General features: G+C 35.2%; 46 protein-coding genes (2 of these 46 cut by a window edge). 36 read left to right on the top strand and 10 right to left on the bottom strand.

The features are described from left to right. The 12 genes from BUB90_RS19725 to BUB90_RS19670 form a co-directional block, all read left to right on the top strand. Positions 1-831 carry the 3' portion of a glycoside hydrolase family 28 protein gene (locus BUB90_RS19725; protein WP_073290663.1) on the top strand. It extends 528 nt beyond the left edge of the window, so only the last 831 of its 1359 coding nucleotides appear in the window; its start codon lies beyond the left edge, outside the window; its stop codon occupies positions 829-831. Positions 832-1050: 219 nt separating this feature from the next. Further along, complete coding sequence (locus tag BUB90_RS19720) at positions 1051-10437, top strand: Ig-like domain-containing protein (protein WP_073290661.1); 9387 nt, start codon at positions 1051-1053, stop codon at positions 10435-10437. A 130-nt stretch (positions 10438-10567) separates the two neighbouring features. Further along, entirely contained in the window at positions 10568-11962 is a 1395-nt protein-coding gene (locus BUB90_RS19715; protein ID WP_073290659.1) for an ABC transporter substrate-binding protein, read from the top strand. Positions 11963-12128: 166 nt separating this feature from the next. Then, on the top strand, positions 12129-13019 hold the full coding sequence (locus BUB90_RS19710) for a carbohydrate ABC transporter permease (RefSeq protein ID WP_073290657.1): 891 nt from the start codon (positions 12129-12131) through the stop codon (positions 13017-13019). Continuing rightward, positions 13019-13858 carry a carbohydrate ABC transporter permease gene (locus BUB90_RS19705; protein ID WP_073290655.1) on the top strand — a complete coding sequence of 280 codons (840 nt, stop codon included), beginning with the start codon at positions 13019-13021 and terminating at the stop codon, positions 13856-13858. Before BUB90_RS19710 ends, BUB90_RS19705 begins: the two co-directional genes overlap by 1 nt. Positions 13859-14010: 152 nt before the next feature. Further along, positions 14011-15834, top strand: coding sequence for a cache domain-containing sensor histidine kinase (locus BUB90_RS19700; RefSeq protein WP_073290653.1), 1824 nt, complete (start codon positions 14011-14013; stop codon positions 15832-15834). Beyond that, the gene (locus BUB90_RS19695; RefSeq protein WP_073290651.1) at positions 15812-17332 is read left to right on the top strand and encodes a response regulator transcription factor; all 1521 of its coding nucleotides are present in this window, start codon (positions 15812-15814) and stop codon (positions 17330-17332) included. The genes BUB90_RS19700 and BUB90_RS19695 overlap by 23 nt, the downstream gene beginning before the upstream one ends. A 156-nt stretch (positions 17333-17488) precedes the next feature. Beyond that, on the top strand, positions 17489-19081 hold the full coding sequence (locus BUB90_RS19690) for a glycoside hydrolase family 43 protein (protein ID WP_073290649.1): 1593 nt from the start codon (positions 17489-17491) through the stop codon (positions 19079-19081). Between the two features lie 133 nt (positions 19082-19214). Then, positions 19215-21170, top strand: coding sequence for a TIM-barrel domain-containing protein (locus BUB90_RS19685; RefSeq protein WP_073290647.1), 1956 nt, complete (start codon positions 19215-19217; stop codon positions 21168-21170). A gap of 350 nt (positions 21171-21520) precedes the next feature. After that, positions 21521-22390 carry an ROK family protein gene (locus BUB90_RS19680; protein ID WP_073290644.1) on the top strand — a complete coding sequence of 290 codons (870 nt, stop codon included), beginning with the start codon at positions 21521-21523 and terminating at the stop codon, positions 22388-22390. A gap of 117 nt (positions 22391-22507) precedes the next feature. Further along, positions 22508-23455, top strand: a complete 948-nt coding sequence (manA, locus tag BUB90_RS19675; RefSeq protein WP_073290642.1) for a mannose-6-phosphate isomerase, class I — start codon at positions 22508-22510, stop codon at positions 23453-23455. 299 nt (positions 23456-23754) lie between these two features. Beyond that, positions 23755-24834, top strand: coding sequence for a DUF4362 domain-containing protein (locus BUB90_RS19670; RefSeq protein WP_073290640.1), 1080 nt, complete (start codon positions 23755-23757; stop codon positions 24832-24834). A gap of 111 nt (positions 24835-24945) precedes the next feature. On the opposite strand, the gene BUB90_RS19665 is transcribed toward BUB90_RS19670, so the two are convergent. Continuing rightward, the gene (locus BUB90_RS19665) at positions 24946-25752 is read right to left on the bottom strand and encodes a histidinol-phosphatase HisJ family protein (RefSeq protein ID WP_073290638.1); all 807 of its coding nucleotides are present in this window, start codon (positions 25750-25752) and stop codon (positions 24946-24948) included. Positions 25753-25785: 33 nt separating this feature from the next. Further along, positions 25786-27534, bottom strand: a complete 1749-nt coding sequence (locus BUB90_RS19660; RefSeq protein WP_073290636.1) for an Rqc2 family fibronectin-binding protein — start codon at positions 27532-27534, stop codon at positions 25786-25788. A 387-nt stretch (positions 27535-27921) separates the two neighbouring features. Between BUB90_RS19660 and BUB90_RS19655 the strand changes: the two genes are divergently transcribed. From BUB90_RS19655 to BUB90_RS19620, 8 genes are all read left to right on the top strand, one after another. Next, the gene (locus tag BUB90_RS19655; RefSeq protein ID WP_073290634.1) at positions 27922-28800 is read left to right on the top strand and encodes a YicC/YloC family endoribonuclease; all 879 of its coding nucleotides are present in this window, start codon (positions 27922-27924) and stop codon (positions 28798-28800) included. 15 nt (positions 28801-28815) lie between these two features. Next, a complete protein-coding gene (locus tag BUB90_RS19650) occupies positions 28816-29088 on the top strand; it encodes a DUF370 domain-containing protein (RefSeq protein ID WP_073290632.1) in 273 nt (90 codons plus the stop codon). Continuing rightward, positions 29081-29710: a guanylate kinase gene (gmk, locus tag BUB90_RS19645; protein ID WP_073290678.1), complete on the top strand. Its 630-nt coding sequence runs from the start codon at positions 29081-29083 to the stop codon at positions 29708-29710. Before BUB90_RS19650 ends, gmk begins: the two co-directional genes overlap by 8 nt. A gap of 4 nt (positions 29711-29714) precedes the next feature. Then, the gene (gene rpoZ, locus BUB90_RS19640; RefSeq protein WP_073290630.1) at positions 29715-29960 is read left to right on the top strand and encodes a DNA-directed RNA polymerase subunit omega; all 246 of its coding nucleotides are present in this window, start codon (positions 29715-29717) and stop codon (positions 29958-29960) included. A 76-nt stretch (positions 29961-30036) separates the two neighbouring features. Next, entirely contained in the window at positions 30037-30750 is a 714-nt protein-coding gene (gene lepB, locus BUB90_RS19635) for a signal peptidase I (RefSeq protein ID WP_084139388.1), read from the top strand. A gap of 257 nt (positions 30751-31007) precedes the next feature. Then, complete coding sequence (locus BUB90_RS19630) at positions 31008-32471, top strand: putative DNA modification/repair radical SAM protein (RefSeq protein ID WP_073290628.1); 1464 nt, start codon at positions 31008-31010, stop codon at positions 32469-32471. 53 nt (positions 32472-32524) lie between these two features. Further along, positions 32525-33292 carry a TIGR03915 family putative DNA repair protein gene (locus BUB90_RS19625; protein ID WP_073290625.1) on the top strand — a complete coding sequence of 256 codons (768 nt, stop codon included), beginning with the start codon at positions 32525-32527 and terminating at the stop codon, positions 33290-33292. Between the two features lie 176 nt (positions 33293-33468). Continuing rightward, a complete protein-coding gene (locus tag BUB90_RS19620) occupies positions 33469-33843 on the top strand; it encodes a hypothetical protein (protein WP_073290623.1) in 375 nt (124 codons plus the stop codon). A gap of 120 nt (positions 33844-33963) precedes the next feature. On the opposite strand, the gene BUB90_RS19615 is transcribed toward BUB90_RS19620, so the two are convergent. Both BUB90_RS19615 and BUB90_RS19610 read right to left on the bottom strand, forming a co-directional pair. Then, positions 33964-34221, bottom strand: coding sequence for a hypothetical protein (locus BUB90_RS19615; RefSeq protein ID WP_073290621.1), 258 nt, complete (start codon positions 34219-34221; stop codon positions 33964-33966). 12 nt (positions 34222-34233) lie between these two features. Then, positions 34234-35550, bottom strand: a complete 1317-nt coding sequence (locus BUB90_RS19610; RefSeq protein ID WP_073290619.1) for a GNAT family N-acetyltransferase — start codon at positions 35548-35550, stop codon at positions 34234-34236. 265 nt (positions 35551-35815) lie between these two features. Between BUB90_RS19610 and BUB90_RS19605 the strand changes: the two genes are divergently transcribed. Further along, positions 35816-36412, top strand: a complete 597-nt coding sequence (locus BUB90_RS19605; RefSeq protein WP_073290617.1) for a superoxide dismutase — start codon at positions 35816-35818, stop codon at positions 36410-36412. On the opposite strand, the gene BUB90_RS19600 is transcribed toward BUB90_RS19605, so the two are convergent. Beyond that, a complete protein-coding gene (locus BUB90_RS19600; RefSeq protein WP_073290615.1) occupies positions 36404-37138 on the bottom strand; it encodes a glycerophosphodiester phosphodiesterase in 735 nt (244 codons plus the stop codon). The genes BUB90_RS19605 and BUB90_RS19600 overlap by 9 nt on opposite strands. A 279-nt stretch (positions 37139-37417) precedes the next feature. On the opposite strand from BUB90_RS19600, the gene BUB90_RS19595 reads away from it, so the two are divergent. The 4 genes from BUB90_RS19595 to BUB90_RS19580 are packed head-to-tail and all read left to right on the top strand — an operon-like array spanning position 37418 to position 42359. Beyond that, complete coding sequence (locus BUB90_RS19595) at positions 37418-38350, top strand: AAA family ATPase (protein WP_073290613.1); 933 nt, start codon at positions 37418-37420, stop codon at positions 38348-38350. A 26-nt stretch (positions 38351-38376) separates the two neighbouring features. After that, on the top strand, positions 38377-39546 hold the full coding sequence (locus tag BUB90_RS19590; protein ID WP_073290611.1) for a DUF58 domain-containing protein: 1170 nt from the start codon (positions 38377-38379) through the stop codon (positions 39544-39546). Between the two features lie 31 nt (positions 39547-39577). Further along, positions 39578-41977: a transglutaminase-like domain-containing protein gene (locus BUB90_RS19585; RefSeq protein WP_073290609.1), complete on the top strand. Its 2400-nt coding sequence runs from the start codon at positions 39578-39580 to the stop codon at positions 41975-41977. A gap of 37 nt (positions 41978-42014) precedes the next feature. Beyond that, positions 42015-42359 (top strand): phenylpyruvate tautomerase MIF-related protein, encoded by a 345-nt coding sequence (locus BUB90_RS19580; protein ID WP_073290607.1) that lies wholly within the window; start codon positions 42015-42017, stop codon positions 42357-42359. 83 nt (positions 42360-42442) lie between these two features. Here BUB90_RS19580 and BUB90_RS19575 read toward each other — a convergent pair whose 3' ends face one another. Next, on the bottom strand, positions 42443-42898 hold the full coding sequence (locus BUB90_RS19575) for a putative ABC transporter permease (protein ID WP_330393814.1): 456 nt from the start codon (positions 42896-42898) through the stop codon (positions 42443-42445). 126 nt (positions 42899-43024) lie between these two features. Between BUB90_RS19575 and BUB90_RS19570 the strand changes: the two genes are divergently transcribed. From BUB90_RS19570 to BUB90_RS19525, 10 genes are all read left to right on the top strand, one after another. After that, positions 43025-44227: a class I SAM-dependent rRNA methyltransferase gene (locus BUB90_RS19570; RefSeq protein ID WP_073290605.1), complete on the top strand. Its 1203-nt coding sequence runs from the start codon at positions 43025-43027 to the stop codon at positions 44225-44227. Between the two features lie 117 nt (positions 44228-44344). Beyond that, complete coding sequence (locus BUB90_RS19565) at positions 44345-45688, top strand: bifunctional folylpolyglutamate synthase/dihydrofolate synthase (protein ID WP_073290603.1); 1344 nt, start codon at positions 44345-44347, stop codon at positions 45686-45688. A gap of 246 nt (positions 45689-45934) precedes the next feature. Next, the gene (locus BUB90_RS19560) at positions 45935-46492 is read left to right on the top strand and encodes a hypothetical protein (RefSeq protein WP_073290601.1); all 558 of its coding nucleotides are present in this window, start codon (positions 45935-45937) and stop codon (positions 46490-46492) included. A 114-nt stretch (positions 46493-46606) separates the two neighbouring features. Beyond that, positions 46607-47743 (top strand): bifunctional chorismate mutase/prephenate dehydratase, encoded by a 1137-nt coding sequence (locus tag BUB90_RS19555; RefSeq protein WP_073290599.1) that lies wholly within the window; start codon positions 46607-46609, stop codon positions 47741-47743. 47 nt (positions 47744-47790) lie between these two features. After that, positions 47791-48270 carry a methylglyoxal synthase gene (locus BUB90_RS19550; protein WP_073290597.1) on the top strand — a complete coding sequence of 160 codons (480 nt, stop codon included), beginning with the start codon at positions 47791-47793 and terminating at the stop codon, positions 48268-48270. Positions 48271-48527: 257 nt separating this feature from the next. Further along, positions 48528-49919 carry a S1C family serine protease gene (locus BUB90_RS19545; RefSeq protein WP_073290595.1) on the top strand — a complete coding sequence of 464 codons (1392 nt, stop codon included), beginning with the start codon at positions 48528-48530 and terminating at the stop codon, positions 49917-49919. A 255-nt stretch (positions 49920-50174) separates the two neighbouring features. After that, positions 50175-50621 (top strand): hypothetical protein, encoded by a 447-nt coding sequence (locus BUB90_RS19540; protein WP_073290593.1) that lies wholly within the window; start codon positions 50175-50177, stop codon positions 50619-50621. 21 nt (positions 50622-50642) lie between these two features. Next, positions 50643-51194 (top strand): ECF transporter S component, encoded by a 552-nt coding sequence (locus BUB90_RS19535; protein WP_073290591.1) that lies wholly within the window; start codon positions 50643-50645, stop codon positions 51192-51194. Continuing rightward, positions 51181-51786 carry a hypothetical protein gene (locus BUB90_RS19530; protein WP_073290589.1) on the top strand — a complete coding sequence of 202 codons (606 nt, stop codon included), beginning with the start codon at positions 51181-51183 and terminating at the stop codon, positions 51784-51786. Before BUB90_RS19535 ends, BUB90_RS19530 begins: the two co-directional genes overlap by 14 nt. Before the next feature lie 91 nt (positions 51787-51877). Then, entirely contained in the window at positions 51878-52873 is a 996-nt protein-coding gene (locus BUB90_RS19525; protein ID WP_084139386.1) for an ABC transporter substrate-binding protein, read from the top strand. Positions 52874-53149: 276 nt separating this feature from the next. Here BUB90_RS19525 and BUB90_RS19520 read toward each other — a convergent pair whose 3' ends face one another. Next, complete coding sequence (locus tag BUB90_RS19520; protein WP_073290587.1) at positions 53150-53464, bottom strand: hypothetical protein; 315 nt, start codon at positions 53462-53464, stop codon at positions 53150-53152. A gap of 172 nt (positions 53465-53636) precedes the next feature. Next, positions 53637-56000 (bottom strand): DNA helicase PcrA, encoded by a 2364-nt coding sequence (gene pcrA / locus BUB90_RS19515; RefSeq protein ID WP_073290585.1) that lies wholly within the window; start codon positions 55998-56000, stop codon positions 53637-53639. Positions 56001-56214: 214 nt separating this feature from the next. Between pcrA and BUB90_RS19510 the strand changes: the two genes are divergently transcribed. Next, entirely contained in the window at positions 56215-56847 is a 633-nt protein-coding gene (locus BUB90_RS19510; protein ID WP_073290670.1) for a DUF1836 domain-containing protein, read from the top strand. An 85-nt stretch (positions 56848-56932) separates the two neighbouring features. Here BUB90_RS19510 and BUB90_RS19505 read toward each other — a convergent pair whose 3' ends face one another. Together BUB90_RS19505 and BUB90_RS19500 are read right to left on the bottom strand one after the other, a co-directional pair. Next, positions 56933-57253 (bottom strand): YerC/YecD family TrpR-related protein, encoded by a 321-nt coding sequence (locus tag BUB90_RS19505; RefSeq protein ID WP_073290583.1) that lies wholly within the window; start codon positions 57251-57253, stop codon positions 56933-56935. 181 nt (positions 57254-57434) lie between these two features. Beyond that, a protein-coding gene (locus BUB90_RS19500) for a phosphatase (RefSeq protein ID WP_073290581.1) crosses the window boundary here: on the bottom strand, positions 57435-57671 show its end. The gene runs 477 nt beyond the window's last position; the window shows 237 of its 714 coding nt (coding positions 478-714); its start codon lies beyond the right edge, outside the window; the stop codon is at positions 57435-57437.

Below are 57671 nucleotides of genomic sequence, written 5' to 3'. Positions count from 1 at the left end.
GGGGATGGGCTTGACTTTGATGGATGTAGTCATGTGTTTGTCAATAACTGCAGAATTAAAGGAACGGATGATAATTTGTGTCTACAAGCTAGTAGTAAAGAGTACCCGGTGAAGAATATTCATATCTTCAATTGTGAATTTACCTCTATCTGTGCAGCAATTCGTATCGGACTGAAATCTATAGGAAGCATCTCAGAGGTTACGATCCATAATTGTACGATGTACAATGTATGGAGAGAAGGGATTAAATTAGAATGTACAGAAGGTGGGAACATCTCTGATATTATGGTGAGTAATATTGTGATGCGTAATGTAAGAAGGCCAATCTATGCCATTCTCAACAATCGCTTCTTACCAGGCGGATTAGGTAGTTCAGTGGAATTAACGGACATGCCGGATATTGGAACAATGAAACGAATCCTTTTTTCTAATATATTTGCAACCGATGATGAAGAGATGAAAGAGACGCATTTGCGTTTTCATAAAGATATTATGGGAAGTCCTCGTTTTAATGGTATTCGTATGGATGCAGAAGATAATCATCCAATTGAGCAGATAATGATTGATCATCTTGTATATACAACTATTGGCGGTGTGAAAAGAGAAGAAATTCCAGAAGAATACCCTGAGGTGTTGGATCAGAAGATACATCCGGGAATATCATGCTCAGAAAATTACTTTCCTGATTGGAGTAGGGCAACCTTCATGGATATTAGAAATGTGAGAGGGGTATCTTTGAAATCTGTCCAATTTCATGCGATGCAGCAAGATGAAAGAGAGGCGGTAATTTTGGAAAAATGCAGTATACTACATAAGGAAATTACAATATAGAACTTAGTAATTTAAACCGGATTTTGCTTAAATTATTGATATTCGTAAATAATTATTTATATGAGTGGTTAGTAATTAATATAAAATTGTATATTTTGCTTAAAAAGAAGTGTTACAATCTTAAAAAACTACCTATTTTGACTGAATTATCGTTGATACAATACAGGAGTAATGTATAACTTTATAGATGATAGTATCATCAAAAGGAGGAGGCAGAATATGCACTTAATGAGGTTAAGAAGGCAGATATCGGTATGTTTGGCTACGATCGTTATGGTCACAGCAGTTCCCCTTGATAGCATGGTAATCCAATCCAATGCTGAAACGGTGAATGAAGATACCATAACTTCTACTAGCTACCAAGATGTATGGGGAACATATGGGGTTATTGACACAATTGATTTGGGGGATTCTAAAGATGAAAAAGCGCATAAGATGGATTCCACATATAGCCAGATCATTACTGGTGAGAGTGGTGAGAATGCCAGAGTTTCACTACCAAAAGAGGTTGTGGAATATTGGGGTGGTGAAATTGCATTTACGATTAAAGTGGATCCAGATGCACAGAATTATTTCACTTTAAAATTATGGGGTTCTGATATACCAATCATGAAGACATATCTGGCAATTGATAATGAAATTATATTCAAATCACCTTTGGTAATTACTACAAGAACATCGGACCAACCGGCTGGCGGTAGATTCTATTATAGTACAGTTCCGATACCAATTGAAAAAACCAAAGGAAAAACAGAGTTAACAGTATCTATAAAGACGGGAGCGGATACCTATCCTTATGGAGCAGGTTCTGTGGAGAAACACTTTTATAGGAAGATGGATCAACAGTCAGCAGGATATTACTATGGTTATGTTCATACCACTGCTTCTTTGGCAGACAAGGTAATTAAGGATACAACAAAGTCCTCAAGGTATTTGCCGTCGGTTAATTCCGTGGCAACGACTACGGAAGAAGAAGTGGTAATAACTAATCTTGCGGCAAAAGCAAAGAGTATATTAGAAACCGTAGTAGCCACATCAGGAGGAGATGGTTATAAGACTACTACATGGACGCATACTGATAATGCGGCGGGTAGTGGTACGATGCTGATGCCTTATTCTCAAAATGTTAAGAATACCAACAATATGCGAACCATCGTAGATATGATGTCAGAATCTAAGGAATATGATGAAGTTATTAAGGAGGTCGGTTTTGATAATATTATTGATGCCATTCGAAATGGTTGCGACCGTCTGGTTATTAATTACCTAAACCGACCTGCTACTATACAAACAGGAGGGCATCAATCATCTTGGGGTGGTTTCTATCAAGGTATGGGAGAGGCTCTGTACGTAGTATATGAAATGTTTGAAACTGGAAGGGCGATAGAACTAGGAACTTCCTATACAGACTTTGAATCATGGTTGAAGGGGAATGAAAAGATCAATTGGCAAGAAACATTTTCAAGCGTAGCGAAATTTTTAACGCCAGATCAACCTTTTCGCTTAGAGAAAGTACAGAAGGAATACATAGAAGGGCATGGAGAAACTTCAAGAAAGACGGCATATGAAGAAATACTTTGGCTAAATTTCAATTATGCAAGAACACATGCGTATACACTTACTCCGCTAACGAATCAAGTAATGTTTCAGATGCTAGGGGCATGGTTATCCAACGCAGGATTGATGGCAATCGGCTCAGAAAAAGCAGAAGATATGAGTTCTGCAATCCGATTCCTATACAGAAGTATGGGGGTATGGGCTTATCTGGACATAGATGTAATTGATGGAACAGTAGAAGCGGTAGGAAATTCAGATGGGAAATATAATGGTGATTTAGTCATAGAGAATATTGGGGCATTTAACAACGTGTATTCTACTACAGGTAATACTGGAGATAAGAATACCGAAACTATGACAGGAAATCGTATCTATAATGGAGAATACAGAAAAGTATTCGGAGAAAACTATTATATGGTAACAGATGCAGGCTTAACAAGAGAGACAACCTATGCAGCAGGTTATGGAGAACATAGCGACATGCTTGTGGAAGCATATCGCTTAACAAAAGATCTTAATTTTCTAAAACTTTATCTTGAAGCCAGCAACGCAAGAACTCATATGAGATATGCTGCCGTAGATAGTTATGGGAACCGGGTCATGTCACTAGAAGCAACCATAGAATGTCGTGGACCATATTATCCTTATAAGGTAGGTTATCTAGGAACATTAGATTCTTCTTCCAATGAGAATAAACCATTTACCATGGCGTATCTAAAGAAGATATTAGTAGATAGACAGTCGGAGTTTACTCAGATGTTTGGTGAGGAAATGTATCTTACCAATTTGGAATATGCAAACAATGCCGTAAATTATGCAAAACAGATGCTAATGGATGGTCAATATGTTTCGAAGATGGGAGCCTCTTCCTGGGCAGATATCTATACTGCTTCTGGATATCAGTATGTGAAATCAGAAACTGCCAATGGGGCGCTGATGCCTGGTACGAATGTAGATTGGTATTCTGAAGCAGAACTAGAGGCACTTGGTGTAGATAAGGGAAGTTTTAATAGTTATACAGAAGCAGTTAAGAACCAGTTAAACGAAACTACATTCTATGATATTGATGATTCGGTTGTTATGTTCCGTAATGAAGATACTACCTATTACATTGAGCTTCAGTACAAATCAGATCCAGGTTTGAATGGGATGAGCAGAATTCATACGATAAATAGTGAGTATGACACTATTGCAATGGTAGAACATGAAGTTGGATATACCCCATCTGGCTTCTGGAATACAGAAACAGATTGGGCAAATTATGATATAGCTTATGATCCGGTTACTGTATTTCCAGATCAAGTGATTAATGCTAAATACGGAGAAATCCTTCCAGTAGCCAAGTTCAGTGATTCTGAGGAGGATTATCAGGTGCAGCCTACCAAATCAGGTTCTCCTTTTGGTGGATACGGAGAGTTTTATTCGTTCCAGTATAACCAATATGTTATAGCAATGAATACAACTAGAGTGGATTCTAATAATGCGAAAGATTATGCAGTAGTACTGCCTTCATCTTACACGGCAGATACAGTAAAGGATTTGGTATCTGGCAAGAATCTTACCGTTTTGAATGGTAAGGTGACAATACCAGCCTATAGTTGTGCAGTACTGGATTTAGGAGCTGAATCCTATATTAGTGATATTCCTATGGCATCTATCTTCACCACAGCCGTTGCTGATGGAAACATAGTAGCAGTAAGTTGGACACATGGTGGATATACAAACAAAGAATATCAGGTATATCGTTCCGAGGTGGCAGAGAATTTAGGTGAATTGGTTGGGACGGTAGAAAGTGATAAGAATGTATATGTGGATGATACGATTATAGCAGGTAAAGTATACTATTACCGTGTGGTCGGTGTTAATAAGCATGGTGTAAGCGGTAATCCATCGGTGTATACAAAAATAGCAGCAACCAAAACCGAAGATATTCTACAAGGAAACTGGGCTGTAATGGATGTAGATGGAACTACAGAGAATATACAAGCAAGTGTGGTTGAATCAGCTGCTATTGAATTCACAGGAACGACACAGAATGATGGTGCATTATTGTTTGCTCATACAACCAATATAACAGATGGAGAGGTGGCAAGCCTTTCAACATATTCCCTGAAGTTGAAAACTGGGGAAGAAAAGCAGGTAACCGCAAGCTTAGAAGATATGGATAGTATAGAAACCACCGGAGATTTTACGTATGTTGCCAAGGTGGAATCCGGGGATAACACGGGTGTAATGTTCAAAGAGAGTATAACAAAGCTGACCAGAGGCGGTTTTATCTCACTGAATCCAGATACAGGGACATATCACTTCTCTTATCGCCAGTACCCAAGTATTATTAAGAAGTTTAATATGGTGCCAGATTTCTATAATGTATATAATGATATGAATCCATTAGACGTGACAGGAACAGTGGAAGGTGCACAGTGGATTAAGGTAGAGAGAAAAGGATTCTATGTATATGTCTTTGTCGGTAAAGGCGAGGAAAAGACAAACGTAGAATGGATTCCAATTGGAGAAGTAGACCAACTTCGTTATAATACGGCTGATGAAGTGGGAACCCCATATTATCTAGGAACGACAGGTTGGGAAAGATTCAGTGAAGATGATTTAGGTCTGTTCTATATACCTATGGCAGATGCGGTATACGTAGGTGTTGCGTCTTCAACTGTTGGAAGGGTAGACAATATTTCATTAAATAATGCGGAGAATCTAGGAGCGGGAATTCCAGGTAAGACAAAGGTAACGGCATCTAGTGATAATGTTTTGTGTAATATAACATTAAATTGGACCAACATTACTTATTCAGACACCTTTCATGTCTACTATACTAAGGAAGCAGAACTAGCGAATACAGATCCAGTCATCAAAGATGAAAATAATAACATTATAGGAGTAACAGAGGGATGGACTGCTCTTGTTACAGTCCTTCGTGATTATAAGTATACGATAGAAAACTTAACAGACGGAACAGATGGGCTTTGGTATTTTAAAGTAGTACCTTTGAACGTTAAGAAACAAGCTGGTAAAGCTTCGGATACCGTTAGTGCGGAGGTGGACCCAGGTAGCGTTAGAATTGCAAATTCAGTATGGAAGAATACAGATATCAATACACGTACGACAGGGTATAGTTTAGAGTCGGGCTCCACTTTATCCTTGAATACCGATGGAAATAGAATCTGGGCAACCGATGGAAATTCATTTCGGTTTATGTATCAGGAAGTAGACGCTGCAACCGATGGCGTATTTATTACAAAAATTAAGAAATCAGATTTTACAAATAATATAGGGACTGCGTTAATGATTCGTGATGGTTTTGATGCAACGTCTAACAGACATACCGCTTTTATGATGAATGAAACGTATGGCTTGTTTGCACAGACCCATTATAAAGCTGGGCAAAGTGCCCGATGGAATGAAAAAGTTGTTCCGAATGGAGATTATTATTTGAAATTAGTAACGAAAACTGATAAGCAGGAATTCTTATTATACTATGCTCCTGCCAGTGATAACGATACATCGTACCCTACTGCTAATCAATGGATTCTGCATAGTACAATAAGCCGTGATTTTGATACGAAGTACTGGTGGCAGGATTATACAACTGGTGCTGGCGTCAAATGGTATGTTGGACTTGCTTTAGCTACCGGAGGAGTATTTAAGTCTGGTGATTTCTATAACACAACGCCTGTTTTTGATGTAGCTAAAATAACTAGCGGTAATTCTTCAATAGAATCAAATCATATAGTTCTTTCGAAAGATACAGAGATTACAATAGAATTGAACGTACTCGATGCTTTCGGTGTTAATCCACTGGATAAGAGTGAAATAGAATATGTCGGAACGCTACCAGATAGAGCAGAATATAACAATGGAGTATTCACTTGGAAGCCAACACAAGTGGGTACAACTCAACTTACCTTTAAAGCAAAAGAAACCGGGGTAAATGATTTCTATGGCGGAACGGATATTACAATTGAGGTAATGGAAGATACTAATCTGCCTGTTATTAGCGGAATCGCTAATAAAACCATGAAAGCAGAAGAAAAGTTGAGTATGCAGGTACAAGCGGAGATAAAAGACACGGGCTCTTTTGGAGGTGTCAATGACAGCGTTAGTAAGAATGATATGACATATGCTGTTGATTCTATTAGGAGTAATGATGGAAGGGAATATACACTAGATGAGTTAGGAATGAAGCTGAACGAGAAAACTGGATTGTTTACATGGACACCGGGAAGATATCAAACAGGAAGGTATTCCTTGGTATTTAGTGCAACTGGTAGTAATTATTCTGGTAAAAATGTATCTACAACAAAAACAATAACTATTACTGTAAAAGGAGCACCAAACGTAGAAATAAGTGAAGTAACCACTCAGTTACTTTATGGAGCTGAGTTTACAGATGGAAAATTTATGAATGGTAAATTAAATGCTTCTGCTACTGTCAAAGCAGAGGAAGCTTTTGAGTTATTAATAAAGCCTTCTGATCCAGCAGGTAATGCTTTTTTTACAATGACAAATCTGCCAAAAGGAGCAACCTACAATACTTCAACTGGCATACTGGCATGGACACCTTCTTATACGCAGTCACAGGTAGTGAATCCAACTTATACAGCGGAGGTATCTGTATACAACAATAATTTTAAGGAAGTATTTACCCTTGATATAACTGTTGAAGAACCAAATGATACAGCACCAAGTTTTCCAATCGACTGGACAGCAGGGGGAACAACAGCATATGATCAAGGACAGATGAAAGTGACTTATAACAATCGTGCAAAAACGTCATTGACTTTAGGGGTAGGAGCTAGGGCAAATGGATCTGTTGGCAGAGCAGCAACCGTTTATAAAAAATTAAAAGGCAGTACTACTATCATTACAAGAGTAACAGATCCGAGTCAATATGTTAAGTATGCAGGAATTATGGTTACCGATAGGATTTATGATACGGAGAATGTAGGAGTTCAAAGAAATAATTCAGGTGTATTTCTTGCAACAGGAGCGGAATTTAAAACAGGGAAGAATGTTACCCACGACACTTTCATTGGTATGGGGGTGAAGGAACCTGGTTTAGGCACTCCGTATGATAATGCTTATCAGACTATCTATCCGTCTGATATTACTGCTACCGCAGGAGAATTAAAACCGGTATTCTTAAAATTAGAATATGCAGTGCAGATAGATGGGACAGCAATGGTAACGGGAGCGTACAGTTATGATGGAACGAATTGGACAGATATTATGGACCAGGCAACTCCTTCGAATAAGGCAACCTATATCTATAGTGCGGATATGGTTAAGAATGGTATCTATGCAGCTATATTTACTAGTGCCAATAATTCAGCGAATTTAACGACCACCTTTGATAATATTCAGGTAAGTACTAACGAAATTAAAGAAGTACTTTCCGTGGGTGAAGAGAAGCAAATTAATGGATATGCAGTTCATCCATTTGATGAGGTTACTTATTCCTATAAGATTTTTGAAGCGGATGGTGTAACTGAGATAATGGATTCGGGTGCCAAGGTTGATACAGACGGTATGTTTACATGGACTCCGACAGCGAAAGGTACATATAAATTAGTTATAACAGCAGAATCAAAATTATGTGACATGGAAAACAGTCAGACTTATCTCCTTGAAGTATCTAATCCGGCAACGAACCTTACTTTGGATAAGGAAACGCTGAATATGATTTTAGGTGGCACTACACAAACGTTGACTGCTAGTTTAACACCCGGTGATGCGGAAGATACCATTACATGGACAAGTAGTGATTCAAGTGTTGTTACCGTGATACCAGGTACACCAGCTAATACAGCTACCTTAAAACAGGTTAAAAAAGGTACAGCTACAATTACTGTAACGAGTTCTGGAGGTTTAAGAAAAACCTGTAACGTAACAGTAAGTTCAAATTATATAGAAGGGCAATCGCTTAATGGGTTGTTCTATGATACTTATTTGAATAAGGGGACAACATCGTCTTCTGCATTAGTAAATGCAAACATGCTTTCTATATTTGGAAGAGGGAGATATAGCATCTTCGATCTAGATATTAGTAATGTAGATGAGAATACTGATAAAGCAGAATTGAAACTACATTTTGCAACGAATAAAGGAAACCCAACCAATAGCGGAGTGACTTCTGAATTCTACGCATATCCAGTACCTGAAGTACTCTCAGAGGATGCAGCTTACGCGATGGACTTTGTAAAGCTTGGAATAAGTATTGATACCAATGATTCTGTTACAAACCTTGATCAGTTAACATCAAATGGAGCTGTACGGATACTTTGGGACGAAAGTGCCAGCAAGACACCAAACCAAAGTACAACTGACTATACAACGATTGATTTAACAGAATTGGTAAAATCCTATAAGCAAAATAATCCAACTGCAAATGCTATGACATTTTGTCTATTTGCTTCAAATGGAAAAGGTGGTGCCTTCGAGTTCTACTCTTCCAGAAATTCAGGTACAGCTAATAGTAACAAGGTCCCAATGTTTGAAGTAACACCAGCAGCTGGAGACGCGAATGGAATTGACTTAACAGAAGTTCAAATAGAAACAGACCAAGTTGAGGAAGGACAGACTGGTGAAGTACAACAAGGAGAAGGTTTAATAGAGGAAGACCAAACAAGCGAAGAACAGCAAAAGGAAGGCCGGATAGTAACCGAACCTACAGATGTATCTATGTTTTCAGTTAAAACCATGATGGAGGAAATGAAATCAGAAGATCCTGAAGCAGTAGAGAGTATAGCTACTTTAGAAACTGATTGTGAAGTAAACTGGACGATAGCGGATTCTACAATAGCAAAAACACTTGTAGGAGAAGATAGTAAGACGGTGTCAATTATGGGATTAAGGGCAGGAACCACTGTATTAACGGCTACAATTAATGGAAGATATGTTGCAACCTGTCGGGTAACAGTAGAGAGAAATACGGACAATGGTAATGGAGATAATACAAGCGGCGAATCGGAAGAAAATACTGGAACCGATTCAGCAGAGACAATAAGTAAGCAAACCATTAGGGTTGATATAACTGGTAGTGATTCAACGGTTTTTGTAACTCTTAATGAAAAAGGATATAAATCGGAAATAGCAGCATCTACGCCTAAGAACCCATACCAGTTAAAATTTGATTTACCTTCTAGTATGATTATAAACCAAATAAAATCGGATTCTGTTAAGAATGTGAAGGTTGTCGTAACAATTCCTGATTCCTTTATTGGCAACGAGAGTATTGTTATGAATGATATTGCAGTATCTAAACAAATTCTTATGGCAGCTAAGGAGAATAATAAGACAATTACTCTTGCTGTGAATAGTCAGAGCCAAAAACTGCTCTATCAGTGGACAATCAAAGCAAACGATTTGACGAAGGCTTTGATTCATGATGGAATTAGTTTTGGTACAAAGGTAACAGGAGCAAATACCAACCCAGCCGTTAAAAAAGTATTAACCAGTGATACCAAGAACACAAGTGGCGTAGTAGTAACAATTGCGCCAGAAAAAGTATTACCGGTTCAAGTAACGAGCAAAGTATATATAGGAGAGCAAGCCGGAGTAAAACCAGGCAAAAAGGTATATGTGTACTATTATAATAACACTACAAAGAAACTTGATACCATTCCAGGGGGATATAGCCTTGTAATTGATGCAGTGGGATACCTGTCCCTTCCGATAATTAAGGGTGGTGACTATGTAGTATTAGCGAAAAAAGCGGATACAAAAGTAATAACTTCTCTGCTTAATCAGGTACGGATTACCAAGAGTATGACATTGAAAAAAGGCAAAACAAGTACCATAATACCAGTATTACCGGATTGGTTAGAAAAGGTGAATACGATGACAAGTACTACAAAGTTTTCTTGTGTTGGAGCAGTTACCATAACGTATACATCTAATAATACAAGCGTTGTTTCTATTGGTAAAACATCGGGTAAAATAACAGCAAAGAAAAAAGGAAAAGCTATTATTACAGCAACTGTAACCTTATATTCTGGAAAGATTAAGACATATAAAACTAAAGTAACAGTAAAGTAATGATACATATCTTAAAAAAGTGTATTTGCATGTTAAAAATGCCGATTTTATGAATGACAGGTAAATGGTAAAGTATATACATCAACAAAAGAAAAACAAAGCAAACAAATAGTGTAATGGAGGATTGGTTATGAAAAGAAAAATGTTAGCATTAGTACTTACCACCACAATGATTATGACAGCGTTCGTTGGTTGTGGAAAGAAAGCAGAAACAAACAATTCCAAGCAAGTTGATACATCTGTTCAGGATGAGTCAGCAGAAGCTGGGAAAGAAGAAACAACGGATCAAGTTGGAGAAGAAAAATCAATTGTTACAGAGCCAACAACTTTGACGTATGTATTTGCCGATGGTGATGAAGGTGCCAAAGAGGCAATGAATGAAATTGTTAATCGTTTTAACAATACTTACAAGGATGTAACAGTTAAAATTATGCCAGGTAACGGTGGTGCTTATAGTGAATTGTTAAAAACATTGGACAGTGTTGGTGAGTTTCCAGATGTTATGGAGATGAGAGATACCGCTGCTTATATAAGAGCTGGAAAGTTAGAGCCATTATCAAGTGAAATCACTGCTCTATTTAAAACCACAACTGAATTTGAAAATGCTGTATACACAGCACCATTAGCTGGTGAGAATACACAAGGAATCATTTATAATAAAGCATACTTTGATGAAAATGGATTTACAGAGCCAACAACTTATGCAGAATTTATTGAGCTTTGTCAAAAGATTAAGGAAAAAGGTGATATGTCTCCACTTGTAGTAGGTGGTCAGGATATCTGGCATATGGGATTTTGGTTTAACAAAGCCTATAATGATCAGGTAATATCACAAGATCCAGATTTTATTGCAAATTCTTATGCAGGAACTAAAGACTTTACAGATGCAACTGTAAAGGCAACCTTTGAAGAAATGAAAGAAATTATGCAATATGCGCAAGATGGTTGGACATCCACACCAGATGCTCAAATTACAACCTTCTTAGTTAATAAGATGTCAGCGATGATGTTCTCTGGAACACATATGTTTTCTCAAATAGAAGCAGCAGATAGAGAATTTGAATATGGTTGGTTCCCAGTACCTAGTCCAGATGGAAAAACTCGTCTTGTGGGTGGCGCTGGAGTTGGCGGACTTGCAATATCAGCAGAAGCAGCACAAGATCCAAACAAGAAAGCTGCAGCAGAAGAATTCATCAAATTCTTTTTTCAATCAGAAAACTATAAAGTGTATTGTGAAAAATTAAGTGCAATTCCAGTTACTGTGGAAGAACCAACAATTGATGTAAGTGATGTATTTAAAGAAGTAATAGAAGCAACGAATACAGCAGATGATTTATGCAGTATGTGGAATGGTCAAGTAGGAAACAAGGAATTACCACCTGATTTTAGAAACTTTATGTATAAGACTGTTATTGAAGTACTTCAAGGACAAAGAGATTTGGATTCAGCATGTGAGGAGTTAAACAAAACATGGAAGACTTGTATGGAAAGCTTCAATCCATTAGATGGTACAGGTATTCAATAAGCTTAATATAAATAGATGCTTAGTTTAAATCAATAAACTTAGATTAATGTTGTCAATTTCTGTGCCTTATTATCGTAGCACATGTACGAAGGCATGGAGATTGACAACGATAGTAATAATTGATAATAGGTACAATGAAAAAGCCTATGAAATGAGGAGATAAGGCATGAATAAGAAGAATAAAGTGAAACTCCAAAAGTCTACATATGGTTTTATAGCACCAGCATTTATATTATATAGCCTATTTGTTATAGTTCCGACAATATCGAGCGTTTATTACAGTTTTACATCATGGGATGGAATCAGTCCTGTTGTAAGATTTATCGGATTGAATAATTACAAAGAAATTTTAACAAGTGCAAGGTTTGGTAATGCTCTTAAGAATACTGTAATACTTACAATATTTATCTCGTTGCTCGAGAATGCGTTTGCTCTTGGATTAGCACTTTTAGTTGATAATGTCAAGATTGGAAAGAATTTTTTTCGTAGTGCGTTCTATATTCCAGTTTTGATTAGTGGTATTGTTTCTGGCTTTATATGGAAGATTATGTATAACTATAATTTTGGTGCGATTAACACAATTTTAAATGATATTGGTCTTGGTAACTTAAAACAAGATTGGTTAGGAAATAATAAATTAACATTGATAATGGTAGGTTTGGTATTGGTTTGGAAGGGCGCAGGATATTATATGATTATTTATTTGGCATCTTTACAAAGTGTTTCGACAGATGTTATTGAAGCTTCGCAGATCGATGGTGCAAATGCTATACAACGATTCCGAAGAATCATTATTCCGTTAATATCTGGAGCATTTACAATTAACTTTACCCTTTCGTTAATAAACGGATTGAAAGTATTTGATCAGATCAATGTAATGACAGATGGAGGACCAGGTTTTACGACAGAGACGCTCGTATACCTATTATATAAAGTTGGTTTCAATGAAGGAAGGCAAGGATTTGGTACTGCAGTAGGTATGGTTTTACTCTTTATTATTATCATTCTAAATTCCTTGCAGCAAAAATTCTTAAAAAGTAGGGAGGTACAGCTTTAATGAATACAGAAAAGAAAAAAGTCGGAATAGGCTCCGTCATCTTACTATTTATAGCAATCTTATTAGCAATCCTGTTTCTTTATCCTGTACTGTTTGCTTTGATATCTGCATTCAAAAGCAATGGAGAAATTCTAAAAAATCCTGTTGCCTTTCCAAGTAAATTCTATTTACAGAATTTTATTGACTTGTTTCAGCAATCTGATTTTGCTACAGCGATTAGGAATTCTCTAATACTAACAATTGTATCAGAAGTTATTATTGTATGTATAGTACCTATGGCAGCATATGGAATTGAACGTTCAGAAAGCAAAATTACTAAAATCATATATACTTATTTTCTGGCTGGTATGATGATTCCTTTTCATCTGTATATGTTTTCTTTATTTAAAGAAATGAAAATGTTTGGATTGTTTGGTAATATGTTTGGGCCAATCGTTAGTTATGTAGCAGGTTCTATAGCTTTTGGAAGTTTATTGTATTGCAGTTTTCTTAAAGGAATTCCTCTTGAGATAGAAGAGGCAGCAAAGATTGATGGTTGTACTGCGTTTCAGACCTTCTGGAAAGTAACATTTCCATTGTTAGGACCATGTACAGGATCTATGGTTATTCTGAATGGATTAGGAATATGGAATGACTACCTTATGCCATATCTGGTATTACCAAGTGGAAAAGCAAAGACAATAACGGTTGAAATCGCCAGTTTTGTCGGACAATATTCTGCTAGATGGGATATTGTTTTCGCAGGGACAATCGTTTCGATTCTACCTGCATTATTGATATTTTGTATGTTCCAAAAATATTTTGTTAAGGGAATTATGGCAGGGGCAGCAAAAGGATAATAGACATAATATAATGACGTGAATGGAGGGCATGTTTTTCATACCTTCTTTTCGCGTATTTTCTTTACTGAGTGTGCAAGGTATAATATTGTTATGATAGTGTTTCAATAACAATAGTGGTGAGACATGCTTTAGGCAGGAGGAATATAAGAATGAATGTCAAATTAAAAAAAAGAGGTACTATGTTTCATAAATTTACGTTGGTTATACTAACTGTTGGCTTATTTCCAGTATTTTTACTTGCCGTGTTTATATCTTACACAATGTTATCAAGATATGAGGTGGCTGTGAAAACCAATTATGAACAGGCAGCCGTTCATATCTCTACTAATCTGGATAATATTTTAGATAACTATAATACAATATCTAAGATGATATACAGCTATAGTAGTTTAATGGAGGGAAGCCAGACAATCAATTATCTGAAAGCTGACACCTTTAGGCAGGTAATAGAAGAAGAAAACCGTTCAGAAAAGATTAGCGCTTTTTTAAGAAATGTACAAACAGTAGATTCTTTTATCTATGCCACACATTTTATTGGGTTTGACAGTCATCATCAAAAGCTTGCATATCACTATAGCATGACAAGTACATATTTTAAAGACGAAGAGATTTTTGAATCCGATGTAGATTATACAAATTGGGACAAAGAATCTAAGAAGTTGCAAGTGGTGCCAACCCATAAGAATAAGTATTTCAATGGTCCAGAACGGGATATTATCACGTTTGCAAGAAATTATTTTGATATCCGTGGAGTAATAGGAAAAGGTAAATACGTAGGAACGATATTTATTGACGTGGATATTGATCGGCTGAGAATGCTTTTACAAACGGTTAATGTAATTGGTGAAGGTACCTATTATATTGTAAATGAAGCAGGAGATTGCATGTTTAGCAATGATGAGAATATCATCGGCGAAAACCTGTATGATAAGAAGTTAAATCTTCAGAATACCAAAGAGCAGCTCTCAATTGCGAGTGATGCCGATGAATACGGACTTAAAGTGATTATTATAATGGACAAGAAGACTGCCTTTATGCAGATAACCGTATTACAAAAGATGTTGTTCTTTGCTGTTTTGTTTTGCATCGTACTTTTAGCAATGGGGTCTATATGGTTTTCAAAGAAGCTTACAAATCCAATTAATAAGATGGTGGATTCTATGGAATTAATAGAGAATGGTAATTTTGAACTACAATTACCTGTAACGTCTAATGATGAAATCGGGATTCTTTCTGCCCGCTTTAATCAGATGTTAACGACACTAAACCAGTATATCAATCAATGTTATGTGGCGAAGATTAAGCAAAATGAAGCGGAGTTAACAGCAGTAAAATCTCAGATATACCCGCATTTTCTATACAATACTTTGGAAGTAATCAGAATGACGGCACTAGATAACAAGGACGAAAAAGTTTCTAAGATGATTCAAGCACTTTCCTTACAGATGCGCTATATTATCGGAAATGTAAATGATTTTGTTCCTTTATCAGAGGAAATCGAGATAGTTAAAAACTATGTATATTTGCTAAATTGTAGAATAGATGGCGGATTTGAGTTTCATATTCATGCCCCAGACAGTAAGGAAATTATGGTGCCCAAATTAATTTTACAACCGATTGTTGAAAACGCATATAAACATGGTTTAAAACCAAAAGGTGGAAAAGGGAATGTTATACTTGAGGTAGAAAGAAAAAATGATATGGTTCAAATTACAATTATGGATAATGGAGTCGGCATGGACGAAATCCATCTTAAGCAACTGAATAAAAATCTTGAAGGCAATGAGATGGGAGTAAAGAATGCGTATAACTGGCAAAGTATTGGGGTGAAAAATGTGCATGACCGAATTCGTTATATATATGGAGAAGGCTACGGAGTGGAGATAACCAGTTCGCAGTCAGTGGGAACAATGGTGCAAATATTTTTTCCAGATAAAGGGGGAAGCGTTCATGCTAAAGATGATCATTGCTGATGATGAAAGTATTATATTACGTGGTATTCGTAAACTGGTGGATTGGAATGAGTTGGGGATCAATATTGTAGAAGAATATACCGATGGAAAAGAAGCACTGTTAGGAATATTAGCAAAAAACCCGGATATAGCACTTCTCGATATCAACATGCCGGGTTTAAATGGAATCGAGATTTTAAAATATATAACAACCAAAGAGGAAATTAACACAAAAGTTATATTTATCAGTGGATTTCAGGAATTTGAATATGCTAAAGCTGCCATTAAGTATGGAGTAACAGAGTATCTTTTGAAACCTGTAATTGTAGAAGAATTATTGAATGCGGTTGAAAAAATCATTCATGAAATTAATAGAGAAAAAGATATTAGTAAACCAGCACAAGAGATATCGCAGGAAACACCAGTAAATTATCATAAACTAGTCGATATACCCCAGGAAAATTATATACCAGTTTATACTGAAATCCTGTTTACGAGTGAAGTCATACCACAAGTAAAGAAACTGGTGACATTTTCGTTTCTTAGCTATCTAGAGAAGTATTTGGAGGAGAATGAATTTGGTATTGTCTTTAAAAAATCCGAAAATATAGCAATTATTCTAAAAGGGGAAGACGTAAAGAAAGCCAAAGATATTCTATATGAGATTGTTACAAATGCTAAAGAAGTAATGGGACACCAGGTTGCCTTTATTATGGGAGAGGTGGTGGACTGCATGAGCAAAATACCAGAAAGTTATTCTAGGTGCCTTGAATGGAAGGGGTATCTGTTCTTTCATGGAGAAATCAAAGCACCGATTCTGGTGTACGGGGAACCTGTTTTCTTCAAAAAAAGCAGTATGGATGAACTGAAAGTTGAGATGAATCGCTTAGTAGAGGCTTTGATTACTATGGATAGTGAGCGGTTTTTACAATCGTATCAACAATTTTGTAAGGGAGTTTGTAATCTGTCGGATGGAAAAAAAGAAGATGCCTGTTATTATTTTTGCAGTATGATTCGGTTGCTTCAAGAAAAATTACAAGGGATGAACCTGTGTGAAAGAGATACCGATGTGAAGGAGTTTTTAGAAATTGGTCGCAGTACAAGCAGTTTTAAAGAAATGAAAGAGAAGTATTGTTTGGTTATTAAAGAATATATGGATAACATAGGCGATTCGGTCAAGTTCCAGGAAAAGAAGGAAATTATCCTTGCAAAACAGTATATTGAAGAGCGATATATGGAAAATTTGACATTGGAGGTCATGGCAAAAGAGTTACATATGAATCCGTATTATTTCAGTAGTTATTTCAAAAAGAATACAGGTGAGAATTTTAAGGATTATCTGAATCGAGTCCGAGTAACTCACGCATTATCACTACTAATTTCTACGGATTTAAAAATATATGGGATTGCTATTGAAGTTGGCTTTCGTGATGCAAGGTCTTTGACAGAGGCTTTTCAAAAAATATATAAGGAAACGCCTGCTAATTATAAGAAAAGGATTTGTCAACACAGTAATTAGTCATAATTATGAAAGTTCTTTAAAAATTACTATATATTATAGAATTATTGCATATCTTACTTACCACTTAATGCTAGAATGGGATTAGGACGACGTGCTAATTTGTAGTCGACTTAAATTGGAGATGTCGTCCTAACAGAATCAGGAGGTTTAATTATGATAAGTACTTATGAAAACCCTATTTTAAAAGGTGATTTTAGTGATCCGGATGCCATTCGAGTGGGAGCTGATTTTTATATGATATCCTCTTCGTTTACGTACTTTCCAGGATTACCTTTGTTACATTCAAAAGATTTGGTGCATTGGAATATTGTTAATTATATCGCTAAGGAACTTCCTTTTGAAGCATATAACCATACGATGCATAAGAAAGGAATCTGGGCGCCATCCATACGGTATTACAATGGAGAATACTATGTATATGTTTGTACTCCAGATGAAGGATTGTTCTTATATAAGACAAAAGATCCGTTTGGAGAGTGGAGCAGCTATCATGTACTTAGAATAACTGGCTGGATTGACCCTTGTCCAGTATGGAATGAAGAAGGCAATGCTTATCTTGTTCATGCTTTTGCAGGTAGTAGAGCAGGAATAAATAGTATGTTGTTTATACATAGAATGAATAATGAAGGAACAAAGATTATAGACAATGGTAGATTGGTGTTTGACGGAAGAGATAATCATCATACCACAGAGGGACCAAAAGCATATAGAAAGAATGGATATTACTATATGATGGCTCCTGCTGGAGGTGTACCAAGTGGCTGGCAGTTAGTAATGCGATCTAAGCATATCTATGGTCCATATGAGGTCAAAATTACATTACATCAAGGAGACAGTGTGATTAATGGACCCCATCAAGGAGCTTACATCGAGATGGAGGATGGGAATGACTGGTTTGTTCATTTTCAAGATCGTGGAGCATACGGTAGAATCACTCATCTACAACCAGTTAGGTGGGAAGAAGACTGGCCATTGATGGGAGTGGATACGAACGGTGATGGGATAGGGGAACCAGTACTATCTTATTCTGTACCTATTGAACAAACAGAGGAATTAAGGAATCAATGCAAGCAAATTTATAAAGAATATAGTATTAAAGCAATAGCATTACCGGAGATTTCTGATGATTTTACTTGCGAAAAGCTTGGCTTACAATGGCAGTGGCAAGCAAATCCTAATAGTAATTGGTATTCTTTATCACAAAATCCAGGATATCTACGTTTGTTTGCTTATAAAAGCGAAAGAACTCATTCTTTATTTCACGCACCATGGTTTTTATCACATCTTATGCAACAAGAAACGTTTTGCATTACAACAAAGGTAACGTTAAATCATTGTGAAAATGGTGACCGTGCAGGAATTGCGATGATGGGATATCAGTATAGTTATCTTGCTATTGAACAGGATCAAGGACAGAATGTGGTTAAAAGATATCGAGGTATTGCAAAGGAATATTCCATCTATGAGCAAGAGCTAGTAGAAGAAGTATGTGATGAAAGTTTTGTAGTGAAAGGTAATGAGATTATATTGTGTATGGAAGTTATGAAGGAAGGAATCATTCAATATTCTTATAGTGAAGATGGGGAGGTATTCCAGACGATTGGAAATACAGTATCTGCAACCCCTGGAGGCTGGACAGGGGCACGACCAGGGATATTCTGTGGGAATTTTAGAGGACAAGTTAGCGCAGGATATGCTGACTTTGAGTATTATCATGTAAATAATGAGATAAAATATCATAAATAATAGTGAAGAATAGAATTAAAAAGTTAATATAAAAATTGAGAGAATATCTAACCTTATAAGAAGTTTATATGGTAATGAAGTATTTACACATAATTTGAGCTTGTGACATAAAACTACAAGCATAGGAAAGGACATGGTAATTCAAATGCAAAGAGCAAAGAAGATTACATTAGGTACGCCAGAAGCGATTACACCAGTTAAGTTTAGTAATGTTAATAACAATCTTATACAGGGGGACGTTACTTATGATACCTCGTTAATTCGATTTAAAGTAACAGCAAGCGGTTGCGTAATTGAGATGCCTCTTGATCCAGATGAAGAAGTGTTCGGATTTGGATTACAATTAAAGGGATTTGATCATCGTGGAACGAAAAAATACTTGCGACCTAATGCTGATCCGGTAGCGAATACTGGAGATTCTCACGCACCAGTACCGTTCTATGTAACAACGAAGGGCTATGGTGTTTATGTTGATACTGCTAGATATGCAAGTTTTTACTGTGGATTTGGAAAAAATAAGAATAGAGAGAATATCAGAAACAAAGCGGTAGCCGTTACACCGGAAGAATTATATGAGAAGAATAAAACAGATGAAATCACACAAATGGTTATAGATATACCCGCTGCAAAAGGTGTAGATCTTTATATATTCGAAGGGGATTCTATTACTGAAATTGTTGCGGGATATAATCAGTTCTCAGGTGGAGGTTGCATGCCATCGCTTTGGGGATTAGGTATGTTCTATCGCTGTTATACTCGTTATACGCAGGAAGAAATCATCAAAATGGCAGATTATTTTAGAGAAAATGATATTCCTTGCGACATGATTGGTCTTGAACCAGGGTGGCAAGAGAGTAGCTATTCTTGCTCTTATCTGTGGGATAAAGATAGAATACCAGACCCTGATTCACTCATCAAAGAACTTAGGAACAGGCACTATAACATAAATCTATGGGAACATGTTTTTGTTAACTCAACGTCGCCTATATATCGCCCTTTGAATAAATACAGTGGTGATTTTGAAGTATGGCAAGGGTTAGTGCCTGACTTTGGAACAAAAGAAGGCGTAGATATTTTTTCAGAATATCACAAAACGAATTTTATTGATAAAGGAATCCTGGGATTTAAGTTAGATGAATGCGATGGAAGTGATTACACGGGAAGTTGGTCCTATCCTAATTGTAGTGAATTTCCTTCTGGAATGAATGGAGAACAGATGCACAGTATGATTGGAAATCTGTACCAACAAACTATACTAAAAGCGTTAGGGAATAATAGAACCTTATCTGAAGTACGTTCGGCTGGGGCACTAGCAGCACCATATCCATTTGTTTTATATAGTGATTTGTATGAACATAAAGATTTTATTCGTGGGTTAGTAAATAGTGGATTTTCAGGATTACTATGGACACCAGAAGTGAGGCATGCGGACTCTAAGGAGGAGTTAATTCGAAGAGTACAGGCGGTTATATTCTCACCTCAAGCTATTATTAATGGCTGGTATATTGATAAGGCTCCTTGGATTGATATGAGAGCGACAAACGAGATAAAAGGATTGTTTGAAGTACGTATGCAACTAGTACCTTATATATATTCTGCCTTCTATCAATATTATAAGAAAGGGATTGCTCCTGTACGTGCATTAGTTAGTGATTATAGTAGTGACCAAAATACATATAAGATAGATGATGAGTATTTATTCGGAGATTCTCTATTGGTAGCACCAATTCTTGCTGGAGAAACAAAGCGTACGGTGTATCTGCCAAAAGGTAAATGGTATGATTTTTGGACAAATCAAAAATATAAGGGTGGTTATCATATAATGGAAACTGATACGATACCTGTTTTTGTTAAAGATAATTCCATATTACCACTAGCTCAGCCTGTTATGTATATGGAAGAAGGTACGCAGTTTAAGTTAGATATTAAAGTCTATGGTAGTGGTGGAACAATTATATTAATCGAAGATAATGGCATGACCTATGATACCAATTATAAAGAATATATTCTGACAGGTAATAAAGATGAGGATGAGCAAGTAATCTTAGATAGTAGCAGATATTGTATCAACTCTGTACAATATTTTTAAAGATTATATAAGAAATCCTTGTACGAGGGGAATTGTAATATGCAAGATAGTAATGCATGAATATAATATTCTATCATCGTACAAGGATTTTGTTTGTAAAAAAAGATAAAGCTAATTAAATTTAATTATTTTTTACTTGATATTAATCTAATATTTAATTAAAATAAATATGTAATGAAAACTATACCTTGGAACCAAAAAGCTTAGTAAAACAGAATTCATATGTATTGCATAGTAAAACACGGAAATTGGTTGTTTTTATGAGATTCAGCACTTAAGATATAAATAGAGATAAAAAAGAACCTTTATGCATGATAATGATTGCTTAAATAAAACTAGGAGGATTAATAATGAGAATTGGTGCGTTAGAAGCGGGTGGAACAAAGATGGTTGTTGCAATTGGAAATGAACAAGGTGAAATCCTAGATCGTTTGTCCATACCAACACAAACTACTGAGACCACGATGTCGCAATTGACGGAGTATTTTAAAGATAATTCCATTGATGCGTTAGGAATTGGTTGTTTTGGACCAATTGATTTGATTAGAGAATCCGCTACATATGGATACATTACATCAACGCCAAAACTGCCTTGGAGGAACTACAATATAGTTGGAACATTTTCAGAAGCATTGCAAGTTCCAATAGGCTTTGATACGGATGTAAACGCTTCTGCAATTGGGGAAGCAACTTGGGGAAGTGCTAAAGATGTGAAAAACAGCATTTACATAACCATTGGAACTGGAGTGGGAGTTGGTGTAATTATTGATGGTAAGCCCCATCATGGAATGTTACATCCGGAAGCAGGGCATATACTTCTGGCTAAACATCCGAAAGATACTTTCAAAGGTACATGTCCTTATCATGAGAATTGTATGGAGGGATTAGCAGCGGGGCCTGCCATCGAAGCTAGATACGGAAAAAAAGCCTATGAATTAGCAGAACAAGTAGAAGTATGGGAACTTGAAGGATATTATATCGCTCAGGCTTTGGTAAACTATATTCTTACTTTGTCACCACAGAGAATAATTCTTGGGGGGGGTGTTATGCATCAAGAACAGTTGATGCCGATTATTCATAGGGAAGTATTGCGATTGTTGAACGGCTACATTATTACGCCACAATTACAAGATATTGAAAACTATATTGTATTGCCAAAACTGAATGATAACCAAGGTATTATGGGGTGTATTAAGCTAGCACTGAATGAAATGAGATAGTCAATTGCGAAACTCTTATCCATGTTGACAACATTAAACACATTGATATGTTTGTCGACATTACAAAGAGTTTTGCAGTTGTCTAAAACAAATGGAAAATAAAGGAGTATAGATTATATGAGTAAGCAAACAAAACAAATTATTTTTTTGAAACCAGTTATGAAAGAAGTATTATGGGGAGGAACAAGATTACGAGATGATTTCCATTATGATATTCCTAGTGATCATACTGGAGAATGTTGGGCAGTTAGCGCACATGATCATGGAGACTGTGAGGTAGCAACGGGAGCTTTCAAGGGACAAACATTATCTGGTCTTTGGAAAAACCATAGAGAGATTTTTGGAAATCTTGAAGGGAATCGTTTTCCATTATTAATCAAGATCATTGATGCGAAGCAAGATTTAAGTATACAAGTTCATCCAGATGACGAATATGCGAAATTGAATGAGAATGGTTCTTTTGGTAAGACAGAATGCTGGTATATCTTAGATTGTGATAAGGATGCTTCTATCGTTGTTGGGCATAATGCAAAGAATAAGGAAGAAGTAAAACAGATGATTCTTGAAGGTCGTTGGAATGAATTCATTCGTACGATACCTATTAAGAAAGGGGATTTCTTTCAAATCAATCCAGGAACAGTACATGCAATTAAAGGTGGAACATTGATTTTAGAGACACAACAAAACAGCGATATCACCTATCGTGTATATGATTACGATCGTTTAACAGATGGTAAGCCAAGAGAATTACACATTGAGAAGAGTATTGATGTTATTGAAGCTCCTTTTGAAGCAGAATCTGCATCAAGTAAGCGTGAATTAGTTAAGAGTGATTGCATTGATAATGAGACTTTAGTTTCTTGCTCTTATTATACAGTTGAAAAACAAGATATTCATGGAACAGCGAAATTAAACCAAGACAAGAATTTTAAAATCTATAGTGTAATTGATGGTAAAGGATCAATAGATGGAATTGCTATAAAGAAAGGTGCTCATTTTATTCTTCCTCATGGATATGGAGAGTATTGCTTAGAAGGAAATATGTCATTGATTTGTTCTTATTAGAGAATCTTTATATTGGTAGCTATTATATGAATTTGTGGACTACCGTTGATTATATAAATTATATAGATAAATACATAGCCTATGGAAGTTCTTCCATAGGCTATAGTTATTTATCCTTCGCACTTGAAGATTCCTTGGAGTAGTTAACTGCTATAGTAGGCGAAAAACCACTCTCGTTTAGCTTCACACGAAATTTGAGGGTTTGTATTTAAACAATGGAACCATAATTAATATTGAATCGTCTCATTAATAAGGGAGTATTGGAAAGAATAAAAGTCATACGAAAGGAGATGTAGAGGATGATTAAGAAACTTTTTGTTCTAGCATTGATTAGTGTAGTGTCAGTAAGTGCCATGGCATGTTCTAAGGAGGTTAAAAAAGACCACTCAGCAGAAATAGAAATGACAGAGGAAGATAGTGAAAAGGCAAAACCAAACTTAAATCTAGTATACCAGCAAGACGGTAAGGAAGTAACATCTACGGCAGGCCGTGGTGGGTATAGCTATACCATTGATAATGGAGATGGAACGAAGACAAGTGAAATAGCAGATGCTTCTCATATACTGCAGTGGACAGAGGAATTAATGCCTGTTGTTGTAATGGATAAGAATAGTCAAACAGTAAAGATTATATTACAGTTTAATAAAAAAGCAACGAACTGTAAGATTATTGCTTGGGAAGAGAAGTACTTTAATAATGATACCGGCGTACAAGAAAGTGATGGGAAAGAAGTGAATATTCAATTTGGAAAAGATGGAGAGGACAGTTTTGTAGAAGTAAGTCCGGGCTACATCTATGAAGTGAAAGCAGAAGGAGAAGAGTGGAGAGCTGATTTCGGTTTTCATGTTGTGACAGCTACACAGACCTCTGCAGTAGGAGAATTCCACACAAGAAGTTTTGCAGACATACAGAATATCTTAGATAGTTATCCAGATACCCTTGATGAGTTAAACAAAAACAAAGATGTCTTCATAGTTGTACATGGTAATGTAAAGAAAGGTAAAGAATTGTGGGAATCCTTCTATCAAAAGGTACAGGATAAAGAACCTGCTGAGTTAACCATGGCACAATTAACAATTGAAGGGGATCCGATTTTATATTACTTAACTTATGATGGGGAGAAGATTTATGTAGTGGAAGATGTATCGAGAGATGCTTTCAAAGGGGATTATGCGGATTATGTGGAGTATACCTATTCCTATATCAAGGAATTTGAAGATTCGACAGAAGATTCAAAAGGGAAATACATTATACTGTTAAATGACGATTCATTAACGCTAGAGAATATACGGAATATATGGAATTCAGAGAATGATGAAGCTATGAAGGAAAATAGAGATTTGATTTATATCAATTCAGAAAAAAATAGACTTTCATAAAAAACTGATCTAGATAAGCTGTATAGCCTTATCACAAATGTAATTTTTATAGAAGGGAGTTGTTGCAAAATGATTGCTTTAGCAATCATTCTGGGACAACTCCCTTTGAGTTTACAGTGCAATAAACTGTGGCTGTCTCTTTTCGAAAATTGTATAATATTCAAAACCTAGGCTCTTGAGTAATTCTTCTGTCTCTTTGAATTTATATCCAATATGTTCAGGTTTATGGGCATCTGCACCGATGGTAATAATCTCTCCGCCAAGCTCTTTATAGCGTTTGAGGACATCAGTCTGAGGATGTGGATGTCCAAGACCGTATTTATATCCAGCGGTATTCACTTCAATACCCTTTCCCTTTTGAATGATAGTTTTAAAGATTGCATCAATTAAATCTGCATATTTCATGTAGCTATAGTTTAGGTTTTGATTTGGAGCGTAGCGTGCGACATAATCAATGTGACCATATACATCATAATCCTCAAATGTTTTTACATTGGTATAGATTGCTTCCAAATATTTTGTGATACCTTCTTCTTCTGTGATGCCTTCCCAATATATTTTTTGATATGGATCAATGTTCCCAATAAGATGAGAGGAACCAATAATAAAATCAAAGTTGTATATTTGGGTAAGAGTAGCAAATTGTTCTTTAAGATAAGGTCTCAGCCCATATTCTACACCACATAGAACCTTAATTTGTTTTGCATATTTTTCACGAAGATTTTTAACATGTTTTGTATAGATCTCTCCATTGAATACAAATCCGCCACCGAATTCAAGTGGAAAATCTAAGTCCATGTGATCAGTAAAACAGATGGTGTGAAATCCAAGTTCAATGGAACGTTCGATCATGCTAATCATTGTAGCTTCTGAATCATCTGAAAAACTTGAGTGCATGTGGTAATCTGTTAAAATCATAGGAATCCGTCCCTTCTAATCGTTGCGTAATGGTTACTTAACTTCTTCAATTCCAGTGATATCTGGTTCAATAATTAATGAGTAGTTTGTATAGTATACTACAAACCCAGGTTTTCCCCCGTTTGGCTTCTTAACATTTTTCTTCTCGGTATAGTCAATTTCTGCCTTTGAAAGCTCTCTAGCTTTTGAGTAGTAAGCGGCTAATTTACCAGCCTCTTCAAATGTGCGATCTGGAAGTTCTTCCCCGTTTGTTTTAACAATTACGTGAGAGCCTGCCATACCTTTTGCGTGGAACCACCAATCATTGCCTACTGCGAATTTGAAAGTTAATTCGTCATTTTGAAAGTTGTTTTTACCAACATACATATGAAAACCGTCTGAAGAGATATAGTGGAATGGTTTACTTGCGCTCTTTTGTTTCTTGGCATCTTTTTTAGAGACAAATTTTCTCTTCATGTACCCATATTCCATTAGTTCTTCTTTTAATTGAATTAAATCTTCTTCTTGAAGAGCAATATCAAGAGCAGCGCTAATAGATTCTAAATGCTCAAGTTCTTCTTTTGTCTCCTCAGTGAATTTTGTTAATGCTTCATACGTACGTTTCAACTTACTATATTTATCAAAATACTTCTTAGCATTCTCTATTGGTGTGATGGTTGGGTCAAGCGGTATCGTCACCTCTTCATTGGTATAATAATTAAGAGCAGTCATTTGCTTAGAACCCTCTTCAACATTGTAACCATAAGCTGTTATCAGTTCGCCATACACTTTGTATTTGTCTCGCTTGTCAGTATCTTTTAGCTGTTTCATCTGCAAATCGTATTTCTTGCGTGTACGTTCAATTGCATTGGATACAATCTTACGTAAGTCAACTGATTTTTGGCGTATCCTTGTCAAAGTATTCCTCTGTGCATAGTATTGTTCAAGCAACTCACTTATAGATTCGAATTCCTTATGTTCAGAGGAGTTGTAGGTTGTTAGTGTAGTACTTGAAAACTCAAAGGGTTCCCCGTTTTGGTAGATGACATTTGGGAAAAAGCTATTGTTTTTGATGTCTGTCATCAATCGCTCGAAGTTTTTATAGAGATGTAATCCTTCCATTTCGCTTAATGAGCTTGTTGAAGCCTCCCCATCAATAGAAGCACGGTGGCAGATTTCATTAGCAATTAGTGGACTAATACCCGTAAGTGAAGTATAAAGTGCCTTGGCAATTGGTAGCGGTTTGGTCATAACCTTTTCAAGAAAATGCTCACAATCTACCGTGAGAGGATTCCACTTATCTTGTGTTTCAGGTATGAAATAATCTCTACCAGGGAGAACTTCACGTACCGATGAAACTAATCCGGAGATATGTTTGATACTATCAATAATCATCTTCTTATCATCACAGAATATGATGTTACTGTGCTTGCCCATAATTTCGGTAATAAGATGCTTGGTACATACATCACCAAGTTCATTGAGGTGTTCAATCTCGATGTCAATGATACGTTCAAGTCCAGGCTGTGTGATGCTAAGAATCCTAGCGCTATTAAGATGTTTACGAAGTAACATACAAAAATTAGGTGCAGTAATAGGATTCGGCTTATTTTCCTGTGTCAAGTAAATAAGAGGAAGACTTGCATTTGCAGATAAGAATAATTTGTATTGGCTACGGTTGTTCTTAATTACTAATACAAGTGCATCGTTTTCAGGTTGTGATATTTTATTGATACGGCCACCAAGTAAGGTGTCGTTTAATTCTTTTATAACATTTGCAATAACAAGTCCGTCTAATGCCATAGTTAAAACTCCTTTATTATGAATTATACATAGTGTACCACATTACCTTTAAAAAACCAATATTAGTTGCTTAGATAAAGGGAAAGAGCATGCATAAATCCCACCGATCTCGGTTATAACTACTCATTCAAGTATTATGTTTCTCAAAATATCGGTCTTTTATAAATATTATGATGAAGGTATCACTTGCGAAAATAACAATAACAGCTTGACTTCTACTATATAGTAATCTATAATTAATTAAGTGTGTCTTAAGGGATAGAGCGATATCTATCCCTTAAGTTTATGGTATTAATTAAAATAGCATATAGCCATCACACGCCATAAATTAGGTAAAGAATAGAACGTGGAATGAATGTTCCATAAAGAATGAAGGACGTGAGTCTAATGTTAAGAAGTATGACAGGGTTTGGTAGATATGAATTATCAAACGAGGAGAGAAAAATCGTAGTAGAGATGAAGTCAGTTAACCATCGTTACTGTGATATCTCAATTAAGATGCCTAAGAAGTTAGGCTTTTATGAAGCGACAATTAGAAGTTTACTTAAGAAATACATCCAAAGAGGAAAAGTTGATGTATTTATATCATATGAAGACTACACAGAGAATAAAGTATGTGTAAAATACAATTCTGACATAGCAAGAGAATATGTGGAAAAATTAAGACAGATGGGTGATGAATTCCATCTTAATAATGATATTAATGTGTCTAATTTATCAAGATATCCAGAGGTTCTAACCCTAGAAGAACAGACAGTTGACGAGACAGAATTATGGAATATACTAGAAGAAGCAATTAGTCATGCTTGCGAGCATTTTATTGAATCTCGTACAAGAGAGGGTGAAAACCTAAAGAACGATTTAATCAGTAAATTAGATGCTATGCTTGGCTTGGTTGAAGCGGTGGAGAGTCGTTCACCAGAAATTGTTGCAGAATATCGAGAGAAGATTACTGCTAAAGTACAAGACCTGTTAGGTGATACAAAACTTGATGAAAGTATATTAGCTACAGAAATTACATTATTTGCAGATAAGATTTGTGTAGATGAAGAGACAGTAAGACTTAGGAGTCATATTAATAACATGAAAGCATCTCTCGATGAAGAAAATGGAATTGGTAGAAAGCTAGACTTCATTGCACAAGAGATGAACCGTGAAGCAAATACGATTCTTTCCAAAGCGAATGATTTGGATATAACAAATATTGCAATTGATTTAAAGACGGAAATCGAAAAAGTTAGAGAACAGATACAGAATATTGAATAGAAATGGGGAATCTGTTTGAATGGTTTAGTTAATATCGGTTTTGGCAATATTATTAACAGTAGGAAAATAGTTGCAATCATTAGTCCTGAGGCAGCACCAGTGAAACGTATGGTTCAGACAGCAAAGGATAATGGAACAGCAGTTGATGCGACTTGTGGAAGAAAGACAAGAGCCGTCATCGTAACTGATAACGACCATCTTGTATTATCTGCCTTACTACCAGAAACGATTGCAAACCGTGTAAATAGTAAAGATGAAATGGATCAAAAGGGTGATGATGATGAGTAAACAGGGGATACTAACGGTTGTTTCTGGTTTTTCTGGTGCGGGTAAGGGTACCTTAATGAAAGCATTGTTAAACAGATACGATTATGGTTTATCCATATCAGCTACTACAAGAGTACCACGTGTGGGGGAAGAAGACGGCCTTGAATATTTCTTTTTGACAAGAGAACGTTTTGAGAGTATGATAGAGCAGGGTGAATTAATAGAGTGGGCTGAGTATGTCGGAAACTATTATGGAACACCCAAGAAATATGTTGAGGAACAATTAGCAGCAGGAAAAGATGTAATCTTAGAAATCGAAGTACAAGGAGCATTTCATATAAGAGAACAATTCCCTGATGCCTTATTGCTATTCATAACTCCACCGAATGCAATAGAACTTAGAAATCGTCTTGTACATCGCGGTACGGAGAGTATGGATAAGATTGAAAAGCGATTAAATCGAGCATCTGAAGAAGCAGTGTTTATGAAGCAATATGATTATATCGTTGTGAATGATGATTTAGATGAGTGTGTTGAGCATCTGAATGAAATCATCAAAAGTGAACATAGTAGAACTTTGAGAAATGATTCTTTTATTGAAAAAATGAGTAATGAATTAAATGTATTTAAGAAAGGAGATTAATAAAATGTTGCATCCATCATATACAGACTTAATGAACGTAGTAAATAGCGAGGTTGAACCAGGAGAAGATCCAGTAGTTAATAGCAGATATTCTATCGTATTAGCAACTTCTAAGAGAGCAAGACAAATTATTAGTGGAAGTAAGCCATTCGTTTCTTGTAACTGTCCAAAGCCACTTTCTATCGCTGTAGAAGAATTAAATAAGTCTAAAGTAAAAATCGTAGGTGATGAAGATACACTAGTTGATTAATTGATATTCTTATTGGAGGGGTTGGAAACGTCAGTCTTTGCAAAAAATAAGTGTCATAGAGAAAGAGGGAAACAGGATGAGTCAAGAAAGAAATTACTCGAATGATGACTTCGAAGATAAACAAAGCACTGTTGACGTTGACACATATGAGAACGATTCTGTATCAGCTTTGCAGGAAAGGACTTTTTCCGAGGAAGTATTAACAGACGAAGTTGAACAGCAGGGGAATCATTTAGACGATAATCAGAATTCTAAGAAAGAAAAACGTACAAGTTTTATTAAAGAATTACTTGTATATGTCGTAATATTCTTTATTGGATTATATATTATCCCAAATTATGTGTTACAAAGAACAGTTGTTGATGGCGATTCGATGCAGAATACATTACACAATGAAGAAAGCTTACTGATTGACAAGATTAGTTATGTTGTTGGTGACCCAAAACGATTTGATATTGTAGTATTCTATCCTTATGGAAAAGATGTGGATGAGTATTATGTTAAGAGAGTAATCGGTTTACCTGGTGAAACAATACAGATTATTGGTTCAGATATCTATATTAATGGAGAGATTCTTAAAGAGAACTATGGTAAAGATCCAATAAGTTCTGCGGGAATCGCGAAAAACCCAATTACGTTAGCTGAGGATGAATACTTCTTACTAGGAGATAATCGTGAGATAAGTTTTGATAGTCGTTACAAAGAAGTAGGACCTGTGCATCGTGATTATATTGAAGGTAAAGCGTTTCTTAGAATTTGGCCATTAAATAAATTTGGATTTGTTGATTAATAAAGTGTAAATGAATATCCATTTGAATATGCTAGATTCGAGTTGATTAGGCTCTTTTCCTAGTTGAGATATAAATAATCTTAACTAGGAAAAGAGCTTTTTTGGCATTAAAAGCAGAGTGTTTTATCTTATTATACCAATAATTTAACTTGAATAATTCGAACGTATGTGCTATAATTAATTACAACAAAATAGAACGTATGTTTGATTAACCATTTGACGTAATTCTATAATAAAACTAATTGGAGGCATTAGAGATGCACATTCAAGAAAATTTAACCATACAACAGAAATTGGAGATCTTATCAGATGCAGCTAAGTATGATGTTGCATGTACTTCTAGCGGCGTTGATCGCCAAGGTGATGGTAAAAGTATGGGGAATTCTGTTGCAAGTGGTATATGTCATACGTTTTCGGCAGATGGTAGATGTATCTCTTTGCTAAAAATCTTGTATACGAATGAATGTATCTTTGATTGCAAATACTGTATTAATCGTTCTTCTAATGATGTAAAAAGAACTTCTTTTACACCAGAGGAAGTTTGCTCCTTAACGATGGAATTTTATAGAAGAAATTATATTGAAGGATTATTTTTAAGTTCTGGAATACTGAGAAATCCCAATTATACAATGGATTTGATATATCAAACGTTATATCAATTACGAATGATACATCAGTTTAATGGGTATATACATGTTAAGGCAATACCAGGGACGGATCCAGAGTTAGTGGATAAAATTGGTTGGTTGGCTGATCGTATGAGTGTTAATCTTGAACTACCAACCGCAGATGGGCTTAAGATGCTAGCACCCAATAAAAATCGTACGAATATATTGCGTCCTATGAAGCAGATTCAGAATGGAATATACAGTAATAGACAGCAATTAGGTTTAAAGGATAAACAAGTATTATTACCAAGTAAAGAAATTGCAGTAAGTAATCAACAAACGGGAATGGTAGCAACAGGGTTAACGAATCAAGATATTAGCTCTATTCACAAAGAGAATGCATTGAGAGTTAAGAGGCTTTCGGCCGTTAATATGAAGAAAGGTGATCGTGTGTATGTTCCTGCAGGGCAGAGTACGCAGATGATAATTGGAGCAACACCAGAGAATGATTTTGAATTAGTTTCTGTTGCGGAAGCATTATATCGAAACTTTAATTTAAAACGAGTCTTTTATTCTGCATTTATCAAAGTGAATGAGGATAGTATGTTACCAACAATAGCTGGTGGTCCACCATTACTTAGAGAGCATCGACTATATCAGGCAGATTGGCTTATGAGATATTATGGCTTTAGTTCTGGGGAGCTATTGAGTGAGAAACAACCGAATTTTAATGTTTTACTAGATCCCAAATGTGATTGGGCACTTAGGAATTTGCACCTATTCCCTGTGGAAATTAATAAGGCCGATTACTATACTTTATTGCGTGTTCCGGGTATTGGAGTTAAGTCTGTCTCGCGAATTATGGAAGCTAGAAAACATGCGAGGCTAGATTTTGCTGATTTGAAAAAAATAGGTGTTGTTTTGAAAAGGGCAATGTATTTCATTACCTGTAGCGGAAAAACGATGTATGCTATGAAGTTCAATGAGAATTTTATTACGAACCAACTTACATCATTAGAAGACAAGATAATTCTAGGTTTAGAAGATAATACCACATACCAGCAATTATCTTTATTTGATGTGAAGAATTTCAACATGGGAATAAAAGCGTAACCTTTGATTTCAAGGAACAATGGAGGAACGTTATATAGGAAAGAGGTGCTAACTTGGAGCAGTACATTTTTCAATGTGAAGATAGTCTAGATGGGATTTTTACTGCAATCTACAATGCTTGGGATAGCGGTTATGGACATAAGAATATTCAAATTCAATTTATTGACCAAATGATGAATTATCAATTGTTTTCGAAATATATCCCAGTTGTTACAGATTATGAGAAGTCGGAAAAGGTTGTACGAACGATTAAGAAAAAGATATCAGTAGAAGCTTATGAAACAATATGTCGTGCAGCTATGACAGATAGGCAAGACAAAGCTGATGCAATTTATCGATTTGTTATACTTGGAATTCATTATGGTTCTTCTATTATAACAAATTATAGTAATCCTGTTGTACAAACGATCTTTGAGATGAACCGAGCAGTTGGAAATGAAGTTCATCATTATACTGGATTTTTAAGATTTTCAGAATTAAAGAATCATGTATTATATGGAAAGATAAATCCGAAAAATAATGTCATTACTTTATTAGCACCACATTTTGCAGATCGACTGCCTGTTGAGAATTGGATTATCCATGATGAAGTACGACAATTAGCTATAGTACATCAAATCGGTGAAGGCTGGGTTCAAGTAGATACATCTGAAGTTGACTTTTCTGAACTTGGGAAAATCAATAACGAAGAGGAAAGCTTAGAACAATTATGGAAATCTTTTGTTGAATCAATCGCAATTTTAGAACGGACAAATTATAAATTACAACGACAAAACTTACCGATTCGATTTCGTAGAAATATGACAGAGTTTACGAATTAATTAAATGAAAAAAAAGTAAAAGACTTCAATAAATTTTTAATTTAAAGAAGAGTCTTTTGTTATATATGAATATTTTTATGTAAGAGTGGAATACTAACTACGTAATATGTAATAGCTCTATAAGGTTTAAAGTAGCAGAGTAATTACAAGTAATAGTATACTAGGAGGAATATTCCATGAAAAAGAAAATGTACGTATTAATTGCAGTGTTCTGTTTATCTATGTTTGCAATGACTGCATGCACAAGAGATGATAAGGTAAATAAGAATAATGGTACTACAACAAACGATGGAACAACAAACAACGGAACAACAAACAATGGAACAACAAATGGAACAACAAACAACGGAACAACAAACAACGGAACAACAAACAACGGAGCAACAAACAACGGAACAACAACAAATGGTAACACAGTGGGTGAAGACATTAAAGAAGGCGTTGATGATGTAATCGATGGTGTAGAGAATGGCGTGAATGATGTTACTGGTAACAACACAAATAACAACACGAACAATACTAACACAACAACTCCAGGTAATAAGAAATAGTTTATAAAACTATGATAATAAAAAGCTTATACTCTAATATAGATAATTAATATCTATATATAAAGTATAAGCTTTTTATTAGTAATTGGTTTGAGTGTCAAAAGTTATATCAACTACTACTTAAGCGTCAAAATCTATAAAATAACTTTGACCTCTACTAGTAATAGATAGAGTAGCAAGATTGAAATTGTCTGTCATAACGTCAATCTTATATTCAAAAACATCATCTTCATGGTTTTTAGATAGATATAAATAAGAACCATTATCTTTATCTTCAATGAAATCTGAAATTTCTGTATAGATGGAACAACCATCAACTTTCTTTGGATAACCAGATTCTTTTATTTTTTCTTCAATTGCTGCATAAAATTCTTCCATTAATTAAACCTCCTAATTATCGTTATCAAGGTAACGATAGCGTTTCTTATAAACTGCGGTATCTATTCCATCTTCGTACTTATTGAGAACTTTATAAACGGCTTCTTTTCTTCTAGAAGCTTCTTCTTTTTCTAGTTGCTTATCATAAGCGTCTTTTGTTATAACATATAGATAGCAATGGCGACAGTTGTCTATTATTTCTTTTTCTTTTAACATACCTAATTTAGTAGCAATATTTATAGAACGTGCATTTAACTTGTCAATAGAAGCAACAATTCTTTGGATGCCTAGATATTCAAAAGCGTATGATAAAACGGCCTTAGTACATTCTAAGGCATATCCCATTCCCCAATGGTCTCCATCCAATAGATAGCCTAATTCGATTTCCAGCCGATTATCAATGGTACGATTTTGGATTCCACATCGTCCGATTAATTGGTTGGAATCTTTTTTAAAGACACCCCATAGACCATAGCCAAAGAATGAATATACATTGTTTATATATGCCTCATGTTTATCAATTTCATTTTGTAGATAATCATCAATATCATCTATATATTCTCGTACTTTAGGATCTTGATAGATCTTATACATCGTTTTAATATCATCCACGGTAAGTTCACGAATTACAAGACGTTTGGTTTTTGTGATCTCTACTGGTAGTCCATAAGCTCGTCTATATTCACTCTCTATAAAATGATAATTAACATCTTGAAAGCTTTCGATTAATACACAGGCATGACTTAAATCTTGATTTCCGGAATTGGGATTAAGAAAACCAATCGTTTTTATCCCTGCTCCTTCTGCGGCAATTGTACCATTCATAGAATCTTCAATTACCATAGCTTGTGAAGCTGATATCCCGAGTTCTTTTAGTGCAAGAGTAAAGATTTCTGGATCAGGTTTTGAATGTTCTACAAAATCTCCACTTATAATTTTATCAAAATATTTATAGATTCCAAGTGTTTTTGTAACATGCAAGATATCTGCTTCAGGTGAAGAAGATGCTACGGCCATCTTAATACCGTTGCGATATAGATTCTGAATAAGTGTTTTGACAAACGGAATAGGTGGATATCCTTCTTCTTTAATCATCTTTCTTTTCATAACTTTATTTGCAAGTATTAATTCGTTAACCGTTGTATCCAGCTTATAATCATCGATGATTTGCCTCATCGTATCAGTATTCGATAAACCAATGAATTGGGAACAATAGTCTAATGTTAATTCTACTCCAAAATCTTTTAATGCATTAATTAAGGCTTGTAAGTTGAGTGGTTCAGAATCAACAAGTACACCATCCATATCAAAAATAACTGCTTTTAGCATAGAACCCCCTCCTAAGATATAAAATCAGTATTAAGTTTATCACCTTTTTCTGGTTCTGTACAGTGTGTTTATTTGGGGTAAATCAAATGCCACTTAGAGCACTTGATTTTCTTTCTATAGGTATATTGTCGGAACTTCGCCCCTTCGCATAACAAGCTCAACAAGATCTACGTTCTAATTATGGATAATGGTTGCATATATTAATAAGAATACGATAATACCAGTATAATTCTGTAATTAATGAAGGTTAGGAGAGGAAAGCTATATGTTAAAAGCTGAGGAGTTTTCTTTTAATGAAAACATTACTGTGGTAGATAATGCACAATTTCAAGCGCATTATTCACTATACGAAGGATATATTAAAAAATATAATGAGATCGATGCGATATTTAAGGCAGGGGACGATCAACCAGGTGAAGCGAACTCTACATATAGTAAGTTTCGTGGATTAAAAAGAGGAGAGAGCTATTCTCTTAATGCAATTATACTCCATGAATTATATTTTAGTAATATTGGCGGTAAAGAGAATGTGGTTCCTGATAGCGTGCTTAAACTAATTGAGAGAGATTTTGGCACTTTTGAAAACTGGGAATTGGATTTTATAGCTACAGCAAAGGCAAGCCGTGGGTGGACAATACTTGCCTTTGAACAAAGGACTCAGAGATTTATGAACATGAGTTTAGATACACATGATATGGGAGGAATTGTTTTAGGTTTCCCACTCATAGTGCTTGATGTTTATGAACACGCATATTTTATGCAGTATGGAACCGATAAGGTTTCCTATATTAATAATTTTTTGTATAATGTAAATTGGTTGACAGTGAAAGATCGGGCTGAATTATTTTATAATCTATCTTGAGGGTAAAATATGCTGCTTCTTGCCCTTTGTCCGAGTATATCTCTGCGGAAAATCAGTTACAATAGCTGTAACACGTTGCTTTCTTAACTTATGGAATGTTCGGTCGCGATTCACGGTCCAAACGATGAGATCGTAGTTATATTTTCTACATAAGTAGATTAAGAAACGTGTTACTAGATAATAATGCGCGGCTATAAAATCAGCATTAGTATTCTTTAATCGTCTAATTGGATATAGTTCTTGTAGACGTTGTGGAAGAGATGCACCCTCAAGTCCTATTAACAGACCTGTCCGAATATTTGAGTCTATGCGCTTCACTTCTTTTATTATGTTATCCGAAAAACTAATCATAATGAATTCGTCATAATTGAAGTAAGCAGTAACCAGGTCAACTACCTCTTTTTCATAACCGGATTCTTTGAATTCAATATCTAGATGAACCTTACCTTGACATAGTTTTAGGACATCCTCTAAGAGAGGAATCTCTAATCCCTTCTTGTTTGCGATTGTAGTAAGCCTGTGATAGGTTAAATTACGGATCTTTTTGCCACCGATAGTTGGATTATGATAGATTATTAATTTCTTGTCCTTTGTCTGACGTATATCAAACTCTACCATTTGTAGTTTTAAGTCTATCGCTATCTGAAATGCTTCTACTGTGTTTTCATATTTTGCAAGGCTTTTAGCCCCTCTATGTGCAATAATAAGTGGTTTTCTTCTTTTCATATTTTTGTCCCCATTGCATAATTATTAATGTTATTATTTTATACCAAACTAACGAAAATTGGAAGTATTTACTGGCGATTTTTATATGGATATATATTATAAAAGATGATATTATTGGAATATAAAGGAAGATAAAAGGTGTTAAGACTATATATAGGAGTTATGAAGTTGGAATACTCTTTGTAGTAGGTAACTTTAAGACATAGTTATATTGTTGAAACGGAAGAGAGTTATATAAATTACCAAAATGGTATAAAAGAGAGGAGTAGGTATAGAATTATGGAGGAATTTGATAAAGTATCTAGGATTATTACGAATATGGAACAAGTAATTATTGGTAAAAAAGACAAAATCGAAATGGTAGTTATTGCGCTCTTGGCGAAAGGGCATATTTTGCTAGAAGACGTTCCTGGGGTAGGAAAAACAACACTAGCAAGTGCTTTGGCGAAATCAATATCATGTGGATTTTCAAGAATAACATTTACACCAGATACATTACCAAGTGATGTTACTGGGATCTCCGTGTATAACATGACGACAGGACAATTTGATTTCATGAAAGGCGCAGTCATGAACCATATTATTCTTGCTGATGAGATTAATCGTACTTCTCCAAAAACACAAGCAAGTTTATTAGAGGCAATGGAAGAAAAGCAGGTTACAGTAGATGGTAAAACAACGGTGTTACCAGATCCTTTTATGGTTATAGCAACACAAAATCCAATTGATTACTTGGGTACATATAATTTGCCAGAAGCGCAGCTAGACCGATTTTTAATCAAGTTGTCGATCGGATACCCATCAAACGAAGATGAACTATTACTTGCTCAAAAGTTTATATCTGGGACAAGTATCAAATCAATCTCTTCGGTGGTGAATGAAGAAGATATCCTTACAATGCAAAATGAAGTGGATCAGGTTTTAATTAAAGAGCAACTATTAGCATACATTGTTAATCTGGTAGACGAGACGAGAAAGAATGCCAATATAGTATTGGGCGCAAGTCCTAGAGCAATGTTAGCTTTGATTCGTGCAGCTAGAGCAAAGGCGTATATTAGTGGAAGAGATTACGTCATACCGGATGATATATTAACGATGATTGAACCAGTATTAGCACATAGAATTGTGGTAATTCCTGAAGCACAACTTAATAAAATGGATGCCAAGAAGGTGCTGAAATCAATCGTTTCAGTATTACGAATACCATATTAATTAATGTGAAAGGGGTCGCCATATACATGAAGATATATAGATATATCCTGCTAGCATTCTTAATTATAACAACTATTTTTGTAAGTAATCATGGTGGCAATGTATCCTATGCACTCTTTTATTTAGCTATCATACTACCAATCATTGCATTCATATATACATTATATGTGTATCAAAGTTTCCGAATCTATCAATCGATTGATCGTAAGACAATTGTTAAGGGAGAGTTGGTACCATATCGCTATGCTGTATCGAATGAGCAGTTTCTTACATATAGGAGTATCCAAGTGAAATTTTTTGATAATAAGTCACAGGTAGTTGGGGCGAATGCAACCACAGAATACACCTTGTTACCTGGTGAACGTATTGAGAAAGTGACAAACCTACGATGCAACTATAGAGGGGAATATGAAGTGGGTGTGAATTTCGTAGTGATAACAGATTTTCTAAGAATATTAGCAATCACTTATCCACTACAATCAAAGTATAAGGTAACCGTATTACCCCGGGTACTAAGTTTATCGAGGCTTAGAATTTTACCGATTGAGCAGGATTCAAAGAGGACAGTAACGAACAAGAATTCAAAGGAAGTTGAGATGGATACAGAGCTTCGTAACTATGCATATGGTGATAGCCTAAGGAGAATCCATTGGAAGGCAAGTGCGAAGCAACAATCTTTGCTGACTCGTAAAATGACTCAAAATCCTAGACAAGAGATGAATTTGTATCTAGATCTTTATAAATTAAATGAAAAAGAGATGGATAAGATTATTATCGAAGATAAGATGATTGAGGCGGAGCTTTCTATCGTTAAGTATAGTCAGAAGAATGGTATTCCTATGAATGTATACTTTGAACAAGACGGTATGAATAAAATGCGAATTCAAAGTCCAACGGATTTCGAAAAGCTATACAAAGAGAGTGCAACTCTTAAATTTAATCAAAAGGTTCCAATTCATGAATTGTTAGCGAATAGTATATTAAATATGGGAGTTTGTATAATGCTTGTTCACAGACTTGAAGATGCATTGTGTATCCAGTTGCAAAGTTTAATGAAAAAGGGAACAGAAGTGGTATTACTTTATTTTACTTCAGAGATAGGCGATAAAGAAAAGATAAAGATTGAGACACTCCGTTCTTTGGGGATATGTGTAAGAGAGATTTTACGTGAAGATGAACTTACGGATATTCTCTAGAATTAGGCCTAATATTGGGGGAGGAAGTGTCATGAAGATATCGAATCAAGTAAAACAACGTATCTACCATATAATCTCAATCACATTGCTTGCTACAATACTGACATCCATTGTGAATGTCCTATATGATTTCAGGGTGAGTGGATTACTGATATCAATGATTGCAGTAATAAGCATGGTAGTACTCTATCTAGTACATCACCATAGTAGAATATTTCTAGTGTTATTATTTAGCATAGTAGTAGTTATAGGTACATTTTTGTACCTAAAGAAAATTCCGTTTTTCTTACATATTCAAAATTTATGGAACTTTGTAGTAAATTATATGAATGGGACAGAGGAACTTCATCGTAATTATGGAATCATACTGATCATACTTATTCAGGGCGTTGATTGTTTAATAGCAACGCTATTATGTAAACAGAATATGGTTAAGTATTGTAGTTTTGCTGGAACATTCGTTGCAATTATTGTTATAAGTCTAATTGGTTTTCCATGTACGCGTATGTTGGTGGCATATGTGGTTTTAGTAAATCTGATACTATTAGTAGAGATTGGTTGTAACCAGATGGAGGCAACGAAAGAGAAGAAGCAAGTGGCAACTTTGCATTTGTTACCAATCTGTTTTACAATCACAATCTGTATATTCCTACTACCGATGAGAGAAGATCCGATTAGGTGGACTGGTATTCGCAAGGCAATCTCAATGATTAAGGAAAAGGGAGAGATTGTTAGTGAACAGATTAGATTGTATTTTGCGGGCAAAGATGGTTCGTATGAGATGGCGTTCGCAGGCTTTTCTGATGGCGACTCTGATCTTGGCGGTGAGATAGGTAGTGACGAGGGGGTAGCGTTAAAGCTGAAAACTTCTACAACGGAGTATCCAGGGTACTTGATTGGTAATGTTAAGAATATATACAATGGAAGCAGCTGGACAACTAAGACAACGAAGATAACGGATGAATCATCGGAGTATATCAATGACTTGTATGAATTAGCGCTTGCACTATCGAGGTATCAGGCGAATGAAATCGATACTAAGAACTTAATAAAGTATGAGAATTATGAAATTGTCTATGAAGATATTCGTACGATTACTAAATTTTATCCTCTAAAGACTTCTCGTTTCGTAGAATCTTCGGGGAATAAGGAAAAGACAGATCATTATGCGAATCTTCGTTTTAAGAAGTTAAAAGGAGAGGGAACAAATTACCTGACATATTATTATATGTTAAATATGGATAGTGAATTTTTAAAAAATATGCTTAGAGATTCTGATACATTTACATACGATAGTTATGCCTCTAGATTTGATCTAGAAGCGTTACAAAGTTTTAGGGGAGATTTCTTTAAGCAAGGAATTAAGTGGGATACATTCAATTCTGCATATATTGAGGTACTTAAAAATCGTAGAGATAGAATCTATAAGGATTATATCTCGTTACCAGAGGCATTACCAGACAGAGTCTATCAATTAGCACAGGAAATCACACAGGGGCTTACCACGAATTATGATAAGATGAAGGCAATTGAGCGTTACCTGAACTCACTGACTTATACCACTAAGACGATTGAACCAGAAAAGGGCCAAGATTTTGTTGATAGCTTTTTGTTCGATCAAAAAGAAGGATATTGTACTTACTTTGCAAGTGCAATGGCAGTTATGGGAAGGTGTCTAGGTATACCTACGCGTTACGTGGAAGGCTTCTATGTTGACTATGAAGATAAGGAAGACTCTTATTATTCAGTTAAGAATGCAGATGCCCATGCCTGGGTAGAAGTATACTTTGATGGAATTGGTTGGATTCCGTTCGAACCAACTCCTGGATATGTAGAGAAATTCTATAAAGAATGGAAACCAATTAGTATAGAAGAAAGTAATAGTTATCAATCATCAAATCCATATATGGGACAGAATCAACAGCCACCAGAGATTCCTGGGCAAGAATATGATGAAGTTGAGGTAGTGAAGACAGATACAAGGATTAATACTGATGTAATATTCATTATTACTGGTATTCTTGGTATAATAATGCTACTCTTCTTTATTTACTTTCTAGGAATTAGTCGTAAGATGCGTCGCTTATACAAAGAGGCTAATAATGCTACGAAAGCAGTTGTAATCTACCGCAAAATTATGTATCATTTAGAAAAGATAGGATTATCATATACGAACACAGAGACCTTACAAGTGTATACAACTAGAATGGATCAAATTATATCAATAACTCCACATTCTTTGAAGAAGGTAAATGATTTGTATATGGCTATCCGTTACGGTGATTATGCAATCACAGATGAGGAATTGGCTATAATTCTTGCATATGAACAGGAATTTTATGAATATTTGAAGATTACCTATGGGAGAATGAAGGTAAGACGTCATCGATGGGAACTAGGTATTACGTATAAGAAATTATACAACTGGTAGTTTGTTAAGCAATTGAAAAGGAAAGGAAGAATAAATCATGCCATTTATTAATTCAAAAGTGTCTGTATCGCTTACAGATGAACAAAAGGAAGAGTTGAAATCGGAACTAGGGAAGGCAATCACCTTAATACCTGGAAAAAGTGAAAGCTGGTTGATGCTTGGATTTGAAGACAATTACAGTTTGTATTTTAAAGGGGAGGCTTTTGAGAAAATCGCTTTTGTAGAAGTTAAGATCTTCGGTAATACCACATCAGAGGCTTATGATAAGTTGACTACGGCAATTTGTGATATATTCAACAAAGTTGTTGGAGTAGATAAGGACAAGATCTATGTCAAATATGAAGAAGTTAGTCATTGGGGCTATAATGGATTTAACTTCTAATACTTAATAGCAATCAATAGGGAAGTACACAGTGTTTAATTAACTGTTTACTTCCCTATTTTTGAACTTTGTTAGTAATAATACTATAAGATTGGTTTCTTACGTAGAAGTATTTTCTCAAAGAATAAGCCCATAATAAACCATAGTGGAGCATAGTCAAATCGAATAACACCTTTTAAATTAAATTTTGCTTTGCTATAATCCCAAGGACACGCTTTGTACTTCTTAAGTAATTCTCCTGTACAGAATTCCGTAATGAAGATACAGACTGTATAGATCCCTCCTCGTATTAACGTGTTCGTATTCTTCAGTAGCTTGCAAACTGGTGTTAGGAAAGCAGCTGCACCATAGATTGGAAACATCCATATGGATGTGTGGCAGGTTAGTTCAGGGTCCTTATGCGAACGAATAGAATGAAGTCCAGTAAAGCCACATTCCATACACCAACCTAATAGACCACATGTAATAAAATTAGTAAATAGATTTTTCTTCATGTATCTAGTATTTGGAGAAGAGTTAGGAATATTCTTAATGAGCAAAGGTGATTACATCCATATTTGGAGTGAGCTGAGAAAAGAAAGTAGTAATGCAAAACGCATTGTGATATAATCATGTAGAGTTTACAGAAAGGAATTATGCAAAAGTCAGACTGCATAGAAGAATAGATGGAAAGAGCAATAGTTAAATTAAGAAAAGGCGAAGGAAGAACAATCAAAGCAGGTGGAATGTGGGTTTTTGATAATGAAATCGACAAGATTACTGGTGAGTTTGAGAATGGGGATTTAGTATACGTACATGATTTTGATGACTATTTCATGGGGATAGGATTCATTAATACAAATTCTAAGATTACGGTACGTTTACTTTCAAGAAAAAAAGGCCAAGAAATCGATGCTGCATTCATTACTATGCGAGTAAAGAATGCTTGGGAATATCGCAAGAAAACCGTTGATACAAGTAGTTGTCGTGTGATTTTTGGTGAAGCGGATTTTCTACCAGGAATCGTTATTGACAAATTCTCAGATGTTTTAGTAGTGCAATCATTAGCTTTAGGTATTGACCGTCTCAAGTTGCAAATCGTTGAAGATTTAATTGCATGCATGGAAGAAGATGGAATTACTATACGTGGTGTATACGAACGTAGCGATGCCAAAGTACGTACGAATGAAGGTATGGAGAGAATAAAAGGATTTATCGGAGAACCATTTGACACGAAAGTTGAAATCGTAGAAAATGGCGTTCGTTATATGGTTGATGTTGAAGAAGGACAAAAAACTGGATTCTTCCTAGATCAGAAATACAATCGTAAAGCAATTCATAAATTATGTAAAGGAGCGAAAGTTCTTGATTGTTTCACACATACAGGTTCCTTTGCTTTGAACGCAGGAATTGCTGGTGCGGCCAGTGTTCTAGGCGTTGATGCTTCTGATCTTGGTTGCAAGCAAGCAACGGAGAATGCTGAACTTAATGGGTTACAAGATACGGTTAAGTTCTTATGTGCAGATGTATTCGATTTATTACCAGAATTAGAGGACAAGGGTGAAAAATTCGATGTTGTAATACTTGATCCACCAGCTTTCACGAAATCAAGAAATTCAGTAAAAAATGCAGTAAAAGGATATAGAGAAATCAATCTTCGTGCAATGAAGCTCATTAAAGATGGTGGTTACCTTGCAACTTGTTCTTGTTCTCACTTTATGACGCCTGAATTATTCACAGAGACAATTGGACAAGCAGCTAGAAATGTGCACAAACGTCTTCGTCAAGTAGAATATAGAACACAAGCACCAGATCACCCAATCTTATGGGCAGCAGATGAATCGTACTACCTAAAATTCTATATTTTCCAAGTATGTGATGAAAAATAATAAAGCTTATTAGACATATACGAAACTCTTCTTCATACCTAACAAAATGGTTTGTCTTTAGGTATGAAGGAGAGTTTCTCAATTATATAAACAGTTTATAAGGAAAGAGGGGTACAAATGAATTATTATGATTCTATGAGATACATGGATGAAGTAGCTAAGTTTGGTAGCGTACTTGGTTTAGAGTCAATAACAGAATTGCTAAAACGTCTTGGTAATCCACAAGATCGATTACAATTTGTGCATATAGCAGGTACTAATGGAAAGGGGTCTACAGCTGCATATGTAGCTAATATTATGGCTGTGGCTGGGTACAGAATTGGTAGATATATATCACCAACGATTCGTTGTTATTGTGAGCGGATACAGATTACTAGTAAGGCTAAGTCGTCCAGTGTGGAAACAATATATATAACGGAAGAAGCTGTTGCAAGGCACATAACACGTATAGCTGATGTATGTGATGAGATGGCGTTAGATGGCTTTCCCCATCCTACACCTTTTGAGATCGAGACAGCGATGTGCTTTCTTGAATTCATAGAGCAAGACTGCGATTTAGTTGTATTGGAAGTTGGCATGGGAGGACGATTAGATGCTACGAATATAATTAAGAATACAAGAGTAGCCACCCTTACATCAATTAGTATGGATCATATGCAGTTCTTAGGAGATACTTTAGCCCAAATTGCATATGAGAAAGCAGGAATTGTGAAAGAAGATTGTAAGGTTGTATCATATAAACAACAACCAGAGGCTATGGAAGTTATTGAATCGGTATGTATAGAAAAAGAAGCAGAGCTATTGATAACGAATTTTGATGCAATACAGAATATAAATTATGGTATTGATAAAACTGTGTTTGATTTTGCAATAGAAAAGAATAATTTTCAAAATTGTAATACACTAAAGAATCTTAAGATTCACCTATTAGGCAAGATGCAAGTTAAGAATGCGGCGGTAGCGATTAATACTGTATTAATGCTTAAGAATATTGGTTATGAAGTAACAGTTGAAAGCATATATGATGGACTAGATGTAACAAGCTGGAATGGGCGTTTTGAAAAGATTCATGATAATCCTACAATAATTCTTGATGGGGCGCACAATGAAGATGCCGCGTATGCTTTGCTAGAAGCACTTGAACTATATTTCCCTAGACAAGAATGTATCTATGTAATGGGGGTACTGGCAGACAAAGAGTATGAAAAGGTATTAGCGATAACTGCAGAGAAAGCAAAGTCAATCTATACCATAACGCCTAAGAATGCAAGGGGGTTAGATGCAGAATCTCTTGCAAGGTGTGCAACGCATTATTGTGCTAATGTGAAGGTTACTAGTTCAGTGAAAGAAGCATTACAGTTAGCTATAGAAGAATCAGACAAAGGTAATAAAGAAAAGACACCAATAATCGTATTTGGTTCCCTATCTTTTCATGAAGAGGTGTATTCAGTGTTAAAGTAAGGAACTCAAACTTCGCACTTGAAGTTTCCCTAGAGTAGCTAACTGCAATTTGTTTCATATTATAACTATAAAAACAGTTGATAGTTGTAAAAGATCACGAACTAATTCAGAAGAACCGATTTCTACGTTATTTTTTTCCTTATTATGGCCGATATCTAGAACAAAGGGTGAAAGAATATAAGCTATATACGTTAATCTTTCAGCTAAACTTAATAATAGGGTTTGTATAAAGGATAGGGTGAGAGTATGTTTATCAGTAACACAATGAATGCATTGAATATGTTTAAAGAGCAGCAAATGAAGTTAGATAAGCAGAACGAAAGTAAGAAAAGTTCTTTTCAATTGGATTCCATTCTTAATAAAGAGGAAGATCCAGAGAGAGTACAAGCAAGGCTGAAGAGTATCCGTGCCAAATTATCATTAGGGAAGAAACTTACAGCAGCAGAATTAGAATATCTACGTCAACATGATCCGGTGTTATATATGAAGGCAATCAAGATTGAGATGAGCCGTAAGATGATGAGAGAACAGATAAAAAACAGTAAAACGAAAGATGAGGTACAACGTGTAGTATCGAGTCATATGTCAGGAGTACGAGGTACGAATGAAGATTCTCAGATGGAACAAGCTGCGATTGCTGATGAATCTGCCAAGGCTATGAAAAGCAAGCGATACATTGAATTACCTACAGCTAAGGAGAAGCGTAAAGAGGAAGAAGAGGAAAAACATAGTTCTACTTATACGAAGAAGAAGAAACACCAGGTTGAACAAAACCATGGAGACAGATTTACTTGCAAAATTTAATACGTTACTTGCAAATAGTGGATTGACTGGTATATAATAATCATGAATGAATAGTTATCAATTCTATAAGATTTAGGAATAGATCAGAGTATAAGGCATAACATGGAGGTCCCAATGGTAGATTTACTGAAGAGTAGAGAAGATATAGACCGCATAGATAGGCAAATTATTTCCTTGCTAGAAGAACGTATGGACATAGCAAAGAATGTTGCGGAGTATAAGATTAGTGTAGGTAAGAAAGTGTATGACAAACAACGGGAAGATGAGAAATTAGAAACGTTAGGTTCTTTAGCCAGCAATGAATTTAATAAGCATGCTGCTCAGGAGCTATTCACACAGATTATGTCCATCAGTCGTAAATTACAATACACATTAGTAAAAACAGAGAGTGTTTCAAAATCTTTTGAGGCGATAGATAAACTACCAATTACGGCAGACACCAAGGTCGTATTCTTTGGTCAAGAAGGCACATATACACAACAATGTATGGAGGATTATTTTGGAACCGATATTGACAGCTTTAACGAATTAACATTCCGTAAGGTAATGGAAGCCGTTAAAGAAGGTAGAGCAGATTATGGAGTTCTTCCAATTGAGAATTCGTCAACAGGTGGAATTTCGGACATCTATGACTTATTACTAGAATATGATAATTATATAGTAGGAGAACATGTTGTTCAGATTCAGAATGCACTACTTGGTTTAGAAGGTGCAACAATAGAGAATCTGAAAACCGTTTATTCCCACCCACAGCCATTAATGCAGTGTGCGAAGTTCTTAGAAGAACATGATTATATTGAGAAGAAAGAATATCTAAGTACCGCGGCTAGTGCTAAGAAAGTTATGGAAGATGGGGACATTACACAAGCAGCTATTGGTAGTAAGAAGGCAGCGGGGTGTTATGGATTGAAGATTCTAAAAGATTCCATTAATTTTGATAATACCAATTGTACAAGATTTATTATAATAGCAAACCAGAAGATTTTTCTTAAGGATGCGAACAAAGTTAGCATCTGTTTTGAATTACCACATAAGAGTGGTACCTTATATAATATGTTATCTCATTTTATATATAATAATTTAAATATGGTAAAGATTGAATCAAGACCAATTAACGGAAAGAATTTTGAGTACCGATTCTTTGTGGATGTTGAAGGAAATCTTTGCGATGCAGGGGTTATTAATGCGCTTCGAGGTATTAAAGAAGAGGCATCATCTGTTCGGGTGTTGGGTAACATAAAAAAAGAATAGACTGTAGATAAAATAGTAACAATAATAGTACAGATAGGAGAAAATATATGATTAAAGACGATTTTATTAATTTCACAATTGGAAAACAAAAACACATTGCATTAATTGCACATGATAGTAAGAAAGCAGAACTAGTAGATTGGGTTATGCAACATAGAGAGGTTTTAGAGAATCACATCTTATGTGGTACGGGTACAACGGCACGTTTAATCGCTGACAAAGTTAATCTACCTGTTAAAGGATACAACAGTGGACCACTTGGAGGTGACCAACAGATTGGTTCAAGAATTGTAGAAGGAAACATTGATTTTGTCGTATTCTTCTGGGATCCATTAGCTGCTCAACCACATGATCCAGACGTGAAAGCGCTTCTACGTATAGCAGTTGTATATGATATCCCAATTGCAAACAACCGTGCAACTGCAGATTTCATGCTTACTTCGACATTCATGAATACAGAATATGAAAGAAAAGTTGAAAACTTCAACAAGACAATGGAAGCAAGATTAGAAAGTTTTAAAAAATAAATAAGATAATATTCTAGTGTCATATATAAAAGGGTTTTGTGAAATCTAATATGGATTTTACAAAACCCTTTTATTGTAAAATTTTGTGTGTGAACACAATGTTATCACAATGTGTTCACAATTTCTTCAAAAGGCAATCACAAATTGAACATAATTTCTTGCTAAACTATATTCATCAAAGGAAATCAATTATAACTATTAGTTGAAAAACAACGAATAGTCAAATAGAACAGGTATAGTGAAAGGAGAAAATTATTATGAATAATGGAATGAATAATAATCAAGAAAATATGGAGAATTACGAAAACTTATACAGTTATCAACCAACTATCGATACAACTATAGTGGAAGAAACAATACAAGATACAAAGAGAAAAAGAAAAATACCAGGTTTTGTAAAAGTTCCAGTTGCAGCAATAGCCTTCGGTGTTATTGCATCTCTAAGTTTTCAGGCAGTACAAGGAGGATTTTCTTCTACAAATGGGTCTGGTCAAAAATTTGAGACAAACCTAAATATTGACTCAGGTACAGCATCAGATGCAGGAGTACAGAAAGTTACAACAGATTCTTCTACATCAAACGGTGCAACCGATGTATCTCAAGTAGTAGAGAATGTAATGCCTTCAATCGTATCTATTGATAGTACTTCAGTCATACAACAACAAGATATGTTCGGTAGAGTTTATAACCAAGAAGCCACAGGTAGTGGTTCAGGAATTATCATTGGACAGAATGATAAAGAAGTTTTAGTCGTTACAAATAATCACGTGGTATCAGGGGCTAAAACGGTAGAAGTTACATTCAGCGATGAATCGAAAGCCAATGCGGAAGTAAAAGGTACTGATTCAGGCGCAGACCTTGCCGTAATTTCAATACCGTTATCTAGTTTAACTGAGGATACAAAGAATACAATTCGTGTTGCAACATTAGGTGATTCTGATAACGTTAAAGTTGGTGAGATGGCTATCGCTATTGGTAATGCACTTGGTTACGGACAATCTGTAACTGTAGGTTATATCAGCGCGAAAGATCGTGAAGTTGCAACTGAAGATTATACAATGAAATTGTTACAAACAGATGCTGCAATCAATCCTGGTAACAGTGGTGGCGCTTTACTTGATTCACAAGGACGTGTAATTGGTATTAACTCCGTAAAATACGCTTCAGAAAAAGTAGAAAGCATGGGATATGCAATTCCTATAACTTATGCAGTTCCAATTATTAATGACTTAATGAGTAAAGTAGATATATCCGAAGAAGAACAGGCATACTTGGGTATTACTGGTCAAGATGTAACAAGTACAATCTCTGAAAGATACGGAATGCCAATTGGTGTTTATGTTGGTCAAGTAAGTGAGAAATCTCCTGCGAGTGAAGCTGGTCTTCACAGTGGTGATGTCATTACATCATTCAATAAAAGAGAAGTTAAATCAATGTCACAATTATCAGAACTACTAAGTAATAGAAAAGCTGGAGAAAAAGTAGAAATTGTAGTTAATAGATTAATCGATGGAAGCTATCAAGAGAAGACACTTAGCGTTAAATTAGGTAGTAAGAGTGAAGCATCAAGTAGCCAATCCTCAAACCAAAGTAGCTCAGATGAAAGTCAAGTACAGGATAGTCAAGTACAACCAGGTAATGGTAGATAAATATAGGAAAATTAAATAATGTATATGGAAGCATCTCTGAGTGAGTTAAAAGTAATTAACCCAGAGGTGCTTTTTATGAATACAAGACTAGTAAAAAGGTATAGAATAAAGGGAAAGCTAACAATAATTCCCAACTAACTAGGCTTAAAATTGCCAAACACCAGTTAGTATAGTATAATAAGAAATCGTGGAATGATATTATTTTTGACGGTTATATATAAAATTAAGAAAACAAAAGAAAAATGGAGGTTTGTAATGGGAATTTTGAATTCAGAACTTAATTATGATTTAGTTTTAACAGATTTGAGCAAAAGTTGCATGAGTGAAGAGGTTTGTGGTACTTGTAGTCATAATGATTGTATTATTGGATATGCCAAAAAATGTATTACACAATGTTTTAAGGAAGAGAATACATATGTGGTAAATGGAGCACAACAAATTCCACTTACAGATTTTAAAGTTTTCGATACAGAACATTTAGAAGAGGCAATTGCTCATATTTTAAAGCAATGTAAATCGTGTAAAGAGAATCATTTTGATAATTGTGTCATTAATATTATTAGAAATTGTTATGAGATTGGCTTGTTTGGAGAAATACAGAATTATGAAGGTAGTGCATTCCGCTATTTAAATCAGATTCATAATTCGCATCCTGAAATTGCAAATTCTATTATTAGCTTTTTCCATGAGACAGAAGATTAAAACAGATAACGGAGGATTGAAATGATACAGAAGAATAAAACAATAAAATTGGTTTTAACTGCATTCTTTATCGCATTAGGTCTTGTCTTACCTTTTGTGACGATGCAGATTCCAAGCATAGGTAATATGCTTTTACCGATGCATATTCCTATTATCTTATGTGGCTTCCTATGTGGCGGGCCTTATGGTTTGATTGCGGGGTTCATCGTTCCGCTACTGAGAAGTGTGCTGTTTGGAACGCCACCAATGATGCCAATCGCGGTTGCAATGTCGATGGAGTTAGCTACATATGGCCTTGTTATTGGATTGTTATACCACAAATTAAGTGATAAAAGATGGGGAATCTATATATCCTTAATCATTGCTATGTTTGCCGGCAGAGTTGTATGGGGAATTACATCCTTTGGATTATTCCGTGCACTTGGTAACACATTTACATGGAAGATTTTCTTGGTACAAGCATTTGTAAATGCAATTCCAGGGATTATAATCCAGTTAATATTCATTCCACTTATTGTATATCAACTACGAAGAGTGCAGCAGTCGGAGGGAATGAGCAATGGAAGAGCATAGACTAATGATGAAAGAGGCTTGCGTCAAGAGATTTGCTGCGGCAAGGGAAGCAATTAATAGGGTCTTAGAAGCTTCGGATAGAGAAACAATACTCATAGCTATTGATGGAAAATGTGCGAGCGGTAAGACAACATTAGGATATTATCTAAAAGATATCTATGATTGCAATCTCTTCCATCTAGATGACTTCTTTTTACAAGGATATCAAAGGACAGAAGAAAGACTTGCACAAATTGGAGGAAATGTAGATTATGAAAGATTCCAAACAGAGGTTATGGGACCCGTACTTAGTGGAACGGATGTAATCTATCGACCTTATAGTTGTATGGAAGGTAAAATCAAAGAGGAAATTCTTATTAAGAAACATCGGTTAAATATAATGGAAGGATCATATAGCCTGCATCCATATTTTAATGACCCATATGATGTGAAGATTTTTATGAATATCAGCGAGAAAGATCAGGTTGATAACATAAGAAAGAGAAACGGTGAAGAGAAATTGCAACGATTTATTACTGAATGGATTCCGAAAGAAAATAGATATTTTGAAATATTTCATATAGCAGATGGTTGTATTTGCATAGAATGGTAAAACAATTAAAAAGGAATTAAGGAGTCGGCCATGCACAGAGGTTATATATAAAGAATATAGTATTACATGTAAAATATGCAAGGAGATTCTTATGAAAAGGAGACTAACAGCAATTGTACTGGTACTCCTTATGGTAATGACCTCATTGGTTGGCTGTAAGAAAGACAGTAAACTTACAAAGATAACATTAAACGAAGTTGCACATTCTATCTTCTATGCGCCTCAGTATGTAGCTCTTGAACTTGGATACTTCAAAGACGAGGGATTAGATGTAGAATTAGTAACAGGATTTGGTGCTGATAAAACTATGACAGCAGTATTATCTGGGGAAGCAGAAATAGGCTTCATGGGTTCTGAATCTTCAATATACGTGTATAATGAGGGCGCAGATGATTATGTTGTTAATTTTGCTCAATTAACACAACGTGCAGGTAATTTCTTAGTTGCTAGAGAAGCAAACGATAACTTCAAATGGACGGATTTAGTTGGTAAGACAGTTATCGGAGGACGTGCAGGTGGTATGCCTCAGATGGTTCTTGAGTATATTCTGAAGAAAAATGGTCTTGATCCTACGAAGGATTTAACAATTATTCAGAATATTGACTTTGGATTAACAGCAGAAGCATTCTCAACTGGAACGGGTGATTATACCGTAGAATTCGAACCAGCTGCAACTGCACTTGAGATGGAAGGAAAAGGCCATGTAGTGGATTCCCTTGGTGTAGAGAGTGGTAAAGTACCTTATACCGCTTATTCAGCTAAGAAGAGCTATATCGAGAAGAATCCTGAAATCATTCAAAAATTCACAAATGCTATTCAAAAAGGTCTTGATTATGTTAACACACACACACCAAAAGAAATTGCAAAAGTTATAAAACCTCAATTTAAAGAGACAGAAGATGAAAAAATAGTATCAATTATTAAGAGATATTATGATCAAGGAACTTGGAAAGACAATACCGTGTTTGAGGAAGCAAGTTTTGATTTATTACAAGACATTCTTCTTGAAGCTGGCGTAATTGATGGTAAAGTTCCATATGCAGACCTAGTAACTACTGATTATTCTAACAAAGCAATTGAGCGATAATAAAATGATAGAGTTTCAAAACAAGGATATCGCACTAAGTAAGTAGCAAGCTTAGTGTGGTATCTGTATTTTTTGCCTAATGGGTATACTATAGATAAGTTATAAAAACATCGCTATTATTGTTGTAGTTATTACAACAGTAATATCCCCAATCTTACTTAAGATAGCCTTTAGGGAAGCATAAAAAATAACTCCAATCACTTAGTTAGTGATTGGAGTTATTTATATATATTGCTATTAAACTACTTAATATTACGGTAACGATTCAGTTACCAATTATTTTTCTTCTAATTCTTCTTCGAAGTTTTCTGAATCTTCTTGCACTGCTTCTTCAGAGTCTTCTTCAATTTCAAAAGAATCATCTTCAAAATCATCTTCATAATCGTCATCGAAGTCTTCATCAAAGTCTTCTAGATAATCAGGTGTACAACGTTTGTAAATAGCATAAACGACAGCAGCGATAGCAGCTACAGCAGCAATAATGGCTACTACACATAATGCTTTATTTTTTTTCTTTTCTTGAATTTGCTTTCTAGAGATAAGGTCATTTAGTTTTACAGCACTTAGTAATTCTTCGATTTTGTTATTCATACGTACACATCCTTTCTTTTCGTACTAATCAAACGGTTTGTCTGACTAGTTGATATCCATATTATTATACCACGAAAGTTTATATTTTACTATAGTATTGAATTATTTAATAAATTAACGTAAAAATATATAATATATAATCAGACAAAACTAAAACCCAAAACTATACTTTCTATAGTTTCTGTAATTTTGCAAAAGAGGCCTTCATCTTTTTGGTACCTAATGTATCAAAATCCACACTTACTACATAATCATCACCTTGTTTTACCATCTCAGATACAATTCCAACACCGAACTTGATATGTTTAACGGTATCACCTACGCCATAATCAATAACAGCAGGTGATGGTTTGATTTTATCGAAAGTAGTAGGACCAAGTTTACTTGAACCACCAAAGCCTTTTGTGATAAATGGATTATTCGCAAAGACATCTTTCCCGTCCGATTGCGTATTCTCTTGAGGTGTCCAGGTGCCGCCTTTTTGTGTTGAACCGCTTCCGTAATAAGGAGTCTTAGCGGGAGAACCACCAAATTGGGAAGACGAATTACCTCCAGCACTATAACGATTACCCGAAGAGGAGGATTGGCTTAATAAATAGCGTGGTATCTCGCCTATAAAACGGGAAGGACGATTGAATTGTGTTTCGCCTCTGACCATACGTTGTCTAGCCGCACTAAGATACAATCTCTTCATTGCACGAGTGATCCCTACATAACAAAGGCGACGTTCTTCTTCAATGTCTGTAGGATCATCAGAATTGATACACATATAACTTGGGAAGATTCCTTCTTCCATTCCACATAAGTATACATAAGGGAATTCAAGACCTTTTGCTGAATGAAGTGTCATTAAAACAACAACATTATTAGAATCTTCTAAATTATCAATATCTGCAACTAATGCAACTTCTTCTAAGAAACCACTCAAGCTAGGTTCTTCTTCCGTTGTCTTTTCATAAGAAACCACTTTATTAATTAATTCGTTAATATTTTCAATTCTTCCTTGTGCTTCTTCGGTATCCTCCGCTTCAAGTTCGCTTAGATAACCAGTTGCTTCTAAAACCTCATTAATTAAATCCTCTAGGGAATACGCTGGATTTGCCATCTTTGACTTTAGGACTTCAATTAAACTAACAAATGGGGAGATCTTTGAAGTACCACGTCCTAAGCCTGGAATAGACTCAGCATGTTTTAATGCTTCGTAGAAACTCATTCCATTCCATATTGCATAATCAGTTACGCGGTCAATGGTGGTTAAGCCAATTCCACGACGTGGTATATTAATGATACGTTTTACCGCGATATCATCAAGACCATTATCTATTGTTTTAAGGTATGCTAAGATATCTTTGATTTCTTTTCTTTGATAAAAGTTAGTACCGCCAACAATTTTATAAGGAATATTACGAAGAATTAATTTCTCTTCGAATATACGGGACTGTGCATTGGTACGATATAGAATGGCAAATTCGTTATAGTCGTGGCCATCGTTTAGTATTAAGTTATACATATCTGAAACAATTTCATTGGCTTCTTCATATTCTGTATCAAATTGTGTAAAGGATAAGGGTTCGCCCTCACCATTATCTGTCCATAGACGCTTGTCCTTACGCCCAAGATTATTATGGATTACTTCGTTTGCTGCATCTAGAATAGTGCTTGTGGAACGGTAGTTTTGTTCAAGTTTGATTACCTTAGTTGAAGGAAATTGCTTTTCAAAGTTAAGTATATTGTAGATATTGGCACCACGGAATTTGTAGATGGATTGGTCATCATCTCCAACGACACATAGGTTATTCTCAATTATTCCATCTTCGTTTCGTCTAGAAGCTAAAGTACTAATTAGTTTAAACTGTACTGTGTTGGTATCTTGATATTCATCAACCATGATATATTTGAATCGTTTTTGATAATATTCAAGAGCATCAGTGTGGTTTTCGAATAGTTCCACTGTTTTGAAAATCAAATCGTCAAAGTCGAGAGCATTGTTTTGTTTCAAACGTTTTTGATATTCTTTATAAACGCTAGCATATTTACTTTTGGTTAAGTCGCCCTGTGATTCACGTTCATATCTCTCTGGTGTAATTAACTCATTTTTCGCTGCTGAGATAGCGCTTAATAAGGAGCGTTCCTTGTAGGTTTTTGTATCGATGTTAAGATATTTACACACATCACGGATTAAGGTCTTTTGGTCATCTGTATCATATATAGTAAAGTTCTTATCATAACCAAGACAATCGATATATCGACGAAGGATACGTACACAGGTTGAATGGAACGTACTAACCCAGATATTCTCAGACCCATATCCAACTATGTTATCAACCCTTTCACGCATCTCTTTAGCAGCTTTGTTTGTGAAGGTAATGGCTAATATGTTCCATGGATTAACATCAAGTTCATCAATTAAGTATGCAATTCGATGGGTAAGAACTCTTGTCTTTCCTGAACCAGCACCTGCTAATATAAGCAAGGGTCCTTTATTGTGTTTAACAGCTTCTAACTGCTGAGGATTAAGTGTATCATAAATACTCATAATGAATACCGCCTATCTTTATAAAATGGTAAAATCGGTAACTGATAAGTTACAAACATATGTTTATATTATAGCATTATCTATATTAGGTTACAACTCATATTCAAACTTAATTTGATATAGATATTGTTATTTAGTACTTGTTATCTAGTATCAAATACTATATAATATATACAACGAGGTGATAAAATTGGATATATCTAGAGATGAATATATGAATAAATTATTAAATGATATCAAAAAAATTGATTACATTAAGGCAGAGGACATACCGAATATAGAGTTATATATGGATCAGGTTACTACGTATATGGACAAGCATCTTAAGTCAAACATACGTGATAAAGATGATAAGATGTTAACCAAAACGATGATTAACAACTACACTAAGAATAATCTATTACCCCCACCGAACAAGAAGAAATATACGAAAGAACATATGATATTATTAATATTTATATATTATTATAAGAATATTCTCTCAATAACGGATATCCAGAATATATTGAATCCTTTAACAGAGATGTATTATCAGTCTGATATGGGAATTGACTTAGAGGACATCTACAGTGAAGTGTTCAACCTTGAAAAAGAACATATTGATTTACTAGTGAAAGATGTGATGAAGAAGTATACAAGGTCGAAATCTACTTTTGAAAAAGCACCAGAAGAAGAGAAGGATTTTCTATCGACATTCTCCATGATTTGTATGCTAAGTTTTGATGTGTATGTAAAGAAGGCCATTATTGAGAGATTAATTGATTCGATAAATGTTAATCAGGATGAAGATAAGCCTAAGAAGAAAAAAGAAAAAGAAGCTGAAAAAGCTTCTCCTAAAAAAGAATAGATTATATAGAATGACATATAAAAAACATATAGAAAAAGAACGTTAGGAGGTTGTCCCACCTAACGTTCTTTTTCTATATGTCATTCTATTGTTCAGAATCTGTAGATTCATCTTCGAATAATTCTCCTAAACGGGAGAAGACCATATCGTAACCATCGTTTCCGTAGTTGAGGGAACGATTCACTCTGCTGATGGTAGCGGTTGAAGCACCAGTTTTCTCTGCAATTTCAAGATATGTTTTATGTTGACGAAGCATCTTCGCAACTTCAAATCTTTGAGAGAGAGATAATAGTTCATTCACTGTGCATACGTCTTCAAAGAATGTATAACATTCTTCGTTATCTTTAAGACTTAGAATTGCTTCAAACAAATAATCTACAGCAGTGGTTCTAATCTTCTTACTCATTCCTTACGCTCCTTTTTTGAAATATATAATATTTTACCACGATAAAGTTATAAAGTAAAGAGGGAAACGTAAGGATGTTATAGAAACTATTCCTGTAAGTTATATCGAAATGTCACACACTTTGGAAATACTCTGATATTTATTAAAAATACAGATGTATTTACTGAAAATAGCGCATAACTTATTTGTTTGATAGGAAATGTTTGAATTTATCAACGGAAGTATTTATTATAAGTTCTTCTGGAAAATTCGTCTCAGCTAGTAATGGATCAATGAATATGGTATTACCAATATCGGATGAGATATGAGCATCACTGTTTAAGCAAACAGGTACATCATATTGCTTACAGAGATTTAGAATTGTAATATCGTTCTCCCTTGCATTTTGACGGAATCCTTTTGGATTCAAGGAACTGTT

The sequence above is a fragment of the Anaerosporobacter mobilis DSM 15930 genome, assembly GCF_900142955.1.
GTDB lineage: Bacteria > Bacillota > Clostridia > Lachnospirales > Lachnospiraceae > Anaerosporobacter > Anaerosporobacter mobilis.
Note: the sequence above shows the minus strand (reverse complement) of the source record. Positions and strands in the feature narration are given on the sequence as shown.

Excerpts from the sequence above, each read along its gene's own strand:
- BUB90_RS19720 (WP_073290661.1), top strand. The coding sequence starts at position 1,051 with ATGCACTTAATGAGGTTAAGAAGGCAGATATCGGTATGTTTGGCTACG.
- BUB90_RS19715 (WP_073290659.1), top strand. The coding sequence starts at position 10,568 with ATGAAAAGAAAAATGTTAGCATTAGTACTTACCACCACAATGATTATG.
- BUB90_RS19710 (WP_073290657.1), top strand. The coding sequence starts at position 12,129 with ATGAATAAGAAGAATAAAGTGAAACTCCAAAAGTCTACATATGGTTTT.
- BUB90_RS19705 (WP_073290655.1), top strand. The coding sequence starts at position 13,019 with ATGAATACAGAAAAGAAAAAAGTCGGAATAGGCTCCGTCATCTTACTA.
- BUB90_RS19700 (WP_073290653.1), top strand. The coding sequence starts at position 14,011 with ATGAATGTCAAATTAAAAAAAAGAGGTACTATGTTTCATAAATTTACG.
- BUB90_RS19695 (WP_073290651.1), top strand. The coding sequence starts at position 15,812 with ATGCTAAAGATGATCATTGCTGATGATGAAAGTATTATATTACGTGGT.
- BUB90_RS19690 (WP_073290649.1), top strand. The coding sequence starts at position 17,489 with ATGATAAGTACTTATGAAAACCCTATTTTAAAAGGTGATTTTAGTGAT.
- BUB90_RS19685 (WP_073290647.1), top strand. The coding sequence starts at position 19,215 with ATGGTAATTCAAATGCAAAGAGCAAAGAAGATTACATTAGGTACGCCA.
- BUB90_RS19680 (WP_073290644.1), top strand. The coding sequence starts at position 21,521 with ATGAGAATTGGTGCGTTAGAAGCGGGTGGAACAAAGATGGTTGTTGCA.
- manA (WP_073290642.1), top strand. The coding sequence starts at position 22,508 with ATGAGTAAGCAAACAAAACAAATTATTTTTTTGAAACCAGTTATGAAA.
- BUB90_RS19670 (WP_073290640.1), top strand. The coding sequence starts at position 23,755 with ATGATTAAGAAACTTTTTGTTCTAGCATTGATTAGTGTAGTGTCAGTA.
- BUB90_RS19665 (WP_073290638.1), bottom strand. The coding sequence starts at position 25,752 with ATGATTTTAACAGATTACCACATGCACTCAAGTTTTTCAGATGATTCA.
- BUB90_RS19660 (WP_073290636.1), bottom strand. The coding sequence starts at position 27,534 with ATGGCATTAGACGGACTTGTTATTGCAAATGTTATAAAAGAATTAAAC.
- BUB90_RS19655 (WP_073290634.1), top strand. The coding sequence starts at position 27,922 with ATGTTAAGAAGTATGACAGGGTTTGGTAGATATGAATTATCAAACGAG.
- gmk (WP_073290678.1), top strand. The coding sequence starts at position 29,081 with ATGAGTAAACAGGGGATACTAACGGTTGTTTCTGGTTTTTCTGGTGCG.
- rpoZ (WP_073290630.1), top strand. The coding sequence starts at position 29,715 with ATGTTGCATCCATCATATACAGACTTAATGAACGTAGTAAATAGCGAG.
- lepB (WP_084139388.1), top strand. The coding sequence starts at position 30,037 with ATGAGTCAAGAAAGAAATTACTCGAATGATGACTTCGAAGATAAACAA.
- BUB90_RS19630 (WP_073290628.1), top strand. The coding sequence starts at position 31,008 with ATGCACATTCAAGAAAATTTAACCATACAACAGAAATTGGAGATCTTA.
- BUB90_RS19620 (WP_073290623.1), top strand. The coding sequence starts at position 33,469 with ATGAAAAAGAAAATGTACGTATTAATTGCAGTGTTCTGTTTATCTATG.
- BUB90_RS19615 (WP_073290621.1), bottom strand. The coding sequence starts at position 34,221 with ATGGAAGAATTTTATGCAGCAATTGAAGAAAAAATAAAAGAATCTGGT.
- BUB90_RS19610 (WP_073290619.1), bottom strand. The coding sequence starts at position 35,550 with ATGCTAAAAGCAGTTATTTTTGATATGGATGGTGTACTTGTTGATTCT.
- BUB90_RS19605 (WP_073290617.1), top strand. The coding sequence starts at position 35,816 with ATGTTAAAAGCTGAGGAGTTTTCTTTTAATGAAAACATTACTGTGGTA.
- BUB90_RS19600 (WP_073290615.1), bottom strand. The coding sequence starts at position 37,138 with ATGAAAAGAAGAAAACCACTTATTATTGCACATAGAGGGGCTAAAAGC.
- BUB90_RS19595 (WP_073290613.1), top strand. The coding sequence starts at position 37,418 with ATGGAGGAATTTGATAAAGTATCTAGGATTATTACGAATATGGAACAA.
- BUB90_RS19590 (WP_073290611.1), top strand. The coding sequence starts at position 38,377 with ATGAAGATATATAGATATATCCTGCTAGCATTCTTAATTATAACAACT.
- BUB90_RS19585 (WP_073290609.1), top strand. The coding sequence starts at position 39,578 with ATGAAGATATCGAATCAAGTAAAACAACGTATCTACCATATAATCTCA.
- BUB90_RS19580 (WP_073290607.1), top strand. The coding sequence starts at position 42,015 with ATGCCATTTATTAATTCAAAAGTGTCTGTATCGCTTACAGATGAACAA.
- BUB90_RS19570 (WP_073290605.1), top strand. The coding sequence starts at position 43,025 with ATGGAAAGAGCAATAGTTAAATTAAGAAAAGGCGAAGGAAGAACAATC.
- BUB90_RS19565 (WP_073290603.1), top strand. The coding sequence starts at position 44,345 with ATGAATTATTATGATTCTATGAGATACATGGATGAAGTAGCTAAGTTT.
- BUB90_RS19560 (WP_073290601.1), top strand. The coding sequence starts at position 45,935 with ATGTTTATCAGTAACACAATGAATGCATTGAATATGTTTAAAGAGCAG.
- BUB90_RS19555 (WP_073290599.1), top strand. The coding sequence starts at position 46,607 with ATGGTAGATTTACTGAAGAGTAGAGAAGATATAGACCGCATAGATAGG.
- BUB90_RS19550 (WP_073290597.1), top strand. The coding sequence starts at position 47,791 with ATGATTAAAGACGATTTTATTAATTTCACAATTGGAAAACAAAAACAC.
- BUB90_RS19545 (WP_073290595.1), top strand. The coding sequence starts at position 48,528 with ATGAATAATGGAATGAATAATAATCAAGAAAATATGGAGAATTACGAA.
- BUB90_RS19540 (WP_073290593.1), top strand. The coding sequence starts at position 50,175 with ATGGGAATTTTGAATTCAGAACTTAATTATGATTTAGTTTTAACAGAT.
- BUB90_RS19535 (WP_073290591.1), top strand. The coding sequence starts at position 50,643 with ATGATACAGAAGAATAAAACAATAAAATTGGTTTTAACTGCATTCTTT.
- BUB90_RS19530 (WP_073290589.1), top strand. The coding sequence starts at position 51,181 with ATGGAAGAGCATAGACTAATGATGAAAGAGGCTTGCGTCAAGAGATTT.
- BUB90_RS19525 (WP_084139386.1), top strand. The coding sequence starts at position 51,878 with ATGAAAAGGAGACTAACAGCAATTGTACTGGTACTCCTTATGGTAATG.
- BUB90_RS19520 (WP_073290587.1), bottom strand. The coding sequence starts at position 53,464 with ATGAATAACAAAATCGAAGAATTACTAAGTGCTGTAAAACTAAATGAC.
- pcrA (WP_073290585.1), bottom strand. The coding sequence starts at position 56,000 with ATGAGTATTTATGATACACTTAATCCTCAGCAGTTAGAAGCTGTTAAA.
- BUB90_RS19510 (WP_073290670.1), top strand. The coding sequence starts at position 56,215 with ATGAATAAATTATTAAATGATATCAAAAAAATTGATTACATTAAGGCA.
- BUB90_RS19505 (WP_073290583.1), bottom strand. The coding sequence starts at position 57,253 with ATGAGTAAGAAGATTAGAACCACTGCTGTAGATTATTTGTTTGAAGCA.